General features: G+C 65.2%; 57 protein-coding genes and 1 pseudogene (1 of these 58 running past the window's edge). 40 read left to right on the top strand and 18 right to left on the bottom strand.

Features of this window, described 5'->3' with window-relative positions; genetic code table 11:
• On the top strand, positions 1–891 hold the 3' portion of the coding sequence (locus DL891_RS12650) for an HNH endonuclease signature motif containing protein (protein ID WP_111720801.1). Its footprint begins 1041 nt before the window's first position; the window shows 891 of its 1932 coding nt (coding positions 1042–1932); its start codon lies off the left edge, out of view; it ends in the stop codon at positions 889–891.
• A 215-nt stretch (positions 892–1106) separates the two neighbouring features.
• Positions 1107–1610: a hypothetical protein gene (locus DL891_RS12645; protein WP_111720800.1), complete on the top strand. Its 504-nt coding sequence runs from the start codon at positions 1107–1109 to the stop codon at positions 1608–1610.
• Between the two features lie 26 nt (positions 1611–1636).
• Here DL891_RS12645 and DL891_RS12640 read toward each other — a convergent pair.
• The 12 genes and pseudogenes from DL891_RS12640 to DL891_RS12585 all read right to left on the bottom strand — a co-directional run.
• Positions 1637–2176: pseudogene (locus DL891_RS12640) on the bottom strand (VWA domain-containing protein); the annotation flags it as partial.
• A 236-nt stretch (positions 2177–2412) separates the two neighbouring features.
• The gene (locus DL891_RS12635) at positions 2413–3162 is read right to left on the bottom strand and encodes an SRPBCC family protein (RefSeq protein WP_111720798.1); all 750 of its coding nucleotides are present in this window, start codon (positions 3160–3162) and stop codon (positions 2413–2415) included.
• Positions 3163–3254: 92 nt separating this feature from the next.
• Positions 3255–4103, bottom strand: coding sequence for a xanthine dehydrogenase family protein subunit M (locus DL891_RS12630; protein WP_111720797.1), 849 nt, complete (start codon positions 4101–4103; stop codon positions 3255–3257).
• A complete protein-coding gene (locus DL891_RS12625; RefSeq protein ID WP_111720796.1) occupies positions 4103–6526 on the bottom strand; it encodes a xanthine dehydrogenase family protein molybdopterin-binding subunit in 2424 nt (807 codons plus the stop codon). Before DL891_RS12625 ends, DL891_RS12630 begins: the two co-directional genes overlap by 1 nt.
• The gene (locus DL891_RS12620) at positions 6523–7038 is read right to left on the bottom strand and encodes a (2Fe-2S)-binding protein (protein ID WP_111720795.1); all 516 of its coding nucleotides are present in this window, start codon (positions 7036–7038) and stop codon (positions 6523–6525) included. The genes DL891_RS12625 and DL891_RS12620 overlap by 4 nt, the downstream gene beginning before the upstream one ends.
• A 108-nt stretch (positions 7039–7146) precedes the next feature.
• The gene (locus DL891_RS12615) at positions 7147–8283 is read right to left on the bottom strand and encodes an XdhC family protein (protein WP_111720794.1); all 1137 of its coding nucleotides are present in this window, start codon (positions 8281–8283) and stop codon (positions 7147–7149) included.
• The gene (locus DL891_RS12610; RefSeq protein WP_111720793.1) at positions 8276–9397 is read right to left on the bottom strand and encodes a VWA domain-containing protein; all 1122 of its coding nucleotides are present in this window, start codon (positions 9395–9397) and stop codon (positions 8276–8278) included. The genes DL891_RS12615 and DL891_RS12610 overlap by 8 nt, the downstream gene beginning before the upstream one ends.
• Positions 9394–10245 (bottom strand): MoxR family ATPase, encoded by an 852-nt coding sequence (locus DL891_RS12605; protein WP_111720917.1) that lies wholly within the window; start codon positions 10243–10245, stop codon positions 9394–9396. Before DL891_RS12605 ends, DL891_RS12610 begins: the two co-directional genes overlap by 4 nt.
• A 23-nt stretch (positions 10246–10268) precedes the next feature.
• Positions 10269–10853, bottom strand: a complete 585-nt coding sequence (locus DL891_RS12600) for an NTP transferase domain-containing protein (RefSeq protein ID WP_111720916.1) — start codon at positions 10851–10853, stop codon at positions 10269–10271.
• A 16-nt stretch (positions 10854–10869) separates the two neighbouring features.
• Positions 10870–11343, bottom strand: a complete 474-nt coding sequence (gene sufU / locus DL891_RS12595) for a Fe-S cluster assembly sulfur transfer protein SufU (protein ID WP_111720792.1) — start codon at positions 11341–11343, stop codon at positions 10870–10872.
• Positions 11344–11450: 107 nt separating this feature from the next.
• Positions 11451–12041 (bottom strand): molybdenum cofactor biosynthesis protein B, encoded by a 591-nt coding sequence (locus DL891_RS12590; protein ID WP_198668884.1) that lies wholly within the window; start codon positions 12039–12041, stop codon positions 11451–11453.
• A 56-nt stretch (positions 12042–12097) separates the two neighbouring features.
• Entirely contained in the window at positions 12098–12358 is a 261-nt protein-coding gene (locus DL891_RS12585) for a hypothetical protein (RefSeq protein ID WP_111720790.1), read from the bottom strand.
• 99 nt (positions 12359–12457) lie between these two features.
• Here DL891_RS12585 and DL891_RS12580 point away from each other — a divergent pair, with 99 nt between their 5' ends.
• The 6 genes from DL891_RS12580 (at position 12458) to DL891_RS12555 (ending at position 19576) form a co-directional block, all read left to right on the top strand.
• A complete protein-coding gene (locus tag DL891_RS12580; RefSeq protein WP_111720789.1) occupies positions 12458–14716 on the top strand; it encodes a polyribonucleotide nucleotidyltransferase in 2259 nt (752 codons plus the stop codon).
• Positions 14717–15039: 323 nt separating this feature from the next.
• Complete coding sequence (locus tag DL891_RS12575) at positions 15040–16077, top strand: aldo/keto reductase (RefSeq protein ID WP_111720788.1); 1038 nt, start codon at positions 15040–15042, stop codon at positions 16075–16077.
• Positions 16078–16144: 67 nt separating this feature from the next.
• Positions 16145–17542 (top strand): pitrilysin family protein, encoded by a 1398-nt coding sequence (locus tag DL891_RS12570; RefSeq protein WP_111720787.1) that lies wholly within the window; start codon positions 16145–16147, stop codon positions 17540–17542.
• 68 nt (positions 17543–17610) lie between these two features.
• Positions 17611–18213, top strand: a complete 603-nt coding sequence (locus DL891_RS12565; protein ID WP_111720786.1) for a histidine phosphatase family protein — start codon at positions 17611–17613, stop codon at positions 18211–18213.
• Between the two features lie 59 nt (positions 18214–18272).
• Positions 18273–19118 (top strand): 4-hydroxy-tetrahydrodipicolinate reductase, encoded by an 846-nt coding sequence (gene dapB / locus DL891_RS12560; RefSeq protein WP_111720785.1) that lies wholly within the window; start codon positions 18273–18275, stop codon positions 19116–19118.
• On the top strand, positions 19115–19576 hold the full coding sequence (locus DL891_RS12555) for a hypothetical protein (RefSeq protein WP_111720784.1): 462 nt from the start codon (positions 19115–19117) through the stop codon (positions 19574–19576). Before dapB ends, DL891_RS12555 begins: the two co-directional genes overlap by 4 nt.
• Positions 19577–19625: 49 nt before the next feature.
• On the opposite strand, the gene DL891_RS12550 is transcribed toward DL891_RS12555, so the two are convergent.
• Entirely contained in the window at positions 19626–20540 is a 915-nt protein-coding gene (locus DL891_RS12550; RefSeq protein WP_111720783.1) for a TIGR01777 family oxidoreductase, read from the bottom strand.
• 167 nt (positions 20541–20707) lie between these two features.
• On the opposite strand from DL891_RS12550, the gene DL891_RS12545 reads away from it, so the two are divergent.
• Positions 20708–21517: a thymidylate synthase gene (locus DL891_RS12545; protein ID WP_111720782.1), complete on the top strand. Its 810-nt coding sequence runs from the start codon at positions 20708–20710 to the stop codon at positions 21515–21517.
• A complete protein-coding gene (locus DL891_RS12540; protein ID WP_111720781.1) occupies positions 21514–22050 on the top strand; it encodes a dihydrofolate reductase in 537 nt (178 codons plus the stop codon). Before DL891_RS12545 ends, DL891_RS12540 begins: the two co-directional genes overlap by 4 nt.
• On the opposite strand, the gene DL891_RS12535 is transcribed toward DL891_RS12540, so the two are convergent.
• Together DL891_RS12535 and DL891_RS12530 are read right to left on the bottom strand one after the other, a co-directional pair.
• Positions 22035–23831, bottom strand: coding sequence for a SulP family inorganic anion transporter (locus DL891_RS12535; RefSeq protein ID WP_232819157.1), 1797 nt, complete (start codon positions 23829–23831; stop codon positions 22035–22037). The genes DL891_RS12540 and DL891_RS12535 overlap by 16 nt on opposite strands.
• Complete coding sequence (locus DL891_RS12530) at positions 23828–24316, bottom strand: metalloregulator ArsR/SmtB family transcription factor (protein WP_111720780.1); 489 nt, start codon at positions 24314–24316, stop codon at positions 23828–23830. The genes DL891_RS12535 and DL891_RS12530 overlap by 4 nt, the downstream gene beginning before the upstream one ends.
• A 116-nt stretch (positions 24317–24432) precedes the next feature.
• Between DL891_RS12530 and dapA the strand changes: the two genes are divergently transcribed.
• The 15 genes from dapA to dapF all read left to right on the top strand — a co-directional run bounded on the left by dapA (position 24433) and on the right by dapF (position 40944).
• Complete coding sequence (dapA, locus tag DL891_RS12525) at positions 24433–25422, top strand: 4-hydroxy-tetrahydrodipicolinate synthase (protein WP_232819156.1); 990 nt, start codon at positions 24433–24435, stop codon at positions 25420–25422.
• An 8-nt stretch (positions 25423–25430) separates the two neighbouring features.
• The gene (locus tag DL891_RS12520; RefSeq protein ID WP_111720779.1) at positions 25431–27107 is read left to right on the top strand and encodes a ribonuclease J; all 1677 of its coding nucleotides are present in this window, start codon (positions 25431–25433) and stop codon (positions 27105–27107) included.
• 143 nt (positions 27108–27250) lie between these two features.
• Positions 27251–28423: an efflux RND transporter periplasmic adaptor subunit gene (locus DL891_RS12515; protein ID WP_111720778.1), complete on the top strand. Its 1173-nt coding sequence runs from the start codon at positions 27251–27253 to the stop codon at positions 28421–28423.
• Positions 28420–29118 (top strand): ABC transporter ATP-binding protein, encoded by a 699-nt coding sequence (locus tag DL891_RS12510; RefSeq protein WP_111720777.1) that lies wholly within the window; start codon positions 28420–28422, stop codon positions 29116–29118. Before DL891_RS12515 ends, DL891_RS12510 begins: the two co-directional genes overlap by 4 nt.
• Complete coding sequence (locus DL891_RS12505; protein ID WP_111720776.1) at positions 29115–30341, top strand: ABC transporter permease; 1227 nt, start codon at positions 29115–29117, stop codon at positions 30339–30341. Before DL891_RS12510 ends, DL891_RS12505 begins: the two co-directional genes overlap by 4 nt.
• Positions 30342–30430: 89 nt before the next feature.
• Positions 30431–33229 carry a DNA translocase FtsK gene (locus DL891_RS12500; protein WP_111720913.1) on the top strand — a complete coding sequence of 933 codons (2799 nt, stop codon included), beginning with the start codon at positions 30431–30433 and terminating at the stop codon, positions 33227–33229.
• A complete protein-coding gene (pgsA, locus tag DL891_RS12495; protein ID WP_111720775.1) occupies positions 33226–33840 on the top strand; it encodes a CDP-diacylglycerol--glycerol-3-phosphate 3-phosphatidyltransferase in 615 nt (204 codons plus the stop codon). The genes DL891_RS12500 and pgsA overlap by 4 nt, the downstream gene beginning before the upstream one ends.
• Positions 33841–33866: 26 nt before the next feature.
• Positions 33867–34457 carry a CinA family protein gene (locus tag DL891_RS12490; protein ID WP_232819155.1) on the top strand — a complete coding sequence of 197 codons (591 nt, stop codon included), beginning with the start codon at positions 33867–33869 and terminating at the stop codon, positions 34455–34457.
• A gap of 176 nt (positions 34458–34633) precedes the next feature.
• A complete protein-coding gene (locus DL891_RS12485) occupies positions 34634–34942 on the top strand; it encodes a helix-turn-helix domain-containing protein (RefSeq protein WP_111720774.1) in 309 nt (102 codons plus the stop codon).
• A gap of 125 nt (positions 34943–35067) precedes the next feature.
• Complete coding sequence (locus DL891_RS12480; protein ID WP_111720773.1) at positions 35068–35307, top strand: DUF3046 domain-containing protein; 240 nt, start codon at positions 35068–35070, stop codon at positions 35305–35307.
• Between the two features lie 241 nt (positions 35308–35548).
• Positions 35549–36643, top strand: coding sequence for a recombinase RecA (gene recA / locus DL891_RS12475; protein WP_111720772.1), 1095 nt, complete (start codon positions 35549–35551; stop codon positions 36641–36643).
• Positions 36644–36659: 16 nt separating this feature from the next.
• Positions 36660–37403, top strand: coding sequence for a regulatory protein RecX (locus tag DL891_RS12470; RefSeq protein ID WP_111720771.1), 744 nt, complete (start codon positions 36660–36662; stop codon positions 37401–37403).
• Between the two features lie 75 nt (positions 37404–37478).
• Positions 37479–39065 carry a tRNA (N6-isopentenyl adenosine(37)-C2)-methylthiotransferase MiaB gene (miaB, locus tag DL891_RS12465; RefSeq protein ID WP_111720770.1) on the top strand — a complete coding sequence of 529 codons (1587 nt, stop codon included), beginning with the start codon at positions 37479–37481 and terminating at the stop codon, positions 39063–39065.
• A gap of 26 nt (positions 39066–39091) precedes the next feature.
• Positions 39092–40003: a tRNA (adenosine(37)-N6)-dimethylallyltransferase MiaA gene (gene miaA / locus DL891_RS12460; RefSeq protein ID WP_111720769.1), complete on the top strand. Its 912-nt coding sequence runs from the start codon at positions 39092–39094 to the stop codon at positions 40001–40003.
• Between the two features lie 65 nt (positions 40004–40068).
• Positions 40069–40944: a diaminopimelate epimerase gene (gene dapF / locus DL891_RS12455; protein ID WP_111720768.1), complete on the top strand. Its 876-nt coding sequence runs from the start codon at positions 40069–40071 to the stop codon at positions 40942–40944.
• Between the two features lie 19 nt (positions 40945–40963).
• On the opposite strand, the gene DL891_RS12450 is transcribed toward dapF, so the two are convergent.
• Positions 40964–41623, bottom strand: a complete 660-nt coding sequence (locus DL891_RS12450; protein ID WP_111720911.1) for a class I SAM-dependent methyltransferase — start codon at positions 41621–41623, stop codon at positions 40964–40966.
• Positions 41624–41804: 181 nt separating this feature from the next.
• Between DL891_RS12450 and hflX the strand changes: the two genes are divergently transcribed.
• The gene (hflX, locus tag DL891_RS12445) at positions 41805–43412 is read left to right on the top strand and encodes a GTPase HflX (protein WP_232819154.1); all 1608 of its coding nucleotides are present in this window, start codon (positions 41805–41807) and stop codon (positions 43410–43412) included.
• Positions 43413–43418: 6 nt separating this feature from the next.
• Here the strand turns inward: hflX and lexA are convergent, their stop codons facing one another.
• Positions 43419–44114 carry a transcriptional repressor LexA gene (gene lexA, locus DL891_RS12440; protein ID WP_111720909.1) on the bottom strand — a complete coding sequence of 232 codons (696 nt, stop codon included), beginning with the start codon at positions 44112–44114 and terminating at the stop codon, positions 43419–43421.
• Positions 44115–44465: 351 nt separating this feature from the next.
• Between lexA and DL891_RS12435 the strand changes: the two genes are divergently transcribed.
• The 4 genes from DL891_RS12435 to DL891_RS12425 all read left to right on the top strand — a co-directional run bounded on the left by DL891_RS12435 (position 44466) and on the right by DL891_RS12425 (position 46779).
• On the top strand, positions 44466–44936 hold the full coding sequence (locus DL891_RS12435) for a hypothetical protein (RefSeq protein WP_232819153.1): 471 nt from the start codon (positions 44466–44468) through the stop codon (positions 44934–44936).
• 13 nt (positions 44937–44949) lie between these two features.
• Positions 44950–45108 (top strand): hypothetical protein, encoded by a 159-nt coding sequence (locus tag DL891_RS17135; RefSeq protein WP_157962494.1) that lies wholly within the window; start codon positions 44950–44952, stop codon positions 45106–45108.
• 89 nt (positions 45109–45197) lie between these two features.
• The gene (locus DL891_RS12430) at positions 45198–45941 is read left to right on the top strand and encodes a HisA/HisF-related TIM barrel protein (RefSeq protein WP_111720767.1); all 744 of its coding nucleotides are present in this window, start codon (positions 45198–45200) and stop codon (positions 45939–45941) included.
• Between the two features lie 4 nt (positions 45942–45945).
• Complete coding sequence (locus tag DL891_RS12425; RefSeq protein WP_111720766.1) at positions 45946–46779, top strand: SseB family protein; 834 nt, start codon at positions 45946–45948, stop codon at positions 46777–46779.
• A gap of 24 nt (positions 46780–46803) precedes the next feature.
• Here the strand turns inward: DL891_RS12425 and DL891_RS12420 are convergent, their stop codons facing one another.
• The gene (locus tag DL891_RS12420; RefSeq protein WP_111720765.1) at positions 46804–47148 is read right to left on the bottom strand and encodes a DUF1844 domain-containing protein; all 345 of its coding nucleotides are present in this window, start codon (positions 47146–47148) and stop codon (positions 46804–46806) included.
• A gap of 294 nt (positions 47149–47442) precedes the next feature.
• On the opposite strand from DL891_RS12420, the gene infC reads away from it, so the two are divergent.
• From infC to pheT, 10 genes are all read left to right on the top strand, one after another.
• On the top strand, positions 47443–48096 hold the full coding sequence (gene infC, locus DL891_RS12415; RefSeq protein WP_232819169.1) for a translation initiation factor IF-3: 654 nt from the start codon (positions 47443–47445) through the stop codon (positions 48094–48096).
• Positions 48097–48153: 57 nt separating this feature from the next.
• Positions 48154–48348 (top strand): 50S ribosomal protein L35, encoded by a 195-nt coding sequence (gene rpmI, locus DL891_RS12410; protein ID WP_111720764.1) that lies wholly within the window; start codon positions 48154–48156, stop codon positions 48346–48348.
• A gap of 38 nt (positions 48349–48386) precedes the next feature.
• Positions 48387–48776, top strand: coding sequence for a 50S ribosomal protein L20 (gene rplT, locus DL891_RS12405; protein ID WP_111720763.1), 390 nt, complete (start codon positions 48387–48389; stop codon positions 48774–48776).
• Positions 48777–48950: 174 nt separating this feature from the next.
• Positions 48951–49751 carry an RNA methyltransferase gene (locus DL891_RS12400; protein WP_111720762.1) on the top strand — a complete coding sequence of 267 codons (801 nt, stop codon included), beginning with the start codon at positions 48951–48953 and terminating at the stop codon, positions 49749–49751.
• Between the two features lie 70 nt (positions 49752–49821).
• Positions 49822–50577: an amino acid ABC transporter ATP-binding protein gene (locus tag DL891_RS12395; protein WP_111720907.1), complete on the top strand. Its 756-nt coding sequence runs from the start codon at positions 49822–49824 to the stop codon at positions 50575–50577.
• A 132-nt stretch (positions 50578–50709) separates the two neighbouring features.
• On the top strand, positions 50710–51588 hold the full coding sequence (locus DL891_RS12390) for a glutamate ABC transporter substrate-binding protein (RefSeq protein ID WP_111720761.1): 879 nt from the start codon (positions 50710–50712) through the stop codon (positions 51586–51588).
• Positions 51589–51692: 104 nt separating this feature from the next.
• Complete coding sequence (locus DL891_RS12385; RefSeq protein WP_111720760.1) at positions 51693–52340, top strand: amino acid ABC transporter permease; 648 nt, start codon at positions 51693–51695, stop codon at positions 52338–52340.
• On the top strand, positions 52337–53251 hold the full coding sequence (locus DL891_RS12380) for an amino acid ABC transporter permease (protein WP_111720759.1): 915 nt from the start codon (positions 52337–52339) through the stop codon (positions 53249–53251). Before DL891_RS12385 ends, DL891_RS12380 begins: the two co-directional genes overlap by 4 nt.
• Positions 53252–53349: 98 nt before the next feature.
• Positions 53350–54372: a phenylalanine--tRNA ligase subunit alpha gene (pheS, locus tag DL891_RS12375; protein ID WP_111720906.1), complete on the top strand. Its 1023-nt coding sequence runs from the start codon at positions 53350–53352 to the stop codon at positions 54370–54372.
• Positions 54372–56909, top strand: a complete 2538-nt coding sequence (pheT, locus tag DL891_RS12370; protein ID WP_111720758.1) for a phenylalanine--tRNA ligase subunit beta — start codon at positions 54372–54374, stop codon at positions 56907–56909. The genes pheS and pheT overlap by 1 nt, the downstream gene beginning before the upstream one ends.
• Positions 56910–57107 lie beyond the last annotated feature (198 nt).

Genomic DNA, 57107 nt, shown 5'->3' with positions numbered 1-57107 from the left:
CGTCGGGTCTGGGTGACCGACATCGGTGACGGCATGTCCGAGCTCGGTCTCACCTTGCCGACCGTGTTGGCGGAGGGCATCTTTGACCGGCTCACCCAACAGGCCAAAGCGATCACCACCGCCGCCGGTCCACGCACCTTTGCCCCGCACACCATCGACCCGAACAGCTCCGCCCCGAACAGCTCCGACCCGAACAGCTCCGCCCCGAACAGCGGCACCGGCATCCAGCTGACCGGGGAGCGGCGCAGCTACGACCAGCTCCGGGTCGACCTGATCGCCGAGCTGCTGCTCACCGGGCAACCCACCGGCTGTGAAGACGCACCCCACCACGCCGGGATCGGCATCCGCGCCGAAGTCGCGATCGTGATCCCCATGCTCACCCTCCTCGACACCACCACCGACCCCGGCACCAGCACCGACGCCGGCACCTGCGCTGACGTCGACACCGCCGGGAAAGACTCCCTGGAGCCGGCGACGATCGCCGGGAAGGGCCCGATCGACCCGGCCACCGCCCGACGGCTGGCCGCCGACGCCCCCAAACTGATCCGGCTGCTCACCCACCCGGTCACCGGCATGGCGTTGACCGCCGACACCTACCGGCCGTCCGCGAAACTCCGCCGATTCTTGAGGCTTCGAGACGGCCGCTGTCGACACCCCGGCTGCAACCGGTCCGCCGCCCGGTGCGACCTCGACCACACCATCCCCGCCGAAGCAGGCGGCCCCACCACCCCCGAGAACCTGGAACACCTGTGCCGCAGCCACCACACCCTGAAACACCACGGCGAGTGGAAAGTACGCCAGGTCTCACCGGGAGTGCTGGAATGGACCAGCCCCACCGGACAGGTCGTCACCGACGCCCCCGACACCTGGCCCACCTTCACCGAGGCGTGAACGGCAGTCACCGGGGCCAGCCAGCGTCCCCCAGTCCGCGCCAGCGTCCCCCAGTCCGCGCCAGCGTCACCCACTTCGCGCCAACGTCACCCAGACCGAGCTTCCATCGCCCAGGCCGAACACGGCCACCGGGCAAGACGGTACGCGCCACGGCCACCTGCCCGCTCTCATGCAAGAGCCAGACTTCGGCGACAGATCGAGGCTAGGGTCGGAGCATGCACCGCACCAGCCTGGCCCTCCGTTTCGTCGTTCCCGCCGTTTGGCTGGGACTGATCATCGGCATTTCCTTCCTGGAGGCGCCGCTCAAGTTCCAGGCACCCGGGATCACCATCGAACTGGGTCTCGGCATCGGCCGCCTGGTCTTCTTCGCGATGAACATCACCGCCCTGGTGCTCGCCGTGCTGTTGACGGTCGCGATGATCCGACCGCGCGCCTCCAAACTGCAATGGCGGCTGCTGCTGGCGCTCTGGGTGGTGCTGTTGACTGAGGTGCTGCTCATCCGCCCGCCGCTGAATGCGAGAACGGATGCCCTGCTCGCCGGGCAAGACACCGCGGGCTCACTCTGGCACTACCTCTACATCGCGGCCGACGGAACCCTATTCGTGTTGCTGATCATCTTTGTCGTCGTGACGGCTCGGAAACTGTTCCCGGCGGCAGCGCACGGCGCTCAACCGGCCGACCCGGTCGCCGTAGAAGCCGTCGACGCACGAATCGTGTGATTGCACGGCATCAGGAGCCTGGCCGGTCACCGGTCGTGCGGCGAGAGTTCAGTCGGTGCTGGTGTGGCCCACCGGATTGAAGGACGGGACGTACCGCTGTCGGAACGGATCGCGGCCGCCACCTCTTCAAGCGCCTCGTAGCTGTGCCCGCTGACGAAGGCGTCGCAGTAGGGGAGTGCCGCGGCCATGCCGCCCACCAACGGCTGAAAGCCGAGGGTGGCCTTGCGCGGGTTGACCCAGATTATCCGGTGCGCCAGACGCTTCAACCGGGCCATCTGCGCAGCCACATCAGCCGGGTCGTCGTGCGCCCAACCGTCCGAGAGAATCACGATCACGGCACCTCGGGCAAGCCCGGGGCGGCCATGGTCGTCGATGAAACGACGGACGCTCTCGGCGATCCTCGTGCCGCCCGCCCAATCGGAGGTGCTCGAGGCGGCCCGGGCCAACGCCAGGTCCGGATCATGCGTCGCCAACTGCCGGGTCAGACGCGTCAGCCGGGTGGAGAAGACGAACGCTTCTGCGCGCGCCCCGGCGACCGCCCCTTGGAGCAGTGAGAGGAAGATCCTCGTGTACGGTTCTTGCTCGCCTGGGTCGGGTGTGCAGCCGTACTATCGGTGCCGAAGCAACGCCGGCAGGCACCCGGCGGATCGTTTCACATGGCATGTTCAAGGAGCATGATCGCCGCGATGGCCGTGATGGCGCTGTAGGGATCAGGGTGCAAGGGATCAGGGTGCAAGGGATCAGGGTGCAACACAGCAGGGTGCAAGAGATCGGGTGCGGTCAACGGGTCGTGGCGGTCACGTCATTTCGATCTGCGGGCCAACCACACCCACACCGCGACGATCGCCGCCAGCGCGATGGCCGCCTGGAGTGCATAGCGGCGGAGGAAGACCGGCATGACCGTTGACAACAGGTCGAGTTCGGCCGGCTCCGCCACATCCGAGGGGCCGGAATGGACCTCGCGGGAAGCCTGTGTCGGGGCGGGCCGAGGAGCAGCGGACGGTGCATCCGGGTCGCTGCTCGAGCCCGCCGGAACTTTTATTGCTGGAGCTGCGCCCTCAGACCCTGCCCCGCCTTCTGTCTCGGCGGCCGGTGGTTCTTCCTCGGCGGCCGGGTTCAACTTCTTCGAGATGCAGTCGACGAACTGGCCGAGCAGCTTGTCACTGACATCCTGGATGACGCCGCGCCCGAACTGGGCCGGCTTGCCGGTCACCGACAGGTCGGTGATCACCTCGATCGAGGTGCCGGTGCCGTCGGCAGTCAGCTGGGCGGTCACCGTGGCGCCCGCCGTCCCGTTCCCACGCTTGTCCTTGCCCTTTGCCTCGACCACCATCCGTCCGGCGGCCTGGTCGCGTTCGATGAAGACTCCGGTTCCGCCGTAGAGCATCGAGATCGGCCCCAGTTTCACCTTCACCTCGCCGGCGAAGCCGTCTCCCTCGGCGGAGATCAGCCTGGCGCCGGGCAGGCAGGGGACCAGGCCGTCCAGGTCGTTGAAGGCTGCCCACGTCACATCCAGTGCCGCTGGGACGACGAAAGTGTGATTGAGTTTCATGGGGCTCCTTGAATTCGTGTGGTGACGGTGGCCATGGCCTGCTCCTGACCGGTAATGGCTAGCTGGAATGCGCCAGGTGGTTGACGACCGACCTAGGCGGCATTGAGAACCGCCCGCCTGGTCAGGACCGTGGCCAGGTGTCTGCGGTAGTCGGGATCGCCGTTCAGGTCGCTCGGCGGATTCGTTCCGTCGGCGACCGAGGCTGTTGCGCGGGCGATGGCGTCCTCCTCGATCGCGCACCCGATGAGCGCCTGTTCGACTGCCTGTACGCGTATCGGGACCGAACCCATGTTGGTGAGGGCGATCCGTGCCTCCGCGATCCGACCATTCTCGATCCTGAGCGTGGCGGCGACTCCGACGATCGACCACTGCTGTGCCACGCGGGTGAACTTCTGATAGTCGCTGACCCAGGCGGTCTTCTTGGGCATACGCACCTCTGTCAAGATCTCATTGTCGCCGACCGCGGTGGTGAACAGGTCGACGAAGAAGTCTGCCGCCGCCACCGTTCGCTCTCCGCCGGGGCCGACGATGTGGAACACGGCGTCCATGGCGAGGGCGGCAGCTGGCAGGTCACCGGCCGGATCTGCATGAACCAGAGCACCGCCGAACGTACCCCGATGGCGAATCTGCGGGTCGGCCACGGTCTGGGTCGCACGCGCGATGAGGTTCGCGTGCTCGGCCACCAACGGGTGCGTGGCCACATCGTGGTGCTGCGTCATCGCTCCGATCACCACGTGGTCGCCGTCTTCGCGGATACCACGCAACGCATCGATCCTGCCCAGGTCGATAACCGCGTGGGGGGCGGCGAGCCGAAGCTTCAACACCGGGATCAGGCTCTGCCCGCCGGCCAGGATCTTGCCGTCCTCGCCGGCGTCGGCCAGCAGTGTGAGTGCCTCATCCAACGTGGTCGGGGCGGAGTAGTCGAACGCCACGGGAATCATCAGTTGCCTCCTGCCGGGTCGAGATCGGGTTTCGTCGAACTCGGGTCGGGGGAGCGGTGACGTCCACCACCCTGGGCGGCGTCTCGCAACGCATTCCACACCCGACTCGGGGTGCACGGCATCAGAATGTCGTCGACACCCAGATGCCTGACGGCGTCGAGCACGCCATTGACGATCGCCGGTGTCGACGCGATGGTGCCCGCCTCGCCGACACCTTTGACCCCGAGGGTGTTGGTGAGTGCCGGCGTGACTGTGCGGTCGGTGGTGAACATCGGAAGATCGGCTGCACTTGGCACGAGATAGTCCACGAACGAACCGGTCACGAGAGTTCCGGACTCGTCGTAGACGGCTTCCTCGAACAGTGCCTGCGAGATGCCCTGGACGAGGCCGCCGTGTATCTGGCCGTCGACCAGGAGTGGGTTGATGACATTGCCGATGTCGTCGACGCAGACGTATTTTCGAAGAGTCACCGCGCCGGTCTCCGTGTCGACCTCCATCGCGCACAGGTGGGTGCCGTGCGGAAAATTGAAGTTGACCGGGTCGAAGGTGGCGTCTGAATCCAGGCTGGGCTCGAAGCCGTCGGGCATGTTGTGCGCCGAGAACACGGCGAACGCGATCTCGCCCAGGGTCATCGACTGGTCGGTTCCCTTGACGCCGAACGCACCCGCGGTGAATTCGATGTCGTCGCGGCTGGCCTCCAGCAGATGCGCCGCCACGGTCTTCGCCTTTTCGATCACCTTGTCTGCCGCCGCGACGACGGCCATGCCGCCGACGACCAGCGAACGCGAGCCATAGGTGTCGAGGCCCCTCTGCGCCACCTGCGTGTCACCATGCAACACTTCGACGTTGTCGAACGGAACACCCAGCCGGTCTGCGACGATCTGACTGAACGACGTCTCGTGACCCTGCCCGTGCGGGCTGATCCCGGTCACCACTTCAATTGCGCCGGTGGGCAGAACCCGCACCTGCGCGTGCTCCCAGCCACCGGCCGCGTAGTCGAGTGAGCCGAGCACCCGTGAGGGTGCCAACCCGCACATCTCCGTGTAGGTGGAGACGCCGATTCCGAGTTGCACCCGGTCACCGGATTGCCGCCGCAACTTCTGCTCGGCGCGCAGCTCGTCATAGCCGAACTCTTTCAGCGCCTTGTCCGTCGCCGCCTCGTAGTTGCCCGAGTCGTACTCGAGGCCTGCGACCGTTGTGAACGGGAACTCCTCGTGCTTGATCCAGTTCTTGCGCCGCAACTCGACAGGGTCCATGTCGAGTTCTGCCGCGAGGTCGTCCATGGCACGTTCGATGGCGAAGGTTGCTTCGGGTCGCCCGGCACCGCGATAGGCGCCGGTGGGGGCCTTGTTGGTGAACAGGTTGTTGCATTCGAACCGGTAGGCCGGAAACTTGTAGATCCCGTTGTACATGAACGCGCCCAGAATCGGGATGCCTGAGGTGATCACGCCGAGGTAGGCGCCCATGTCGGCGAGCAGGTTGACATCCAACCCGGTGACGATGCCCTCTTTCGTGGCGGAGAGTCTGATCCGCTGCACCTGGGCGCGGCCGTGGTGCGCGCCCATCAACGACTCGGTCCTGGTCTCGGTGTACTTACACGGCTTGCCCGTGCGGCGCGCCGCGAGAAGGGTGATGAACTCCTCCGCGGTCACCGCGAGCTTGCCCCCGAAGCCGCCGCCGACATCCGGTGCCACGACGCGCACCTTCGACTCCGGGATCGACAGGGCCAGCGAGATCATCAGCTTCAGGATGTGCGGAACCTGGGTCGCCGACCACATGGTGAGTTGCTCACCGGTGGGATCGACCACCGTCGACCGCGGCTCCATGAACGCGGGGATCAGGCGCTGCTGGTAGTAGGTGCGCTCGATCACGACCTCGCTTGAGGCGAGGGCTTGGGCGACATCGGTGCCCGTTCCGGCTGCCGCGGAGTCGAAGATCCAGGTGGCCGACAGGTTCGTCCCCAGGTCGGGATGGGACAGCACCGTGTCGGTCATCGCCTCTTCGAGGTCGAGTACCGGGGGCAGGTCGTCGTAGTCCACATCGATCAATTCGAGTGCGTCCCGAGCCGCCGCGGCCGTGCGGCCGATGACGCAGGCAACGATCTCGCCGGCGTAGGCGACGTGCTCGACGGCGATGGGGAGGTACGGGGGCGCCTTCTGGTCAGGAGTGACAGGCCAGGCCGACGGAATTCCGCCCTGTTCGTCGGCGACATCCTTGCCGGTGAGCACCATGATCACGCCGGGGGCCCTCTTCGCCTCGTCGACGTTGATCGCCGTGATGCGCGCGTGCGCGAACGGGCTTCTGACCAGGGCGATGTGCAACATGCCCGGCAATACCATGTTGTCGGTATAGCGCGTGCGTCCGGTGATCAGGCGTTGGTCTTCTTTGCGGAGGCGGGAGGCCCCGATCTCGGTGATGGTCATGATGGCTGACCCACCGGAATCGTCGCGCCGAGTTCCACCTTCGCGGCCTCCGTCTCAGCAGCACTGCGCACTGCCTTGACGATGTTCTGGTAACCCGTGCACCGGCAGAGGTTGCCTTCCAATCCATCCCGGATCATCTGTTCATCCGGATTCGGATTCTCGCGCAACAGGTCGATCGACGCCATGATCATGCCGGGCGTGCAGAACCCGCACTGCAGGGCGTGATTCTCGTGGAACGCGGTCTGCATGGGGTGAAGCCCGTCAGCGCCCGCGATGCCCTCGATCGTGGTCACCTCGTGTCCGTCGGCCTGTACCGCGAACATGGTGCACGATTTCACGCTCACCCCGTCGAGATGCACGGTGCAGGCACCGCAATTGCTGGTGTCGCAACCGATCAGAGTACCCGTTTTGCCGAGAGTCTCGCGCAGATACTGAACGAGTAACATCCTCGGCTCGACCTGATCTGTGTAAGACGTACCGTCAACTGTGACAGTAATAGTCGTCTGGACCATGAAAATCCTTCCGCTCACCCCATCGTGCTCTCCCTGTATAACATCGCCTGGGCGTTGGGACAATGGCTCGGGTCGACTTCAGGTGACCGGTGGGTGAGCGAGGAGTGCTCAGTCGTCCAGGCCCTGGTGCACCCGACGATCGGATTCGCTGAGCGGCTCATTAGTGCCGCCCCACCGCAGCGAGATGATCTCTGCGGCCACAGAGATCGCGGTCTCCTCCGGGGTGCGCCCGCCCAGATCCAAGCCGATCGGGCTGGTCAGGCGCGGGAGCTCCTGATCGCCCAGGCCGACCTCTTTGAGGCGGATGAGGCGATCGTCGTGTGTCTTCCTCGAACCCATCGCCCCGATATAGGCGGGGCGGCGCGGGCCGTCGAGGCGCAGGGCGAGATCGAGCACCGGCACGTCGAACTTCGGATCGTGGGTGAGCACGCACAGCACCGTTCGGGAGTCGATCCTGCCCTCATCGATCTCTTTTTTCAGGTAGTGGTGTGGCCACGAGACGACCACTTCGTCGGCGGTCGGGAATCGGGCGCGGGTGGCGAAGATCGGCCGCGCATCGCAGACCGTCACGTGGTACCCGAGGAACGTGCCCTGGCGGGCCACCGCTGCGGCGTAGTCGATGGCACCGAACACGATCATTCGCGGCTTGGGTTGAAACGACGCGACGAATACCCGCATGCCGGTGTCCATCCGCTGCCCCTCAGCACCGTAGGTCACAGTGGTCGTGGTGCCGGACTCGAGCAGTCCGCGCGCATCGTCGATCACCGAGTGGTCGGCGCGGTCCAGGCCGAGCGTGCCGCTCGCCGAGTCGGGACGCACGATGATCCGCCGGCCGAGCCACTCGGAGTCGGGGTGTTCGATCACCGTGGCGATCGCAACGGGCTCATCAGCCCTGATGTCGGCAATCACCAGGTCGAGGTCGGGGAACAGCGTCTTGGAGACGGGTTCGACGAACACGTCGATGATTCCGCCGCACGTGAGACCGACCGCGAACGCCTCGTCGTCGCTGAAGCCGTACCGCTCCAGCACGGGCGTCGAGGATCCGGCGACCTCCACACACAGTTCGTACAGTGCACCCTCGACGCAACCGCCAGAAACCGATCCGGCCACAGTGCCGTCGGGGGCAACCAGCATCGAAGCGCCGGGCGGCCGTGGCGCGGACCGAATCGTGTGTACTACGGTACCCATGCCGAAGACTTCGCCGGATTGCCAAGACTCCAGCAGTTCACCCAACACTTCACGCATCGGCAATCAACCCCAATAATTTTGCAAAATCTGCCAATGAATGGCCAGCTACCAGTTTATCCAGATGGGGCAGTGCCACTGCGATACCACCTTGGATGGGACTGTACCCAGTCTTGCCACTGTGCGGATTCGACCACAGAACAGTGTGTGCGAGCAGGCCCAGCCGTTGCATCTGTTCGCCGAGCAGTCTCGGGTCGCCACGTTCCCAACCGTCGCTGGCGATGACGATCACCGCGTTGCGCACGATTCTGCGCTGACCGTAGCGAGCCACGAACTCCTGCAACATGTCACCCAACCTGGTTCCTCCCGACCAATCCGGCACGGCTTCGCCGGCGGCGACCAGCGCCTGTTCGGGGTTGCGCAGACCCAGCGGAACGGTCACCCTCGTCAACTTCGTCCCGAGGGTGAAGACCTCGGTGCTGTGTGGTGCCCCCGCGAGCACCCTGTGGGCAAGCCGGAGGAGGGAATCGGCGTAGGGTTCCATCGAGCCGGACACGTCGATCAGAAAAGTGACCTGGCGGGCACGCGTGAGCGGGCGCCGGAATCGGATTGGCCCGGGCTCGCCGGCATGGCGGAGTTGTTCACGCACAGTTCTGGCCGCGTCGACGTCACCCGACCGGTGGGGTCGTCGGCGCACACCGGGACGTGTGGGGGTGGCCACGTGCAACCCGGCGAACAGCCGGGACAGGCGCACTCGCTCTGCCGCCGACAATTTCGCGATGTCGCGGTGGCGGAGTGTCTCCTCATCGCTCGCCTGTGCCGCGATGAGTATTTGGGCACCGGAAGAGGCGTCGTCTGCCTCGTCGAGGGAGGCCTGGGCTACCGACCGGGGCGCCTGGACCGGTACGGGAGAGGGGATCGGCCTGTCCGAGAACCAGTGGTCGAAGGTTCGGTCGAAGATGTCGATGTCGTCGGGCGTGGAGCACAGGGTCGCACGGCCCGCCCAATAGACGTGGTCGGGCGCATCCACTCCGAGCCTCACGACGGCATCGATGAACGCCTGCGTGCGGTCGGGACCCACGCGCAGACCGGCAGCCCTGAGCGCGTGGGCGAATCCGACGAACACCGGAATCGGATCGGGGCCGGCGGGTGCTTGCTCATTGCTCGCGGTCATGGGGTCAACAGGGTGTCCAACGCCGCGCGCACTCGCTCGGTGTCCTCCCGGTACTTGCAGACGGCACCGATTGTCGCGGCGGCCGATTCGTGGTCGAGTTCCCGGCTGCCGAGATGGTGCAGCGCCTTTGCCCAGTCGAGGGTCTCGGCGACCCCGGGCGGCTTGCGCATCTCACCATTCAGGCGCAACTGCTGAACGACTGAGGCGACCTGCTCGGCAAGTGCAACGCTGACCTCGGGCAGTCGGGAGCGCAGGATCTGGATCTCCCTGGCCAAGCCGGGATGCTCGATCCAGTGGTACAGGCAACGTCGCTTGAGGGCGTCGTGCAATTCGCGAGTGCGATTCGAAGTCAGGATCACGATGGGCGGGGTGGTCGCTGTGATCGTGCCCAGTTCCGGGATCGTCACCTGGTTCGCAGACAGCACTTCGAGCAGGAATGCCTCGAACTCGTCGTCTGCCCGGTCGATCTCGTCCACCAGCAACACTGCGGGAGCCTCGCGCAATGCCCGCAGAATCGGGCGTGCCAGAAGAAAGCGTTCATCAAACAGCGACTCCTCCAGCTCGTCTGTTCCGGGCGCGACTCCGGTTGCCTCGACGGTGCGCAGGTGGAGGATCTGGCGGGTGAAGTCCCAGTCGTAGAGGGCCTGGGTCGAATCGATCCCCTCGTAGCACTGCAGTCGGATGAGGGGAATCTGAAGAATTTCGGAAACGGCCTCCGCCAATGCCGTCTTGCCCGTGCCCGGTTCCCCCTCCAGCAGGAGGGGTCGTTGCATGGCGATGGCGAGATAGGTGATGGTGGCCAATCCGTCGTCGGGAAGGTAGCCAACCGCCGTCAGGCGGGTGCTCATATCCTCTGCCGAGGTGACGGGAATCACCGCTCTGCCTTTGCCGTCGCCGGGGTGCGCCGGTCGACGTCGGCACCCGTGGCCAGGTCGGAGCAGTCGACCTCGTCGACCTCGTGGCGTGCCAGATAGGCGCGGGCGCCGGAGTCCCCGGTGCACTCGTCGGCGATCGCAGCCCAGTGCTCCCGCCCGAGAAGCACGGGATGTCCCGCCGGCGGTCCATACCGTGCCCGGGCAAGCACATCCGGGGACGCGCGGGCGACCAGCCGGCGAATGACCTCGGGACCGACATCCGGCAGGTCGACCAGGTGCACCAGTGCCGAGTCGGCACGCCGATCAGCTACCGCACGCAGCCCGGCACGCAGCGAAGCGCCCATCCCTGATTCCCAGTCGCCAGCCGAGACGATGGTGACCGGTTCCTCGGTGAGCAGCTGACGCACCGCGGACTCATCGGCACCGACGACGACCACCGTTTCGACACATCCGCCTGCGGCGAGGGTTCTCGCGCCACTGACCACCCAGGCAAGGCCGTCCTCACCGATCACCAGTGCCTTGGGCCCACCCATGCGCCTCCCGGCACCGGCTGCCAGAAGGATTCCGATGGTGGTGGTCATGGTGTCAGTGTGGCACTCATGGGTGCCCCAGATCGGCATCGGGTGGTGGCAGTTGCCGTACCGCGTCTTCCAGCGCGACCCAGCCGAGCATTGCACACTTCACCCGAGCGACGTAGCGGGAGACGCCGGCAAGCGCGACGGCGTCGCCGAGCAGGTCGGGGTCACCCTCGATCTGTCCCTTTGATCGCATCATCTCGCGAAAGGCGGCCAGCCGCGGTTCCACCTGCGCCACGGGAAGCCCACCGAGTAGATCGTGCAACATCGACATGGAGGCCTGGGAGATCACGCAGCCCTGGCCGTCCCAGCTCACCGAGTCGATCGTGTCACCGGTGGCGTTCACGTGCAGGTTGAGGGTGAGTTCGTCACCGCAGGTGGGGTTCAGTTGGTGGGAGGACGTCGCCGCATCTTCGCGGAGACCGGCACCATGGCGTTGCTTGGAGTGATCCATGATCACTTCTTGGTAAAGACTGTCCAGTCCGGCCCCGCTCACGCCGCACCTCCAAAGCCCAGGTTTAAGAAGCAATTCACTTCAGCATACGCTGGGCGGTCGGAGGGAAACCGGCGTGTCCTTGCCGGTGGCGTCGGTCGCCGAGGGGTCTAGAACTCAGTGTTCGCGGTCGGTGCAGTCACGGCCGATCCAGTCGTGGCCGGTCGGAACCCTCCGGCTCGGTGCCTGGTCGGCCCGTACGTGTGTCCCCGCAGTTGCTCGAGTGCGTGTTCGAGAACCTCATTCAAGAGTTCGAGCCCGTCTCGCACGCCGCCCGGTGACCCGGGCAGGTTGAACACGAGGCTGCGCCCGGCGACCCCGGCCAGCCCGCGGGTGAGCCATGCGGTCGGTGTGTGAACCGCACCCCGGCGGCGCAATTCCTCCATGAATCCGGGAAGCTCTCGGTCGAGAAGCGGCGCGGTCGACTCCGGTGTTGTGTCGAACGGTGAGACCCCGGTTCCACCGCTCGTGATGACCAGGGCGGGATCTTCGCTGATCGCCTCGATCAGCGCCCGCGTGACATTGGGCCCGTCGGGCACGACCCGCGGTCCGCTGACCGACCAGTTCCTCGTTTCGAGCCATTGGACTATCACCGGGCCGCACCGGTCGGGGTAGACCCCGGCCGCAGCGCGGTTTGACGCGATGATGATGATGGCGCTCTTCCGCCGCATTTCTGAGCGAGTCGCCGGGTGGTCAGTCATTGATTCGTTGGGTCACCAAGGTCTGCGTCACGTCCCTGCCTTCCTTCCGTTGGATTCTAGGGTGTGCCGATCCTGCGCTCACGCCACCGGCGACTTGCGGCGTTTCCCTCGCCAGGAACAGGCCGTTCTGCTAGCATTGCCAAGGCTGCAAGGATTGCGGCCACTCGGAGCAGGCTGGCAGGAAGCTGGTCCTCGGTGGTGAACTCCTGAAACACGCGCTCAAGAATTGCGTGAGTCAGTGGTTTTTTACTGAAGGCCAGGCGTGCGCCAGAACCCGCGGCGAATGCCGCGAATCCCCGCACGACAGTGTCAATCACGCCGCCACGGCTGTGATTGTTTCGCTCTGCCCGCTCCTGCTCCGTACCAGACGGCGTGACCACATACGGTGGTGCGCAAAAAAGTTAAGGAGGGATCCCTTGGAGGGTCCAGAAATCACGTTCGCCGAAACCATTATCGATAATGGCAAGTTCGGCCAGCGCACCATCCGCTTCGAGACCGGGCGTCTCGCCCAGCAGGCGCAGGGCTCGGCCGCTGCGTACATCGACGAGGAAACCATGCTCTTGTCGGCCACCTCGGTCGGCAAGCACCCGAAGGAGAACTTCGACTTCTTCCCGCTGACCATCGATGTGGAAGAGCGCATGTATGCGGCCGGCCGCATCCCGGGCAGCTTCTTCCGTCGCGAGGGCCGCCCGTCGACCGACGCGATCCTCACCTGCCGCCTGATCGACCGGCCGCTGCGCCCGTCGTTCGTCGACGGCCTGCGCAACGAGGTCCAGGTGGTCATCACCGTGCTCGCCATCGAGCCCGACGAGTACTACGACGTGCTGGCGATCAACGCCGCATCCTTGTCGACCCAGCTCTCCGGACTGCCGTTCTCCGGCCCGGTCGGTGGCGTTCGCGTCGCCCTGATCGGCGACCAGTGGGTTGCGTTCCCCAAGCACAGCCAGATGGAAGACGCCGTCTTCAACATGGTGGTCGCGGGTCGCGTGGTCACCAAGTCGAACGGTGAGAGCGACGTCGCCATCATGATGGTCGAGGCCGAGGCCACCGACAACGCCTGGAACCTGATCCAGGGCGGCGCTGTCAAGCCCACCGAAGAGGTAGTCGCACAGGGCCTCGAGGCGGCCAAGCCGTTCATCAAGCAACTGGTCGAGGCGCAGGCGAAGGTGGCCGCAACGGCCGCCAAGCCCACCGCCGACTACCCGGTCTTCCCGCCGTACGCCTCCGAGGTCTACGACGCCGTTGCCGGACTCGCCTACGACGAACTGGTGAACGTCTACCAGATCGCGGGCAAGGTCGAGCGGCAGGACGCCGACGACGCGCTCAAGGCCAAGGTTCAGGAGCAGATCAAGGCAAAGGTTGACGCCGGCGAGCTCGAGGCATCCGCCATGGGCCAGGTCTCGGCTGCCTACAAGGCGGTCACCAAGATCGTCGTTCGCGGTCGCATCCTCAACGAGGGTGTGCGCATGGACGGGCGAGGCCTCGCCGACATCCGGGCATTGGATGCCGAGGTTCAGGTCATCCCGCGCGTTCACGGTTCAGCCGTGTTCCAGCGCGGTGAGACCCAGATCCTGGGTGTGACGACGCTGAACATGCTGAAGCTGGAGCAATCGATCGACTCGTTGAGCCCGGTGACCAAGAAGCGGTACATGCACAACTACAACTTCCCGCCCTACTCGACCGGTGAGACTGGCCGAGTCGGCAGCCCGAAGCGCCGCGAAATCGGCCACGGCGCGCTCGCAGAGCGGGCCCTCATGCCGGTTCTGCCGACGCGTGAGGAGTTCCCGTACGCGATCCGCCAGGTCTCCGAGGCGCTGTCGTCGAACGGCTCCACCTCGATGGGGTCGGTCTGCGCCTCCACCCTCGCCCTGCTCAACGCCGGTGTGCCGCTGCGCGCCCCGGTCGCCGGCATCGCGATGGGCCTGGTCTCCGACACCGTGAACGGTGAGACCCGCTACGCGGCCCTCACCGACATCCTCGGTGCCGAAGACGCACTCGGCGACATGGACTTCAAGGTTGCCGGCACCAGCGAATTCATCACCGCCATCCAGCTCGACACCAAGCTCGACGGCCTGCCCACGTCGGTGCTCGACGGCGCGCTCAGCCAGGCGAAGGAGGCTCGCACCACGATCCTCGCCGTGATGAACGCCGCGATCGATGCCCCCGACGAAATGGCGCCGACCGCGCCGCGCGTTATCAGCGTTCAGATCGCCGTCGACAAGATCGGTGAGCTGATCGGCCCGAAGGGCAAGACGATCAACCAGATCCAGGACGACACGGGCGCCGACATCTCCATCGAGGACGACGGCACTGTGTACATCGGTGCGGTCGACGGCCCCTCCGCCGAAGCGGCACGGGCCGCGGTCAACGCGATCGCCAACCCGTCGAACCCTGAGGTGGGCGAGCGGTTCCTGGGCACGGTCGTGAAGATCGCCACCTTCGGTGCGTTCGTCTCCCTGATGCCCGGCCGCGATGGCCTGTTGCACATCTCCGAGGTGCGCAAGCTTGCCGGTGGCAAGCGGGTCGACAACGTCGAAGACGTGCTCAGCGTCGGGCTGAAGATCCAGGTGGAGATCACCAAGGTCGACGACCGGGGCAAGCTGTCGCTGGCACCGGTCATGCTCGAGGAAGAAACCGCGGCACTGGCCGAGGTCGAAGCCCCCGCCGAGGCCTGAACAACCTGAACTACTGAACAACCTGAACTACCTGAACTACTGAACAACCTGAACTACTGAACAACCTGAGTCCGAGTGACTCGACCGAACGGCTCGCAGGCGTGGATATTCCACTCCCGCGGGCCGTTTGGCGTTCGCAGGCGCCGGCCGGGCATGACCGCACTGAAGCCGGCACTGATTATGTTTCGGTAACGATTGCGCGTGTTGACTCCCGGCCTTGCTGCCGGTGCCTTATCCTCGGCCACACAGGGAGCAAGAACTTTCGACCGTTGTTTGAGCGTTTGGCGGTCGAGGACGGCTCGATGTTGAGCTGAAGGGACGACGTGTCATCGACTGCAGCTGAGTACGCGCGGCCCGTTTCTGCGCGTGACCACGTCAACGCCGCCCAAACCGGACTCAAGCCCCACGGCGCCTCCCCGGTTCCGCTCGCGTCTCGGGCATCCGCTGGGTTGTACCGGCAATTGGGTGAGACCGACCTCCGGGTGTATCCGTTGGCGCTGGGCGCCAGCGTGTTCGGCTGGACCGCCGACCACCACGCGAGTCGAGGGATTCTGGACCGCTATTTCGAGTGCGGAGGCAACTTCATCGACACGGCTGACAGCTATGCCGGCGGTCGCAGCGAAGTGATCATCGGCAGTTGGCTCAAAGACCGCGCCAATCGTGATGACCTGGTGCTGGCGACCAAGATCGGAAGGCACCCGGACAACCCGGGGCTCACCCCCGGCAATATCATCAGGGCGGTTGAAGACAGCCTCACCCGTTTGCGCACCGACCACATCGACGTGCTCTTCTTTCACGAGGACGACCAGAGCTCCCCACTGGAAGACAGCCTCGCCGCGGCCGACACGCTCGTCGAATCCGGCAAGGTGCGTTATCTTGCGGCCTCCAACTACACAGTGGACCGGCTCATCCAGGCGCGCATCCTCTCGGCGTATGGGTTGAGCAAGTTCGCCGCGGTGCAGACCGAATACAGTCTGGTGCAACGCGAATTCGAGGGGGAGATGGCGGTCATCGCCGATGGGCAGCGGCTCGCGATCGTGCCATATTTCGCGCTCGCGCACGGCTTTCTGAGCGGAAAGTACCTGTCCCGGCACCAGAAGCCCGCCACGGAGCGGCAATCCCGAGCGGTGAAACACGTCACCCGTAAGGGCTTACGAATTCTGGCCGTGCTCAACCAGGTTGCGGGAGAACTCGAGGTGAGCGCCGCGACCGCAGCACTGGCGTGGTTGCTGGCCAAACCGAACATCACCGCCCCGGTCACCAGCGCCTCGCGGCCCGACCAGATCGATGACCTGATGGCGGCCGCAACCGTGCAACTCACTCGGGGCCAGGTGCGCGAGTTGGATCGCGTCTCCGGTTAAGTGCTGCGCCTCCATCTCCGTCTTGCAGGGAGCGGCCGAGCACCGGCTGTGCCGTAAGCTGGGTTGAATGACCGGCTCCGTTGACCTTCCCCTTGACCTGGCCGAACTGTCCTTCACCGCAGCGGGCGAGTCCCTCATCAGGCGAACCGTCTTACCGTCGGGTGTACGCATTCTCAGCGAGTTCATGCCCGGCAGTCGTAGTGCGACGCTCGGCTACTGGGTGGCCGTCGGTTCCCGTGACGAATCGGCGGCGGCGCCCTCCTCGAATGGCACCGCGGGGCAGTCGTCAAACTTCGGCTCCACTCATTTTCTGGAACACCTGTTGTTCAAGGGCACCGGAACGCGAAGCGCATTCGACATCGCCAGCGCCTTCGACCGGGTGGGCGGTGAGCACAACGCCATGACGGCAAAGGAATACACGTGCTACTACGCGAAGGTGCGCGATGGCGACCTCGCGATGGCCGTCGAGGTGATTGCCGACATGCTCTGCTCCTCCGTTCTCGACCGGGACGAGTTCGAGATCGAACGTGGCGTCATCCTCGAGGAACTGGCCATGGCCGATGATGACCCGGCCGATGTCGCCAGCGAACGATTCTTCCAGACCGTTCTCGGCGAGCACCCGTTGGGGCGGCCGATCGGCGGCAATGCGGACACGATCCGGGCGGTGCAGCGTGACGCGGTCTGGGAGCACTACCGGGCGAACTACCGCCCGCAGGACCTGGTGATCACGGCCGCCGGAGCCGTCGACCACGACGAGTTGGTCGCGGGAGTCGAAGCCTCCCTGCGCCGGGCGGGGTGGGACCTCGGGCTTCAGGCACGGCCGGTCGAACGCCGCGCGACGACCGCAGCGTCGATCGCCGGCGGTGGGCGCCTCAGCGTCGTGCACCGGCCCATCGAACAGTCCAACATTCTGATCGGTGTGCCCGGGCTCCTGGCCACCGATGACCGCAGGGTCACCCTGAGCGTGCTCAACTCGATCTTCGGCGGCGGAATGTCCAGTCGGCTCTTCCAGGAGATCCGGGAGAAGCGTGGACTGGCCTATTCGGTGTACTCGTTCGGAGCCGGCTACTCCGACGCCGGGGTGTTCGGGATCTACGCCGGTTGTTCGCCGGCGAAGGCCGCACAGGTGACCGAGTTGATGCTCGCGGAACTGCACAAACTGGCTCGGTTCGGAGTGACTGACGACGAGATGGAGCGCGCGACCGGGCAACTTTCCGGTGCGTCCGCCCTCGCCCTGGAGAACTCCGACACGCGCATGTCACGCCTGGGGCGCAGCGAGATCACGATGGGCGAGTTCAGCGACTTGGACGAGAGTCTGCGCCTGCTGGCCCAGGTGACGGCCGACGACGTGCAGCAGTTGGCCGCTGACCTGGCCGGCCGCACCGTGTCGGTGGCCGCAGTCGGAACGGTCGACGAAGACTCTTTCGCTCCCATCCTGGACATCGCGAGCCACGCCCCGCAATAGCCGGTGCGGTTGGTTTTTTCCCACATGTCATGACGGCGCGCGTCAGCGCCACTAACGAAAGGACGACGATGTCCCGCTACCTGTACCTTGTTCGCCACGGCGAGCAGCAGGACGCCGAACACGGGCTGCCCGACGGCCCGCTCTCCGCACGTGGGGAACAACAGGCTCGCCTCATCGCCCACCGACTGGCTGGGGTTCCGTTCACCGAGGCGTGGCATTCACCGCTGAAACGAGCCAGTGAGACCGCCCAGATCATCACTCAGAACCTGCCGGGCATCACCTCGCGCCCGTCCGCGCTGCTGTTCGACTGCATCCCATCGGGGCCCACTCCCGATATGCCGAAGAACTTCGAGTCGTTCTTCGGCTCCTTCACCCAGGCGGAGTTGGAAGCCGGCGAGGCCCAGATGGATGACGCGGTGGCCGAGTTCATGGCGCCGACCGCCGACGAACGCCACGACCTGCTCATCACGCACAACTTTGTGATCGCCTGGTTCGTGCGGCATGCGATGGATGCGCCCGCGTGGCGTTGGCTCGGCCTCAACCAGGCCAATTGCGGCCTGACGATCATTCGGTTGCGCACCGCGAGGCCACCCATGCTGATCATGCACAACGGAACCAACCACCTTCCATTCGAGTTGCGCACGGGAACCCCAGAGCCTCAACGGGTGTGAAGCCGGGCTCCCGGGCTCCCGGAAAACTGGGTGCCCCGGGTGCTTGGTAGATTGGTCGAATGAGAACTTCGGTCGCCGTGGTCGGCGCAACGGGCACCATGGGGCGGCTCATCTGCAGCGTCATCGACGACTCCGCTGAATTCGATCTGGTTGCTCGCCTGTCCTCCGCCGACCACTTGGATGAGATGCTGAAAGCAGAGGTCGTCGTCGACGTCACCTCGCCGACAGCTTCGCAGGCCATCGTCGATCATGCAATCACGCACGGCAAGAAGGTGCTGGTCGGAACCTCGGGATGGTCGGGCGCTCGCATCGCCGGGCTGCGTGAACGGCTGCACGACGTACCGGCCGGTGAGACCGCCGGCGGCGTGATAATCGTGCCCAATTTCTCGATCGGGTCGGTCGTCGGCCAAGCGCTGGCACAGGTGGCCGCGCAGTTCTTCGACTCGATCGAGATCGTCGAGACCCACGGCCAGGCCAAGGTCGATTCGCCATCGGGAACCGCCGTGCGCACAGCAGAGTTGATGGCGGCGGTGCGCGGGCAGCTGACGATCGATTCCCCCAACGTCGACCAGCCGGCAAGGGGTATTCAGGTTGCGGGAACCCCGGTTCACAGTCGGCGGATGGCGGGCATCATCGCCCAGCAGGACGTGGCATTTGGCGGCACGGGGGAGACGCTCTCGGTGCGACATGACACGTACTCCACCGCATCGTACGAGACCGGGATACTGCTGGGACTGCGCGCGGTGCGCACAGCGACCGGGGTGAGCGTCGGGTTGGACAGTGTGCTTTCGGTGCCCCAGGCCCTCAGGCGTGTGGCCGATGCTTCGGAGACTGGGCCAGCGGGTCGCGGTGGCGACGGAGCCGTGAGTGCTGGAGCTCGTGCCCCGGGGCTCGGCGACCGATGAAGGGGAAGATTGCCGCCTGGGTGATGGGGATACTGCTGGCCCTGTACCTGGTGCTAGTGGCGAACCGGGCCCTGAGCCTGATGGTTTCCGGCGATGCGGTCGGTGTGGTGATGGGTGTGGCACTGTTCGTTCTGCCGATCATCGGTGCGTGGGCGCTCGGCCGTGAGTTCCTGTTCGGTGCCAGCGCCGAACGACTGGTCAGGCAACTGGCTGACGAGGGTGCGCTCCCCGGAGAGGACCTGCCGAGGCGCGCGAGCGGGCGCCCCATCCGCGGAGCTGCCGATCAGGTGTTCCCGGCCTACCGGGATGAAGCTGAGGCGTCGCCCACCAGCTGGCGAGCCTGGTTCCGTCTGGGTCTTGCCTATGACGCCAGCGGTGACCGGCGGCGTGCCCGGCACGCGATCCGGCACGCGATCGAGTTGGAGAAGAGTGAACGGCGCGGTTCGGTCACCGGCTGAGGCGGTCATCGACGACCACGCACGACACGATCACGCAGGGCGTCGTCGATCAGCGTCGGGGCACGACCGCGTCGATCGCTTTCTCCACCGTGCTGTGGCGAAAGCGAAATCCATCGGAGCGTAACCGTGCGGCACTGACGCGCTGGTCGGCCAACAATAATTCACGGCCGGCTTCGCCGAGTGTCACAGAGATGGCCGGGCGCGGCACCGTCAGAAGATGTGGCCGGTGCAGGCGTTCCGCCACGTGCCGCGTCACCTGGGAGGCGACGGCCGGTTCCGGGCCGACCAGGTTCACGGGGCCGGACAGCTCGGAGGCGAGCAGGTGCACGATCGCCGCCGCCTCGTCGTGCAGGCTGATCCACGGCCAGTGCTGTTTGCCTGACCCCATTCGCCCGCCGAGGCCCGCGCGGGTCAGCATCGTGATCGGCCGGAGTGCACCGCCCGCGGCGATCACCAGACCAGTGCGGAAGGTGACCACGCGAACACCGGCAGGTGCGGTGTGGGCGGCGGCCTCCCAGTCCGCGGACAGCTGCGACAGGAAACCACTGCCCCTCGCCGAGTTCTCGGTCAGCTCCTCATTGGGGCGGTTGCCGTAGTAGCCCACGGCGGAGGCGTTCAGAAGGGCGCCGGGAGGCGTCGCCGCCCGGGTCATCGCCCGTGTCAGCGTGTGCGTCGCATTGAGGCGGGACAGTACGAGGGTGCGCCGGTAGCCGGGAGTCCACGGCAATCGGGAGAGGGAGGCGCCGGAGAGGTTCACCACCGCGTCGGCCGACCCCACGAATCCGGTGTCGATCTCTCCCGCCTGTGGGTCCCAGCGGCTCTCATCATCGCCGTTTGGCTCGCGGCGCACCAGGGCGAGTGGAGTGTGCCCCGCGATGCGCAGTTGCTCGGTCAATTCGGTGCCGATCATCCCGGAGGCTCCGGAGACCAGCACGCGCAGACGCTTCGGCTCTCGATCAGACATGGCAGACCTCCTTGTTGATGATTCCCCCATTCTGCCGTGTCGGGTGGATCTTCTGACACCGACCGATGCCCCGTCGAGCCGACTGTGTTCTCAACTGCTCAGCACTCACGGGAGTGGCCGGGTGGGAACGTGGAGCAGAAGGCGGGCGGGCCGCTAGCATCGAGGATATGACTCAGGCCATCCCCACCCCGTATGAAGACCTTCTTCGCGACACTCTGGCGAACGGCGTGCAGAAGACTGACCGCACCGGCACTGGAACCCGCAGCGTCTTCGGTCGGCAGATCCGGTTCGACCTCGCCGCCGGCTTTCCGATGGTCACGACGAAGCGGCTGCACTTCAAGTCGATTGCGTACGAACTGCTCTGGTTCCTGCGGGGTGACAGCAACGTCACCTGGCTCAGGGACAAGGGTGTCACGATCTGGGACGAATGGGCGGATGCCGACGGGGAACTCGGCCCCGTTTACGGCGTGCAGTGGCGCTCATGGCCGACGCCGACCGGTGAACCCATCGACCAGATCGCTGATGTCATCGAGCAGATCAGGACGAACCCGGATTCCCGGCGCCTGATCGTTTCTGCGTGGAACCCGGCGGATATCCCGCAGATGGCATTGCCGCCCTGTCACGCGCTGTTCCAGTTCTATGTGGCCGATGGCAAACTCTCCTGCCAGCTCTACCAGCGAAGCGCCGACCTCTTCCTCGGCGTTCCGTTCAACATCGCCAGCTACGCGCTGCTCACCCAGTTGATTGCTGCCCAGACCGGCCTCGCGCTGGGTGAATTCGTCTGGACCGGAGGGGACTGCCACATCTACGACAACCACGTCGACCAGGTCACCGAGCAGCTCTCCCGGGAACCGTTCCCCTCGCCAACGCTGCGCATCACCCACGAACGCGCCAGCATCTTCGACTACGAGTACGGCGACCTGGCGTTGGAGGACTACCGGCATCACCCTGCAATCCGCGGGGCGGTGGCCGTATGAGCGGGGACGCTCCGGACGGTGCCGTGGGCATCGGGTTGATCTGGGCGCAGTCTGACGGCGGCGTGATCGGTCAGGGTGGGGTCATGCCGTGGCACCTGCCCGAAGACCTGGCCCACTTCAAAGAGGTGACCCTGGGCTCGCCAGTGGTGATGGGTCGCAAGACCTGGGACTCCCTGCCCGAGCGATTCCGGCCACTGCCGGGGCGGGCCAACATTGTGGTGACCCGAGACCAGACCTGGCATGCGGATGGGGCGACGCGGGTGCACTCGGTGGACGAGGCACTGACGCTGGCCGAGGCAGAACTGCCAGGCGGCGGCGAGATCTGGGTGATCGGCGGCGCTCAGATCTTTGACGCGGTGATCGACCGGGCCGACCAGGTGCTGGTGACCGAGATTCAAGCGGTGTTCGACGGTGACACCGTGGCTCCGTCGATCGGCGACCGCTTGCGTCTCGCCTCGAGCGAACCGGCCGCCGGCTGGCACACGTCACGTACTGGCCTCGAATACCGTTTCCTTCGCTACGAACCGCGCTGATCGGACGAGTCTGGTGGCTCCGCGACCGTGGGCTCCGCGGCCGTGGCGGCGGTCACCGTCGGGATGCTGCCGGTGCGAGGCTTCGCAGCGGCCTTCTCGGCGAGCAGCGCGCGCGCGTAGGCGATAGCGGCTGGCGTGTCGGGAAACACACGACCCATTGTCCGCAGGTGCGAAGCCACCCCGAGGCCGCGCAGCAGGCGCGTATGCTCCGGCTGTACCCCGGAGGCGAGCACGATGATGCCGCGCTTCTCGAGCCGTTTGATGGCGTCATCCAGAATTCGTGCGCCAGTGGCGTCCAGCGTGGTGAGCCGCGACATGCGCAGGATCACCACATCGACGGTGGCGACTTCGGTCAGCTCCAGCAGGAAGCGGTGTGCGACGCCGAAGAACAGGGGACCGTCGAGACGGTAGGCGACGATCCGCTCGGCCAGCAGCGACCGCTCCTTCGCGCTGTCTCCCGGATCGGTCTCGAGCGGAACCTGTTCGAGCTTGGCCGACTTCGCGATCGAGCGAAGGATGAGAAGAACCGCGACCGCGAGCCCCACGACCACGGCGGTCACCAGGTCGATGGCGACGGTCACCGCGAAGGTCAGCAGGAGTACAACGGCGTCGGTGCGTGTCGACGTGAGCAGCGCCCTGATGGAGCCGAATTCGATCATCTGCACCGAGACGGCGAGCAGCACTCCTGCCAGCGCCGCCAGCGGAATCTTCGATACCAGGTCTGTACCGAAGAGGACGATCAGGGCCAACACGGCCGCGTGGCTGACACTGGCCAGTCGGGAGCGCGCGCCAGCACGCACATTCACTGCCGTGCGTGCGATCGCAGCCGTCGCCGGAACTCCGCCGAACATCGGAGCCACGAGGTTGGCCAGGCCCTGCCCGAACAGTTCCCGGTCGGGATCGTGTTGCTCGCCCACACTCATCGAATCGGCAACCGTGGCGCACAGCAGGCTCTCCAGGGCGGCCAGCGCGGCGATTGCGAGCGCTGACGGCAGGAGGTCGCCCATCCGGTTCAGGTCGAAGAACGCCAGAGACACCGAGTTGAAGCCAGACGGCAACTCGCCGATGCGGGGAAGAGCCCACGGCATCAGCTCCGCGGCCGCTGTGGCCACCACCACCATGATCAGGGTGAAAGGAATTATCGGCATCCAGCGGGCGCCGATGAGGATCACGGCCGCGACAACGAGAGCGAAGATCACGGGGACCGGGTTCGGGGCGGCGATGAACTCCAGGAACGATTGCCAGGCGAGGGACCACACCTTCTCCTCGTTGCCCGGCGCGAGGCCGAAGATGTTGGGGAACTGCTGAAGCACGATCACGACGGCGATTCCGGCGGTGAAACCCTCGATCAGCGAGGTGGGGAGCAATCGCACGTACTTGCCCATGCGACTCACCGCCATGATCAGCAGCATCACCCCGGCCATCAACCCGGTGAGCAGCACCCCCTCAACACCGAACCGGTACACCACCGGCACCAGCACCACGGTCATCGCCCCCGTCGGGCCGGAGACCTGAAGGTTGCTTCCTCCGAAGATGGCGGCCAGGGCACCGGCGATTATGGCGGTCATCAGCCCGGCCTGGGCCCCGAGGCCGGAGGCGACGCCGAACGCGAGGGCGAGCGGCAGAGCCACCACAGCGACCGTGACCCCGGCGATGATGTCTCTGCCCGGGCTTCGTTTCACTGCCTCCCAGTCGGCACGCTGCGGCAGCAGGCTGCGCAGGTGGCGGGCTGTCTGAGCCGCTGCAGCCCGTGTGGCGCCCACGGTGGCTTTTGTCGTCACAGTGAACCCGGCAGGGACATTGCGCCGGTTTCGGACACCGCGTCTGTTTCGGACACTGCGTCTGTTTCGGACACTGCGTCTGTTTCGGACACTGCGTCTGTTTCGTTCACGGAGTCTGACGCGGATACCGCGTCGGGCTCGGACAGGTCGCCGGCGTCCTGCAAGCCGGTGAGCAGTTCTTGGGAGTTCTCCAGACTGGTCACGAGCATCCGGCGCGCCAGTGTCAGAAGCGCCGCGATCCGTGAATCACGCAGAGAGTAGTAAACCGTGTTGCCCTCACGCCGGGTGTCGACCACGCCGGCTCGCCTGAGCACAGCCAGCTGCTGCGACAGGTGCGAGATCTCCAGACCGACGTCGTCTGCGAGCTCGCCGACCGAGCGCTGGTTGGAAACCAGGATTTCGAGCACGCGGATGCGTGCCGGGTGGGCGAGGGCTTTGAACAGTTCAGCTTTGAGCGCAGCGACGGGATATTCTGTGGGAGGCATTCCTCAATAATATGAGCATTTGATAAATATCTCAAATAGTTAATCGGGACTCGCCTGATGGCGCAGATTCTGGCGGATGCGGTCGCGACGCGCCCCCACCCGCTAACCTGTATCACGTGACGAAAAGCGACACCCCCATTCAGAACCCGTTCGGGCAGGTACTCGTTGCCCTGGTTACCCCGTTCACGGCCGACGGCGAAGTCGATTGGCCCGGAGTCGAGAAGCACATCGATGACGTGATCAACCGCGGTGCCGATGGCATTGTCGTCTCGGGCACCACCGGCGAGACGAGCACCCTCACCGACCCGGAGAAGATCAAACTCGTCGAGGTGGGCAAGTCGGTGGCCGACGGGCGGGCGAAGATCATCACCGGCGGCGGCTCCAATGAGACCGCGCACGCCATGCAATTGGCCAGGCAGTCAGAGAAGGCCGGCGCCGACGGGAACCTGGTCGTCACCCCCTACTACAACAAACCCACCCAGGCCGGCGTGCTCACGCATTTTCGGATGATCGCCGATGCGACTGATCTGCCGATCATCCTGTACGACATTCCCGGGCGGACCGGCATTCCAATCACCTACGAGACGATCCTGAGGGCAGCCAAGCACCCCAATATCCTCGCCATCAAAGACGCCAAGGGCGATCTCGCCGAAGTCAGCCGGGTGCTCAACCAGACCGACATGCTCTATTTCTGTGGTGACGACGCGCACGTTCTGCCCAGTCTCGCGATCGGGGCGACCGGCATGATCGGCGTCACCAACAACATCGCTCCCGGCCCCTATCGGGACATGATGGACGCCGTGAACGCCGGCGACCTCGCCACGGCGATGGCCGCCCACAAGAAACTCGAACCGCTCGTGCGTGCCACCATGACCCACGTGCCCGGCACCGTCGCGACCAAATACATCCTGCACGGCCTCGGGCGGATCGCCAGCCCCCGGGTGCGCCTGCCGCTGGTGGGCCCCGAAGAGTTCGAGGCCGCCCAGATCGAAGAGGATCTCGACCTCGTGCGCGATCTCGCCGGTGCAGACTTCAGTAACTTCCGCCCCGACCGCAACGCCGCCGCCGGCGGTGCCCTGCCCAAGGTCGCCGGCACCACACGCTAGGAGGCCTCGTGCCCAGTACCGTTTACGACCCAGCCCCGCTCCAACCCGGAACCCTCAGGGTGACCCCGATCGGTGGGCTGGGTGAGATCGGTCGCAACATGACCACGTTCGAGATCGACGGCAAGATCCTGATCGTCGACTGCGGGGTGTTGTTCCCCGAGGAGCACCAGCCCGGCGTCGATCTGATCCTGCCCGACTTCTCGCCCATCCGCGACCGGCTCGACGACGTGGTGGGCATCGTGCTCACCCACGGCCATGAAGACCACATCGGTGCGGTGCCGTACCTGCTGAAGCTCAAGCAGGACATCCCGTTGATCGGCTCGGGGCTGACGCTCGCCCTGATCGAGGCCAAGCTCAAGGAGCACCGGATCAAGCCGTTCACGATGACGGTGGCCGAAGGGCAGATCGAGGAGATCGCCGGCTTCGAACTCGAGTTCGTTGCGGTGAACCACTCGATCCCGGATGCTTTGGCCGTGGCCATCCACACTGATGCCGGCTCGGTGCTGCACACCGGTGACTTCAAGATGGACCAACTGCCGCTCGACGGACGACTCACCGACCTGCGCGACTTCGCCCGCCTCGGGGAGGAGGGCATCGACCTGTTTCTGGTTGACTCCACCAACGCCGACGTTCCCGGGTTCACGCCGACCGAACGTTCGATCGGCCCCGTTCTCGACGACGTGATCGCCCGCGCCCCGCGCCGCGTGATCGTGGCCAGTTTCTCCTCCCATGTGCACCGGGTGCAACAGGTGCTCGACGCCGCCCACGCCAACGGCCGCCGTGTTGCCCTGCTCGGGCGCTCCATGGTGCGCAACATGACCATCGCCGCTGAACTCGGGTACCTCAAGGTTCCAGAAGGCGTGTTGATCGACTTCAAGAAGGCCGACAACCTGCCCGACGACAAGATCGTCTACATGTCGACCGGTTCACAGGGGGAGCCGATGGCCGTGCTCTCCCGCATGGTCAACCAGGAGCACCGCATCGAGGTGGGCACCGGAGACACCGTCATCCTGGCATCCAGCCTCATCCCCGGTAACGAGAACGCCGTGTACCGCATCATCGACGGACTCACCAAACTGGGTGCCAACGTCGTGCACAAGGGCAACGCGAAGGTGCACGTGTCAGGCCACGCGGCCGCCGGCGAACTGCTCTATGTCTACAACATCGTGCAGCCCAAGAACGTGCTGCCGGTGCACGGTGAATATCGGCACCTGGTGGCGAATCAGCAATTGGCCATGCAGACGGGTGTTCCCGAGGAGAACACCATCCTCGCCGAGGACGGCACCGTCATCGACCTCAAAGATGGGGTGGCAACCGTCGTCGGGCAGTTGGACCTCGGTTTTGTCTACGTCGACGGTTCGACCGTTGGTGAGATCACCGACGCCGACCTCAAGGACCGCCGGATCCTCGGCGAAGAGGGTTTCATCTCCATCATCCTGATGGTGGAGCGAGGCACCGGCAAGGTGATCGTCGGCCCGGAGATCCACGCGCGTGGTTTCGCCGAGGATGACAAGGTGTTCGACAGCATCAAGCCGAAGATCGTTGCGGCGGTCGCCGAAGCGGTGCAGAACGGCGTGCACGACCAATACGCGCTTTCGCAGGTGGTGCGCCGCGTGGTCGGGCGTTGGGTGAACACCAGCTTCCGCCGCCGTCCGATGATCGTCCCTCTCGTGATCGAGGCGTAGGGCGGCGCAAACACACCCATAACGATTGGGCAGATGTGACGACCGGCGGGCGAAACACCGGTTAGTCTGGCATTTCTCCCAGCATGCCCGGGGGATGCAAGTTCTTCAATAATCAGCTGTGTCCTTTCGACGTGAGGTGTGCCTTGGGCGTTGCCAAGAAGTGGGTCTTCCCGATCATCCGGCTTGTGCTGCTTGCAGTTCTGGTCGTCGCGTTGGTCAAACTGGCGTTCTTCGCCGACAGTGCGGAGGCCCAGGACCCCACTTTTCCGACCGGTGAGATCACCCAACCGCAGGTTCAGGTGACCGTCGGCACCATCGTGAACAGCGTGAAGGTGACCGGGCAGGTGGTCGCCGATGCGGCCGTTCCGGTTCGCGCGACCGGCGCGGGTACCGTCGACGAGGTGTTCATCACCGAGGGCAAGCCCGTGAAGAAGGGCGACAAGATCTTCGACATCCGGGTCGAGACCATGCCCGGTTCGGTCGCGAGCGCGTCTGTGCCTCGCAACATCTCCGGTGGCTCCGACGGTACCGGCGGACACGGCGAAACGGGCGGCTCCGCGGTGAATGGCGGGTCGGGGGGCACCGTGGTCACCCCGCCACCCCCGCCCGTGTACGTCGAGCCGCAGCCGATCGTCACCTTCGCCAAGGTCTATGCACCGGCCGACGGCATCCTCAGCTCCCTCACTGTGATTCATGGCCAGATGCTCGCCGTCGGCGATGTGGCCGGCCAGGTGGCCCCACCGACGTTCTCGGTGACCGGCTCCATGACTCCGGAACAGTTGTTCGGCCTGGTCGACGAGCCCGACCAGGCCGAGATCACGATCGCCCACGGCCCTGCTCCATTCACGTGCACCGGCCTCGAGATCACCACCCCTCTCGCCGGGGCACCCACGGGCGAGAGCACCGCCGAGAGCGGAACCGTGGTGCGTTGCGCAGTGCCGGCCGACATCAGGGTCTTCGCGGGGTTGTCGGCGGAGATCACCATTCCGGGCGGCACCGCGGAGGGCGTTTTGACGGTGCCGACCACGGCGGTCAAGGGTTCCAGCCAGAGTGGGATCGCCTGGCTCATACTGCCCGATGGGACGACCCAGGAGACGGAGGTCTCGCTGGGATTGAACGACGGCTTCACCGTGGAGATCGCCGGTGGCCTGGCCGAGGGCGACACCGTGCTCGAATTCGTGCCCGGCGCGGTGCCTGTCGACCCGTGGGCGGGCTGGGAGCCGGGCATGCCTGAGCCGATGCCCAACCAGTTCGGTGGGGAGGACTGCTTCCAGGAACAAGACGGCAGCACGACGTGCGTGAGCGTGGAAGGATGAGCCTGATCCGGCTCGAGCAGGTCACGCGAACCGTCGAACTGCCCGACTCCGACCCGCTCACCATCCTGAGCGGCATCGACCTGGAGGTGTCGGTCGGCGACCGCATCTCGGTGGTCGGCCGATCGGGTTCCGGCAAATCGACGCTGCTGAATGTGCTCGGGATGCTGGACAGCCCGTCAACCGGGCAGATGCTGTTCGAGGGGCGCCCGGTGTCGACGTTCTCGTCCGGCCAGCGTGATCGCATCCGCGGACGAGACCTCGGTTTCATCTTTCAGCAGTTCAACCTGCTGCAGGGGCGCACCGCATTGGAGAATGTGGCGACTCCGCTTTTGTACGCGACCGGTCGGCAGTTCTGGCAGCGTGACCGCATCGCACTGGAGATCCTCGACAAGGTGGGTCTGGCCGATCGGGCTTCCTCGATGCCGGAACAACTCTCCGGTGGTGAGCAGCAGCGCGTCGCGATCGCCCGAGCGCTGGTGCGGGGGCCTCGACTCATTCTCGCCGACGAGCCCACCGGGGCACTCGACATCGAGACCGGCGAGCAGGTGATGGCGTTGTTGGATGAGGTGGCGAAGGAGTCGGGGGCGGCGCTGGTCACGATCACTCATGATCCGAAGATCGCCCAGTTGGCCGACACCCACTATCATCTGGTCGGCGGGGTACTGAGCGCGGTCGATCAGTCGGTGATGACATGAATGCGTTCTTCACGGGTATCGTCGGGGCCTTCGTCGAGGCGGCCCAAGAACTGCGTATCCATCGCACCCGGGTGCTGCTCTCCCTCGTCGGCGTGGCCGTGGCCGTCTGCGCCTTGACCGTCGTGGTCGGTGCCGGGGCGATTGCCCAGCAGGCGACCGTGGAGATCAGCGAACGATTCGGCGGCCGACCGGCATCCCTGGCGCTTCAGGTGAACATGGCCGACGGCACCCAGCCGCCGAAGGAAATGATGGACAAGGCCTGGGCGGATGCACTCGACCGATATGCCATCAGCTATGCCAGCCGCAACACGCAGGCCTCGCAGAATGTGCAGTTCGTCGACGGCGTGAGCATGGTCCAGGTGCAGGCTGTCGACCCGGAGTTCGGCCCGATGCGGCGCATCCTGTTGGATGACGGCGTCTGGTTCGCCGACGATGATGCCCAAAGACTCGCCCCGGCCCTGGTCGTCAACGAGGTCTTCTGGCAGCGGTTGGGCGCGCCGGCATTGAACACGAACCCGACGGTGACGCTGCTCGGTGCAGACCAGAACGCCCTCGGTGTGGTCATCGGCGTGTATCCCACCAACATGTGGGACACCGAGCCGGCGATGTACATGCTGTACGACGGCTATGTCGCCCTGGCCGACACGGAGGCGCAGGCCAACCTGTGGACGGAATATTCCCTCTGGGTGCCGCCCGAGATCGCCGAAGAGCTGCGGGTGAGCCTCGAAAGTGACTTCTCCGGTGCGCTGGGTGAGGGTGCCACAGCGACTGTCTATCGCAGCGATATCGGGGCCCAGGGCCAGGAAGACCCGTTCCTCGCGGTGAAGCTGGTGATCGGCGGCATCGCCGGTCTGGTGCTCGTGCTCGGTGCCCTCGGTCTCGTCAACATCTCACTGGTCACCCTCAAGCAGCGCATCCGTGAAATCGGTGTGCGGCGCAGCTTCGGAGCCACCAGCGGCCGAATCTTCTTCGCGGTGATGATGGAGAGTGTCGTCGGCACGATCGTTGCCGGCGCGGTTGGTGTGGTCGCGGCGATCCTGATCGTGCGGAGCCCCTGGTTGATCGAAGTGCTCGGACAGGGCATGCTGACCGACCTGCCCCCATTCCCGATCGAGGCCGCGATCATCGGCATGGTGGCGGCGACCGCCGTCGGCGCGTTGGCCGGCCTCCTTCCCGCTCTTGTCGCGGTGCGTGTGAAGGTGATCGACGCCATTCGCTTCTAGACGTCGGCGCCGAACGCAATGGCCGCGTATAGGTGACACTCGCGCGCTCTAAGCCGGTGTTCGGGCCGCGGGCGAGTACCGTTGTCGGCATGGCTACCAGCACCAAGGGCACCCGCGCGCGCAAATCATCACCGCGCAACAGCTCGGCTGCGCCCACCAAGACGAAACCCCTGCCCCGCGCCACCGCGACCCAGAAGACGGTGAAATTCGACGAGCCGGATTCTGGTGCTCCGTTTCTCGTGCGCGCCTGGCTCGGCCTGGCCCACGTGTTCGGTGGCGCGGCCCGCGCCCTCGGTCCAGAGAAACTTGCCAAAGAGGAACGCCGCGACGGGCTGCCGTTCCTGATCACCCTGCTTTCGATCGCCGGCGTGGTGATCGTCTGGTTCTACGCCGGGGCGCCCTGGGCGGTCACGCTCGACGCCTACACATTCGGCGGGATCTTCGGTCGGGTCTCATTCGCGCTGCCGGTGATCATGCTCCTGTTCGCCGTCTGGCTGTTCAGACATCCGAGTTCGGTGCACGACAACGGCAGGATCGGTATCGGCCTGGCAATTCTTCTCACCGGGATCTGCGGCCTCAGCCACCTCGCCGGCGGGCAGCCGCAACCGTCAGCGGGGATGGATTCCCTGGCGCGGGCGGGCGGGCTGCTCGGTTGGCTGCTGGCCGAACCGATCGCGTTCCTGATCACCGTTTACGGAGCCGGAGCCGTCGCCATTCTGCTGATCGTGCTGTCGGTGTTCATCATCACCAAGACCCCGCCGAACCGCGTCGGCCACCGACTGCGCGAACTCTACGCCTACCTGTTCGACCAGACGCTGCCCAGCGAGGAGGAGCGTGCCGCAGCCAAGGCCGCCCGGGCCGACCAGTCCGCCCAGGAAGAGCTGGACGGGATTGACGGCGACGCCGGCGGCCTGCCGTGGTGGCGCCGGAACAGCAGCCGGCGCGAAGAGGATCCCGCATTCTCCTCCCCGGTGATCGAGGCGGATCCGGCCGACCGGACGCCACAAGCCCCGGGCGAGTTCGAGACCCCGCTGGAAACCGCACCCGAGGCGGATTCAGATCATTTCGGCACCGAGTTGCTGGAGGAGATGCTGAGAGCCGAGGAAGCGGTGAAGAAGCTCGGAGCCACCGGTGCCGCCGGTGCCACCTCTCTGCGGGATGACTCGTCATCCGACGACTCACCCACCGACGTGCTGCCCGGGTTCACCGCGCAGGCGGGCGCTGACTTCGACGACGCCGCCGTGCCCGCCCAGACGGCGCCGGAACAACAGGCGCCCTACCGACTGCCGAGCGCCTCCACGCTCAGCGCGGGAACTCCCGCGAAGAAGGCGTCGGTCGCCAACGAAGAGATGGTGCGGGCCATCACCGAAGTGCTGACCCAGTTCCAGGTGGATGCGAAGGTCACCGGGTTCTCCCGGGGGCCGACCGTGACCCGGTACGAGATCGAACTCGGGCCCGGCGTCAAGGTGGAGCGGGTGACCGCACTCAGCAAGAACCTGTCCTACGCGGTCGCCAGCAACGAGGTGCGCATCCTGTCGCCCATCCCCGGCCGCAGCGCGATCGGGGTCGAGATACCGAATACCGACCGCGAGATCGTCTCCCTCGGTGACGTGTTGCGTTCGGCGGCCGCGACCGGCAGCACCCACCCGATGACGATCGGGGTCGGCAAGGACGTCGAGGGTGGCTACGTGGTTGCCAACCTGGCCAAGATGCCGCATCTTCTGGTCGCCGGGGCGACCGGCTCCGGAAAATCCAGCTTCGTCAACTCGATGATCACCAGCCTGCTGATGCGCGCGAAACCACAAGACGTGCGAATGGTGCTGATCGACCCGAAGCGAGTCGAGTTGACCATCTACGCGGGCGTTCCTCACCTGATCACGCCGATCATCACCAACCCCAAGAAGGCCGCCGAAGCACTGCAGTGGGTCGTCAAAGAGATGGACATGCGCTACGACGACCTCGCGTCGTTCGGCTTCCGCCACATCGACGACTTCAACCGTGCCGTGCGCAAGAACGAGATCGTCCTGCCCGCGGGCAGTGAGCGCACGCTCAAGCCCTATCCGTACCTGTTGGTGGTCGTCGACGAGCTCGCCGACCTGATGATGGTGGCACCGCGCGACGTCGAGGATTCGATCGTGCGCATCACCCAGCTGGCTCGCGCCTCGGGCATCCATTTGGTGCTCGCCACGCAGCGGCCGAGCGTCGATGTGGTCACCGGGCTGATCAAGGCGAACATTCCGAGCCGGCTCGCGTTCGCGGTCTCGAGCTCCACCGACTCGCGAGTGATCCTCGATCAGACCGGTGCCGACAAATTGATCGGGCAGGGCGATGGGCTATTCCTGCCGATGGGCGCGAACAAATCGATCCGGGTGCAGGGTGCCTGGGTCAACGAAGACGAGATCACGAAGGTGGTGCAACACGTCACCCGGCAGGCTCGCCCCGAGTACCGGCAGGATGTCGCCGTATCAGTCGAGAAGAAGCAGATTGACGCCGATATCGGAGACGACCTCGAGGTGCTGCTGGCGGCGGCCGAACTCGTGGTCAGCACCCAGTTCGGCTCGACCTCGATGCTGCAGCGCAAACTGCGCGTCGGCTTCGCGAAGGCCGGCCGGCTGATGGACCTGCTCGAGGCACGCGAGATCGTAGGTCCCAGTGAGGGATCGAAGGCCCGTGATGTGCTGGCGACCGCCGAGCAGCTGCCTGAGGTCCTTGCCATGCTGCGCGGCGAGGGCGATGGCCCGGTGCAGGCTGCGGCGGCCCCCGACGCGCCGGCCGAATCGGCTGATGAGGACCGTTATGGCCGTGACCCGGTCGGCGCCATGACCGAGGGACTGCCCGAAGCCGATGAACCCGACGAAGACGCCTGGCACCTGACGGGACGAGAGTGAGCGAGCCCGTCGCCGGTGGCGCAGCGGCCGGACGCACGAGCAACTTCAACCTGCCGAACATCATCACGGTCGTGCGCATCCTGCTCGCGCCGGTGTTCATCTGGATGCTCCTCACGGACGACGGGCAGGACGGCCCGCTCCGGTTCTGGGCCGCCGGATTGTTCATCGTCGCGATCGCGACCGACGGTATCGACGGGTACATCGCGAGGCGCTGGAATCTGGTCACCGACCTGGGCAAGCTGCTCGACCCGATCGCGGACAAGGTGCTGACCGGCTCGGCCCTGGTCTGCCTGTCGATCCTTGCAGAGCTGCCCTGGTGGGTCACGATCGTCATCCTGGTGCGAGAGATAGGCATCACCGTCTACCGGTTCGTGGTGCTGGACAAACACGTGATTCCGGCATCCAGGGGCGGCAAGCTCAAGACCCTGGTGCAGGCTGTGGCGATCTCATTCGCGCTCGTGCCGTTCTGGATCTTCTTCGGTGATTGGGTGTACTGGCTGAACACGGGTCTGATGACCGCGGCCGTGATCCTCACCGTGCTCACCGGCATCGATTACCTGGTGAGTGCCTACCGCGAGAACAGAAAGCCTTCAGGAGCGGCCACGTCGTGATCGATGGCCCCAGGAATGAGGACCGCGTGAACGATGGCGTCCTGAACGACGACCGCGACCGCGACACCACCGCGCGGGTGGTGACGGAACTGATCAAACGCGAGCTGACGATTGCCTGCGCCGAGTCGCTGACCGGCGGTCTGCTGGTCGCTGAGCTCATCCGGGTGCCCGGAGCGTCTGCGGCCGTGCGCGGTGGTGTGGTCGCCTACGACACGCAGCTGAAACATTCCCTCCTCCACGTCGATGCGAAGCTCCTGGCGGACCATGGGCCGGTGCATCCGGAGGTCGCCTGCCAGATGGCCGTCGGGGTCGCGCGTGCCGCCGCAGTGAACGGCACGAACGCCGATATCGGCATCGCCACCACCGGTGTCGCCGGACCAGACTGGCAGGGTGGTTTAAGACCTGGCACCGTCTACATCGGCCTGGCCTTCCGGGGCGCCGTGCACGCGACGAAGTTGGCGCTGCCCGGCGACCGTGCACGGGTCAGGGTGGAAACGGTGCGCCGTGCGATCCGGGAGATCGAAATTGCGCTTGGGCTCCCACCGTCTTCTGCTCAGGCCGACGACTCTGTTCAGTCCGACGACTCTGTTCAGGCCGACGACTGCGGGAATGTTTGAGCGGGATCGGTCGTTGTGATTGATAACGGGCGAGCCCGTCCGTTATACAGAAAGTTCACAAGAAAGCCACAGTCATGCTGAGTAGTGTCTTGAACATCGGTGGGGACTGCTACCATCCCACTGGGACACAATCTCATGACCGGCACAAATTTGACAGGCAGTGAAGGAGGCTCCAAATGATTTTAGTTCGTCAAGAAATCGGTGACGTGCTCCGGGACTTCCGCCTACAGAAAGGCCGCACCCTGCGTCAGGTCGCCAGCAAGGCGAGCGTGGCGTTGGGGTACCTCAGTGAGGTTGAGCGCGGGCAGAAGGAAGCTTCATCCGAGATTCTCGCGTCGGTGGCCGACGCGTTGGAAACCCCGATCTCGGTGATCATGCGCGAAGTCGGAGACCGACTCGCGATCGTCGAGGGCATCGATCCGATCCCTGACACCGTACCCGACGACTTTGTCGCACACTTCGATGTTGACCTTGTGGCTCATTGAGCCTCAGTCCATGAGGACACCCCGCCGGACTCGGCGGGGTGTTCTTGTCTGCAGGCGTCGGTGTTCCGGCGCGATTCGGTGCACCGGTGTTCGTGACAGGCTGTGCGACCGGTTAGTTTTGACAGATGCGATTGAGTGACTTCTGGCAACTGGTGTCCGACGAGTTCGGCGAGGCCTACGGCCGGGTGCTGGTGCGTGACCTTGCGCTGACGGGCCTGGCCGGCAGCACCGGTGCACAGGCACTCGGGGCAGGGGTGGGTGCGCGCGACGTGTGGCTGGCGCTCTGCGTGGCCATGGATGTGCCGAAGAACCGCTGGCACGGTCTCACGCTCGCGGAGAAGAAGCGCGCGGGACACGCCGACTGAATCTCCTCGAATACGTGTTCGATCTTTGCTAGGCTCCTCTACAGCATCGAATCGAATCGACTTATGCACACCATGCCTGTTGTCCCTGACAATGTCGGTGCATCGGCGTACAGTCGCACATGTCGAAGAATCGGCGCAACCGCCTTGTTGCAGACGTTTCACATCACCGCTAGAAAGCGCAGAAACGTACTCGACAGCCTGTGGGCACACCGAAGCGTCACCAACGAAATGAGAAACCGAAATGGCATCAGCAGCTGACCGCGAAAAGTCCCTGGAATCCGCCCTCGCCCAGATCGACCGCCAGTTCGGCAAGGGCTCGGTCATGCGCCTCGGCAGCGACGAGCGCGCCCCCGTCGCGGTGATCCCGACCGGATCGATCGCACTGGATGTGGCGCTCGGCATAGGCGGGCTGCCGCGCGGCCGAATCGTTGAGATCTATGGGCCGGAGTCCTCCGGTAAGACCACGTTGACGCTGCACGCCATAGCAAACGCTCAGGCTGGAGGCGGGATCGCCGCGTTCATCGACGCCGAGCACGCGCTCGACCCCGAATACGCCAAGACATTGGGCGTCGACATCGATGCGCTTCTCGTCTCTCAGCCCGACACCGGCGAGCAGGCGTTGGAGATCGCCGACATGCTGGTGCGCAGCGGATCGATCGACCTGATCGTGATCGACTCGGTGGCCGCCCTGGTGCCGCGCGCCGAGATCGAGGGTGAGATGGGTGACTCACACGTCGGCCTGCAGGCCCGGCTCATGTCGCAGGCGCTGCGCAAGCTGACCGGTGGGCTCAGCCAGACCGGTACAACCATGATCTTCATCAACCAGTTGCGCGAGAAGATCGGGGTCTTCTTCGGCAGTCCCGAGACCACCTCGGGTGGTAAGGCGCTCAAGTTCTATGCGTCGGTGCGACTCGACATCCGCCGGATCGAGACTCTGAAGGAGGGCACCGACGCGGTCGGAAACCGCACCCGGGTCAAGGTGGTCAAGAACAAGATGGCGCCACCGTTCAAACAGGCCGAGTTCGATATCCTGTACGGCATCGGCATCTCCCGCCAGGGCAGCCTGATCGACTTCGGTGTGGATCAGGAGATCGTGCGTAAATCGGGCGCCTGGTACACGTACGAGGGCGAACAGCTGGGCCAGGGCAAGGAGAACGCCCGCCGCTACCTCACTGAGAACCCCGCGGTGGCCGACGAGATCGAGCAGCGCATCAAGGCGAAGCTCGGCATCGGTCAGCCGAAGATCCAGGCGGTCGAGCCGGTAGAAGCCGAGAGCCCTGACGCATCCGCAGTTGCAGCGCCCGCCGTGGCAAAGCTCGCCCGCAAGGGCGCCTGACGCGGAGCGCGTCGCAATGAACCAGACACCAGATAACGACGAGCCCCTGGCTCCGGTCTCCTTCCTCCCGTGGGTGCGGCAGGACGAGGCCGGGCCGGGCGCGGCCCCACCGGCGGCAGATGAACCCGCGGCAGATGAACTCCCGGCCGTTCAACTCGCGGCAGTCCCACTCGCGGCAGTCCCACCCGCGGCAGTCCCAGCGGTGATGGACGGGCCGAGCGCCGAGGAAGCCGTGTCGGAAGCCGACCACATTGAACATGACCGGGTCGAGCGCATTGTGCTGAACAGTTTGCGCCGTCGGGGCCTGTCCGAATGGGAGGTCACCGAGATCCTGCGCGCCAACGAGGTATCCTCCGAGGTGTGGCATGAGTGGATCGAACGTCTTCGCCTGCTCGGCTACCTGAATGATGCGCAACTGGCCGAACAATTGGTGCAGACCCATCACGGCCGAAAGGGGCTCGGGCGACAGGCTGTCGCGCGTGAACTGAAGTCCAGACACATCCCGCAAGACGTGATCGAAGCCGCCCTCGAGGTGATCGACGCCGATGAGGAGCAGGAGCGAGCCACCGAGCTCGCCCTCAAGCGTGCCGGGCAGCTGTCCAGTTATGACAACGCGACTGCGACCAGGCGCCTCACCGGTTTTCTCCTGCGCAAGGGATACTCCTCTGACGTGATGAGGCATGCCATAGACACGGCTATGGCCGATCGCATCGGTAAACGCGGCACCGGCGGCGCGAGCCGCACGGTGCAGTTTCGCTGAACCGGGCCTGTGACCGGAGCGATCCTCTGTCACCCAGCCCGTGCACATTCTCCCGATCGGTAAACTAGCCAGATCATGAGCATGACCACCCAGGAACCCACCGTCATCCCCGTTTCACCGGCGGCCACCGACGACAGCGGTCGACCGCGCACCTATGAGGTGCGCACCTACGGCTGTCAGATGAACGTGCACGACTCCGAACGGCTCGGCGGGTCATTAGAAGCTGCGGGCTATGTCAGTGCCCAAGGTTCCGAGGCCGACGTCGTGGTGATCAATACCTGCGCGGTGCGTGAGAACGCCGACAACAAGCTGTACGGCAACCTCGGGTACCTCGCCTCGGTCAAGCGTCGGCACCCCGGAATGCAGATCGCGGTCGGGGGCTGCCTGGCCCAGAAGGACAAGAATGTAATCCTCTCGAAGGCCCCGTGGGTCGACGTGGTGTTCGGCACCCACAACATGGGGTCCCTCCCGCGGCTGCTCGAACGGGCCAGGCACAACAACGAGGCGCAGATCGAGATTCTTGAATCGTTGGAGACATTCCCTTCCACCTTGCCGACCAAACGTGATTCCAGCTACAGCGGGTGGGTGTCCATCTCAGTCGGCTGCAACAACACCTGCACGTTTTGCATCGTGCCCGCACTCAGGGGAAAGGAGAAGGACCGCCGTCCCGGCGACATTCTGGCCGAGATCCAGGCGCTGGTTGATGATGGCGTGATCGAGGTCACCCTCCTCGGCCAGAATGTGAACTCCTACGGAGTCGAGTTCGGCGACCGGCTGGCATTCGGCAAACTGCTTCGTGCGGCGGGGCAGATCCCCGGGCTGCAGCGCATCCGCTTCACCAGCCCACACCCGGCGGCGTTCACCGACGACGTCATCCACGCCATGGCCGAGACACCGACGGTGATGCCCCAATTGCACATGCCCCTGCAGTCGGGGTCGGATCAGGTTCTCAAGGCGATGCGCCGCTCGTACCGGTCGAAGAAGTTCCTGGGGATCCTGGAACGGGTGCGTGAACAGATCCCAGACGCCGCGATCTCCACCGACATCATCGTCGGGTTCCCCGGGGAGACGGACGAAGACTTCGAGGACACCCTGCGGGTCGTGCGCGAGGCACGTTTCGCATCGGCCTTCACGTTCCAGTACTCGATCCGACCCGGCACCCCCGCCGGCGAGATGAAGAACCAGATCCCCAAGGCCGTCGTACAGGAACGGTATGAGCGCCTCGTCGAATTGCAGGACCACATCTCGCTCGAGGAGAACCAGAAACAGGTTGGCCGCACGGTCGAGGTTCTGGTCGCCAACGGAGAAGGCCGTAAAGACGCCGACACCCACCGCCTGTCCGGCCGCGCCAGGGATTCCCGACTGGTGCACTTCTCGGTTCCGTCCACCTCGGCAGTTCCGCGTCCGGGCGACCTGGTGACCGTCACCGTCACCCAGGCAGCGCCCTTCTACGTGCTGGCCGACACCGATGCCGCCGAACTTCAGATCACTCGCACCACCGCCGGTGATGCCTGGGACCGGCAGGCGGCCGAGAGCTGCGGCGCTGCGGCCCCGACATCCGGCGACGCTCCAGTTCGCGTTTCGCTCGGCCTTCCGATGGTGCGTACCGAGGCGCGCCAGGTGACCATGCCGATCTATGACCAGACCGACGGGGAACGCTGAGTGTTGAGCCCGGCCTCGGCCGACAGATGCTGATCGTCATCGCCGGGCCGACCGGCACAGGCAAGAGCGCCTTGTCGCTGGAACTCGCCGCCCGGTACGAGGCAGCGGGCAGGGCGGCTGAGATCGTGAACGCCGATTCCATGCAGCAGTACCGGGGCATGGACATCGGCACGGCAAAACTCGATCCGGGCTCGCGCGCACGTTTTCCCCACCACCAGTTCGATGTGCTCGACGTGACCGAGACGGCCAGTGTGGCCGACTACCAACAGCGGGCACGGCAGACGATCACCCAGATCCAGGAGCGCGGTGCCGTGCCGATCCTGGTGGGTGGCACCGGGCTGTACATCGCCGCGGTCATCCATGACCTCCAGTTCCCGGTGCGCGATGACACGGTGCGCCAGGCGCTCGAGGCAGAACTCGCGCAGTCTGGTCCCGGGATGCTCTGGCGACGACTGCAGCAACTCGACCCCGAGGCCGCTGCCTCGATCGACGCCCGGAACGGCCGCAGGGTCGCTCGGGCGCTCGAAGTGGTCACGCTCACGGGCCGACCATTCAGCGCCTCCCTGCCATCCGACCCGGTGCCCTGGCAGGAAACCGTCCAGTTCTTCCTGGACGGCGACCGCGCGATACTGCGCGAGCGGGTCGCACGGCGCAGCGCGCAGATGTTTCGTGACGGGCTCCTCGACGAGGTGGCAGGACTGATTCCGCTCGGCCTTGATCGCGGCGTGACCGCACGACAGGCGATCGGCTATGCGCAGGCGCTGGCGGTGCTCGGCGGCGAACTGGACGTTGCGCAGGCCGTTGACGAGACGATCCGCCTCACCCAGCGGTACGTGCGCCGACAGCGCTCCTGGTTCGCGCGGTACGACCAGATGCACCGGCTCGACTTCGCCGACGAACGGGTGGCGCACACCGCTTTCGAGCTCAGCGGCGAGTGACGCCCGCTGACGAGCGGGGCCAGCCGTGAGCGGGGCCGAGCTGTGAAGGCTGGCAGACTGGTCGGATGACCACACTGCAGTTCACCAAGGGACAGGCCACCGGCAACGACTTTCTGGTCTATGCCGACCCCGAGGGGCAGAACCCACTCACCGGGGCCCAGATCGCGTGGCTGTGCCACCGCCACTTCGGGGTGGGTGCCGACGGGTTGATCCGCGCCGTTCGCTCGACCCATATCGTCGACGGATCCCAGGCCCTGGCCGCGGATGAGGCGGCCGAGTGGTTCATGGACTACTACAACGCGGACGGAACCCCTGCCGCCATCTGTGGCAACGGCATCAGGGTGCTCGCCCAGTACCTGGTCGAGCGCGGCCACGTTCAGCTGCCGCGGACCGACACCCTCACGATCGGCACCAGGTCAGGTATCCGCGACCTCCAGCAGAACAGGAGCGGGTTCCAGGTCGACCTCGGCCGGTGGCGCCTTGACGAGTCCGAGACGTTGGTGCGTGCCAAAGATCTGCACGTCGCGCGGCCCGGGCTCACCATCGAGCTCGGAAACACGCACGTCGTGGTGGCGCTGTCTGGTGACGATGAACTCGACGGGGTGGACCTCGGAGTCATTCCCGTTCTCGAGCCGGCGGGTGCGGGTGCTCGGAACATCGAATTCGTGGTGCCGGGTGAGCCCCTCGTGAAGGACGGCGTGGGAATGATCCGCATGCGGGTGCACGAGGCAGGCAGTGGCGAAACACTCAGCTGCGGAACCGGGGCCGCTGCCGCAGCTCTCGCGATCCGGCATTGGGCCGGACCAACCGCCCCGCACCACTGGCGGGTAGAGGTGCCCGGCGGCACCTTGGCTGTGCGAATGTTTCCCACCGAAGACGGGGAACACGTGGCGCTGTCAGGGCCGTCGGAGCTGATCTTCGACGGGAGTATCACCCTCTAGTCGAGTCGGCCGCCGTCGCTCACCCGGGGTCGTGGCCCTCTGCCAAGCGGCGCACCTCCAGCACCCGATAGCCCTTGGAGATCTCCGCGCGAAGAACGGTGAATTCGGCGGGAAGGGCCTCGCCCAGCCACCGCTGCAGCGAATCGGAGCCGAGATTCTTCTGCACGACCAGCCACGCCGACGAATCCGGCTGAAGACGGGGCAGCCAGGACAGCATCAGCTCGTGCAACACCTGTTTGCCGACCCGGATCGGGGGGTTCGACCAGATGGTTGCGAACCGAACCTCGGCCGGAACCTCCTCGGGGCGCACAGCACGCACATTGTCCAGGCCGAGGGTGGCCGCGTTTCGCCGCACCAGGTCCAGGGCTCGATCGTTCACATCCACGGCCCACACCCTCGCATCAGGGCTGGACAGGGCGAGGCTCAACGCAATCGGACCCCAGCCGCAGCCCAGATCAAGCAGGTCACCAGTGGTGGGAGCAGCCGGGGTGTGCTTCAGCAGCACCCGTGTACCGTCGTCCAACTTTCCGGAGCTGAACACGCCGGAGGCCGTGGTCAGGCGATACTCCCGGCCCGCCAACAGAACATCGAACGGGCGCAACGAGGATTCGCTGGCCGGATTCGCCGTGAAGTAGTGGTCGCCGCCTTGCTCCACACTGCCCACTTTATCGCTGCCCATACTCCCGCCGCCCAAACTGCCGCCGTCCAATTTCCTGGTGCCCCCCTGCACGCAGCATCTGTCTGCGCGGCCCATCTGCACGCTGTCTGTCTGCGTGCGGTCGATCTCAACGCCATACAGCTGAACGCTGTACATCTGAAATGAATGTACTCGACCGGGCGCGGGTAGGGTTAACCGGAAGATGATGAAAACTTCAGGGCCAACGCCCGATTTCGAGACCGACCCCCAGAACGAGCCGTCCGCGTCCGCCCACGATTCCCACGGGCCGAGCGACCCGGGGGACTTGAATGACCCGGTGGCGCGCATTCTCGCCCGATCCCACGCGAAGTCGGCAGGGTTCTCCCTCTTCGGCAGTGGGGCAGGCGCCACGAGCCTGCAGGCGGAGGAGGGCGAAGCCGAACCCAACCTCTATGACGGCGACCAGCTCGACCGGGATGACCGTCAGGCCATGCGGCGCGTGGCGGGTCTGTCCACCGAACTCGAAGACGTCACCGAGGTGGAATACCGAGAGGTGCGACTGGAGAACGTCATTCTGATCGGGATCTACCCGCAGGGAGGGCTGGAGGAGGCCGAGAACTCGTTGCTCGAGCTGGGAGCCCTCGCTGAGACCGCCGGCGCGGTCGTGCTCGACGGCCTGCTCCAGAAGCGATTGCACCCCGACCCGAGCACATACCTGGGCCGAGGCAAGGCGCAGGAGTTGAAAGCAACCGTGCAGGCGCTCGGGGCGGATACCGTGATCGCCGATGACGAACTGGCCCCGAGCCAGCGTCGTGCGTTGGAAGACGTGGTCAAGGTCAAGGTGATTGACCGAACCGCGGTGATCCTCGATATCTTCAGCCAGCACGCGACCAGCCGTGAGGGCAAGGCCCAGGTGGAACTCGCCCAACTGGAATACCTCCTCCCGAGGCTGCGCGGCTGGGGTGAGTCGATGTCGCGTCAGGCTGGCGGGCAGGTGGGTTCGGGCGCCGGGATGGGTTCGCGCGGACCCGGTGAGACGAAGATCGAGTTGGACCGTCGTCGCATCCATACCCGAATGGCCAGACTGCGCAAGCAGATGGTGGCGATGAAGCCCAACCGGGAGGCAAAGCGGGCGACCCGCAAGCGCAATGCGGTGCCCTCCGTCGCAATTGCCGGCTACACCAACGCTGGCAAGTCCTCCCTGCTGAACCGGATCACCCACGCGGGGGTACTGGTCGAGAATGCCCTGTTCGCCACGCTGGATGCCACCGTGCGCAAGGCGGAGACCGCCGATGGCCGGCACTACACCCTGACCGACACCGTCGGTTTTGTGCGCAACCTGCCACACCAGTTGGTCGAGGCGTTTCGGTCCACCCTGGAAGAAGTGGCCGACGCCGACGTGATCGTGCACGTGGTCGACGCCGCCCACCCCGATCCAGCCGGTCAGATCAATACGGTCCACGAGGTGATCGGCGAAGTGGGCGGCCGGGATATCCCCGAGATCATCGCTTTCAACAAGAGCGACTTGGTCGGTGACGACGACCGACTGCTTTTGCGGGGGCTCGCACCAGACGGGGTCTTCGTCTCCGCCCGCACGGGCGAGGGCATTGACGAGCTGCTTGCCGCAATTGCCGACGCACTGCCGACTCCGTCAATCGAAGTGCGACTACTGGTGCCCTACGACCGCGGTGACATCGTCACCATGTTGCACGACCACAATCGCGTGCTCAGCACCGAATATGTGGCCAGCGGTACCGAAGTGCACGCGCTGGTCAACGCGGAATACAGCGGGCTCGTGGAGCCGTTCAGCATCGATCCGATCGAAGACTGACCGCGACTACACGGCCCGCAGCACTGCAACAACCTTGCCGAGGATCTGGGCGAAGTCACCGAGGATGGGCTCGAAGTTGGTGTTGCGCGGCAGTAGCCACGTGTGTCCGTCTCGCTGACGGAACACCTTGACCGTGGCCTCATCGTCGAGCATCGCCGCGACGATCTCCCCATTCTCGGCCGTCGCCTGCTGGCGCACGACCACCCAGTCGCCATCGCAGATGGCCGCGTCGATCATCGAGTCGCCGACGACCTTCAGCATGAACAGCTCACCCTTGCCGACCAGGCGGCGGGGGAGCGGAAAGACCTCGTCAATCTGCTGGTCTGCGGTGATCGGGATCCCGGCGGCGATTCGCCCCACCAGCGGAACCATAGCCGCGTCACCGACAGGGATGGCATTCTCGGCGAAACTCTGCTCCGGCTCGCCGTCGCCCTGATCGGATGCCGGCAGGTGGATCAGCACCTCGAGGGCGCGAGGTTTGTTGGCATCCCTGCGAAGATAGCCGCTCAACTGCAATTGATTGAGCTGGTGGGTGACACTCGACAATGAGGCCAGACCGACGGCATCCCCGATCTCGCGCATGCTCGGCGGGTAACCGCGCTGGGCCACGGAGCGTTGGATGGTCTCGAGAATGGCCCGCTGCTTGGCGCTCAGACTCTTGCGGCGGCGAGTGTTCTTCGCCGGTGCTGATCCCTGGTCCAATGAAGCCGGTTCGGTAGGTGCCGGGTCGTTGGCCACGCGGCTCACGCTCCTTCTGTTAGCAACCGCCGCGACGCAATGTCGGTGGTGTCTGGTTGTGTGTGTTGCATCTCATCGAAACTGTATCTGAATAGCAGGCGTGACTCAAACATCTGTTCGAGCGTGTCGCATGCAATTGGGCGGATTGGTGAGGTTTCAATCGAATACCTGCTTGACCATGAGAACAATAGAAGATATGTTCAGTACATAGATTCGCATCCGGCCCTCCCGGCCGAGGGTTGGATGCGAATACTACTGAAGGTTTCTTGGCCCTCACATCGTGCGTAAGGGCCACGCACCAGGAGGAGAACGCATATGTCCGCACCATCAGCCACCGTCACCGCCCACGGCACGGTCCGCCCAGTTGCGATTGTCGCGTCCGCTGCGCGGTCATATGATGCAGCGTCCTCAGGTGCACCGTCCTCAGGTGCACCGTCCTCGGGTGCACCGTCTTCCGGTGCCTTGACCCACACCCGGCTGCGGATCACCCGGCGTGGGCGTGCAGTGCTCACCGGACTGGTCGCCGTGCCTGTTGTGGCGGCAGCCCTCATCTTCGCTGTGAACGGTGGCGGTGCGATAGCCGACAGCGCAACGGCGTCTCCGGCGGTGGTCTTCGACCACGTCACAGTTCACGCCGGGCAATCGCTGTGGGAGCTGGCAGAGTCGGTTGCTCCCTCTGCCGACCCCCGTGACGTCATCGCCGAGATCATGACGTTGAACCAATTGGAGACCGCTTCGGTCCTGCCCGGGCAGTTGCTGGCGATTCCCGCCGCCTACTCGCGGTGAGGCACCGGCCGTCGTGTGGTTGCCCGACATCGATCACCCACGTCGTAGCCTCGCAGTGCAGGCCTCGCCGTCGGAGCTGATCAAATCGTGGCTGATCGAATCGTGGCTGTTCGAATCGGGGCTGTTCGAATCGGGGCTGTTCGAATTCGGCGTGAACCGCGATCTGAAGTAGGCTTTATCGTTGTTCGACATACTGCCGAACCGGAACTCGGCCATGCGAGATCCCGCTGAGCGATTGGTCCTGTGTGGCCAGGGGCATTGATGAGTGACTTCAACCGAGCGCCGGGACTCACCCTGTTTCCGGCCGTACCCGTCATCGGCGGCAAGACCGAACGAGTGTGCCCGGCAGGGGACGGAACGAAGACATTCGTGGATCCGGCCGAAGCCACGGCGCAGTGGGCCAGAAATGGCGCCCGCTGGGTGCACGTCGTCGATCAAGACGCCGCCTTCCGACGCGGCAACAACCGAGCAGCGATCAAGCGCATCCACAAACTGGCCCGCTCGATCAGTGTTCAGGTTTCCGGCAGAATCGTCGACGAGGACTCCCTGGAAGCGGCACTGGACAGCGGGGCAACCCGCATTGTGCTGAGCACCGCGGCGTGGGAGAACCCGGAGTGGGTCGCGAACGTCATCGCCCGCCTGGGCGAGCAGGTCGCAGTTGCCCTGGACGTTCGTGATAACGTCTTGGCGTCACGGGGCTGGACCGACGGCGGTCAGAACCTGGGCTCGGCCATTGAGCGACTCGACGCGATCGGATGCTGCCGTTACGTCATCACCGACGTCACCCGTGATGGAACCCTGGCCGGACCGAATCTGGAACTGATCAGGGAAATCCTGGACCACACGCATCGCCCCGTGATCACCGCAGGCGGTATCGCAAGCCTCGACGACCTCGCCGAACTGCGAGAACTGGTGCCGCGCGGGTTGGAGGGCGCCATCGTCGGCCGGGCCCTTCAACGCCAGGTGTTCAGCCTTGCCGAAGCCCTCGACGTCGCGGGAGGCTGAGAAGATGCAGGACAACAGTGCTGACGCACGTGCAGATGGGCGCACCGCACCGGAGGGCCACGCTGAACACGTGCTCGCCGATCCCGCGATCGCTGATTCCGCAGGTCAACCGTGGGCCGGGCGCAGATTCGAGGAGAATCCGTTCGATGGCGACGACGGAGCGGCGGCGCCCGAGTTGGTCGGCGCACTGGGCGGGTTTCGAAACGGCGAGTTCAATGAATCCTACGTGATCGATGTGCTTCGGGGGGTGAGGCTGCTCATCCCGCTCGTCGCGCACGCGGGCGACGTCGGCGTGAACGCACGCGGGCAGAAGGTGGACAAGACCCAAGAACTCGCCATCGTCACCGTTGCCGGACCGGACGGCCGCACAGTATTGCCCGTGTTCAGCTCGGTGGCCGCAATGAGCAGGTGGAGTACCGAAGCGCGCCCGGTTCCTGCCAGTGCTGTGCGGGTGGCCCAGGCGGCTGCGGGGGAGCAGACCGATGTGGTCATTCTCGACCCGACCAGCCAGACCGAATTCGCCATCAAACGGCCCGCCCTATGGGCGATGGCCAAAGGCGAACCGTGGTCCCCGTGTTATGACGACCCGGCCGTACACGACTACTTCCACCAGTCGGTGGCGCGCGAACCCTCAGTGATCGCCATGTCGCTGTCAGCCGGCGATCCCGGCGCCCGGCTGGCCGGGCCGGAACTGATCATCCGGCTCGAACTGATTCCCGGCCTGGCGCGAGAAGAACTCGATCAGATTTTGGGTCGCCTTCAGGCCTCCTGGGCACGCAGCACCATCATTGCCGACAGGGTCGACTCGTTGAGCCTGCAACTGGCCGCCTCCACCTGACCGCGGCGCGTGGGCGTGGCCGCTTCAGTTGACCGGGCCCGTGTATTTCTCGCCGGGGCCCTGCCCGATCGGATCCGGGTGGGACGAAGCCTCACGGAACGCCAGTTGCACCGAGCGCAGGCCGTCGCGAAGGCTGCGCGCGTGCTGGTCGCCGATATCAGCCGCACTGGCGGTGACGAGGCCGGCGAGGGCATTGATCAGCTTGCGCGCCTCGTCGAGGTCGGTCTGGGTCTCCGGGTCGTCGGCCAGGCCGCACTTCACCGCGGCGGCACTCAACAGGTGGACGGCCGTGGTGGAAATCACCTCCACCGCTGAAACGTCGGCGATGTCGCGCACGGCTTGCTTCTCGGGGCTGTCGTTCACCAGGATCCTCTGCTAGAGTTATGCGGGCTTCGGGCACTAGACTCGAAGCGAAAGTGGAGAATCTCCCACCCGCGTTTACCGCATCACTAGGTTACCGGGTTGTTAGCACTCCGTCACGGCGATGCGATCCTGTAAAAGGGGCCGCCCGCGGCGACAGCCAGGGTGCAGTACCGATCCGGTCGGTGAACGAATAAGACCGGGTCTGAAGCAGCGCGAGCTGCCGGTGCGAGAATTTCCTCCGAAGAACGTGAGCGGCATCCGTCGTGCACAGCACAAAACACATCACAAGAGGAGAAACGCATCAGCGACCCCCGTACCAATGACCGTATCCGCGTCCCCGAAGTACGCCTGGTGGGCCCAGCAGGCGAGCAGGTGGGTGTCGTGGCGATCGATGTCGCCCTGCGCCTGGCGCAGGAAGCCGACCTGGATCTGGTTGAGGTAGCCCCCAACTCGAAGCCGCCGGTCGCCAAGATCATGGACTACGGCAAGTACAAATACGAAGCCGCGCAGAAGGCTAAGGAAGCCCGCCGCAACCAGGCGAACACCATCTTGAAAGAGGTGCGTTTTCGACTGAAGATCGACAAGCACGACTACGAGACCAAGCGCAAGCGCGCCGAGGGCTTTCTCAAGGGCGGCGACAAGGTCAAGGCCATGATCCTGTTCCGCGGCCGTGAACAGTCACGCCCAGACCAGGGTGTGCGCCTGTTGCAGAAGTTCGCCGAAGACGTGCAGGAGTTCGGTTCGATCGAATCGACCCCGACCATTGACGGACGCAACATGGTGATGGTCATCGGCCCGCACCGCAACAAGTCCGACGCGAAGGCCGAGGCCGTCGCGCACCGTGCGGCGAACAAGGCGCAGTCGAACCCGCGTGGCGGACAGTCATCAGCTGACGACTCAGCAGATGACTCGGCAGATGACTCGGCCGACGAAGCGTCAGCCACAACCGAGTAACCAATCTTCGGCCACCGCACCCGGCGGCCGGTTCAACCACAAACCCAAGGAGAAACCATGCCCAAGCAAAAGACCCACTCCGGGTCTAAGAAGCGATTCAAGATCACCGGAACCGGCAAGATCATGAAGCAGCAGGCGGGGATGCGACACAACCTCGAGGTGAAGAGCGCGCAGCGCAAGAGCCGCCTCAACCAGGACCAGGTGCTGTCACCGGCCGACGCCAAGGTCGTCCGCACCATGCTCGGCAAATAGCCCCAGGCTTCAGCAAAGATCGTTAGGAAAATAAGAAAATGGCAAGAGTAAAAAGGGCAGTCAACGCCCACAAGAAGCGTCGCGTCATCCTGGAGCGCGCCGAGGGCTACCGCGGTCAGCGTTCACGCCTGTACCGCAAGGCGCACGAGCAGGTTCTGCACTCGCTCACCTACAGCTACCGCGACCGTCGTGCCCGCAAGGGCGACTTCCGTCGCCTGTGGATCCAGCGCATCAACGCGGCGAGCCGCGCCAACGGCCTCACCTACAACCGTCTGATCCAGGGCTTGGGTCTGGCTGGCATCGAGGTCGACCGCCGCATGCTGGCAGAGTTGGCTGTCAACGAGCCGGCCACGTTCGCCGCGCTGGTTGAGAGCGCCCGCCAGGCGCTGCCCGCAGACACGTCGGCGCCAAAGGTAGCCAACGCGTAGGTAGTTCTGAGAGTTGAAGAGGAGGGGGCGTCGAGACGCACCCTCCTTCTTCATTTTCTATAGATCTGTCGCTTCGCGGCACAAAGGTCACCCGGGTTCACCCACGACGCGCAGGTTGCATTTCACCCGCGCGCCCCACCCGAGCACGGGGTGCGGCGCACGTACGATTGCCCCATGCTCGACAATCCTCGTTCGCCCCGCGTCAGGGCAGTGACCAAACTCGCTCGCAAGGCTGCTCGCAGCGAAACCGGTCTGTTCCTGTTGGAGGGGCCACAGTCGGTGGCGGAGGCGCTCCAGTTCCGTCCAGAACTGGTGATGGAGCTGTATGTCACACCGACCGCGCTGGAACGCCACCCGGCGATTGCGCATGCCGCCGAGGAGGCGGAGGTCGACATCGACTTCGTCACCGAACAGGTGCTCGACGCCATGGCCGACACGGTGACTCCGCAGGGGTTCATTGCCGTGTGCCGTCAATTCCCGACATCGATCAAAGACATCCTTTCCGCCGATCCGCGACTCGTGGTGATTCTCGAGGAGGTGCGTGACCCGGGCAATGCCGGCACCATCATCCGCACCGCGGATGCCGCCGGCGCGGATGCCGTCATCCTCACCGGGCGCAGCGTCGACCTCTACAACCCCAAGGTGGTGCGCTCCACCACGGGCTCGATCTTCCACATTCCCGTGGCGGTAGACCTCGAACTGGAGGCTGTCCGGGCTCGGCTGATGGAAGCCGGACTGCAGATTCTGGCCGCGGATGTGAGCGGCGACGATCTGCTGGCCGCGCGCACACAAGGCGTTCTAGCCGCTCCGACGGCGTGGCTGTTCGGCAACGAGGCCCGCGGGCTCACCGACGAGCAATTAGCCGTGGCCGACCGCGTCATCCAGGTGCCGCTCTACGGGCACGCCGAGTCAATCAACCTCGCCATGGCCGCCTCCGTGTGCCTGTACGAGAGCGCGTTCGCCCATCGGGGGTGAACGGTCACGTCTTCGTCACGAAACCGATTCTGATTTGGTGACCGATGCGGTCGTGTGGTTACCTGAAGAAATGGTGCCCTCACACAGCGGTGACGCGTTAGTCGTTATCGACCAGATCAACAAGCACTACGGCACGCTCCATGTTCTGAAGAACATCACGACCCAGATCAGGGCCGGGGAAGTCGTTGTCGTCGTCGGCCCGAGCGGGTCTGGCAAGTCCACACTGTGTCGTGCGATCAACCGTCTTGAGACCATCGACAGTGGCACAATCACGATCGACGGCAAGCTGCTCCCCGAAGAGGGCAGTGGCCTGGCAAAACTCAGGGCTGACGTCGGAATGGTCTTCCAATCGTTCAACCTGTTTGCCCACAAGACGATACTCGAAAACGTCACCCTCGGCCCACGCAAGGTGCGCGGTTTGTCGAAGGAGGCCGCCAACAAGCGAGCGATGGATCTGCTTGATCGCGTCGGCGTCGCGAACCAGGCGAACAAGATGCCGTCACAACTCTCCGGAGGGCAACAGCAGCGGGTGGCGATCGCACGGGCGCTGGCGATGGAGCCCAAGGTCATGCTTCTGGACGAGCCCACGTCGGCGCTCGACCCCGAAATGATCAGTGAAGTGCTCGACGTCATGGTGCAACTTGCGCACGACGGGATGACCATGCTGGTCGTCACCCACGAGATGGGTTTCGCCCACAAGGCTGCCGACCGCGTTTTGTTCATGGCCGACGGCGAAATTGTCGAAGAGGCCACCCCAGACGAGTTCTTCAAAAACCCGAAGTCGGTGAGGGCCAAGGACTTCTTGTCCAAGATCCTCACGCACTGACCGAAATTCGCACCCGCTGCCGTGCCTTCAGGCAAGTAGCGGACGCGCCCAGTGCAACTGGAAGCGCACAGTACCAAGCAGTACCAACCAGTACCAACCAGTACCAACCAGTACCAACCAAGGAGAACACAGATGAGATTCCGAAAAGCACTGGCCGCTTCGGCCATGGCCGCGGCAGCATTGCTGGCGCTCGGCGCGTGCGCCGGCGGCGGCGACGCCGCACCCGCCCCTGACGCCAGCAGTGGCTCCGAAGCGCCCACCTTCGCGGCCGGCACCACCATGGCGAAGCTCGCCGATGCTGGCAAGATCAAGGTCGGCACCAAGTTCGACCAGCCACTGTTCGGTCTCAAGGGACCCGACGGCACACCGGTCGGCTTCGACGTCGAGGTTGCGAAGATCGTCGCCAAGGCGCTCAATATCGACGCAGGCAACATCGAATGGGTTGAGACGGTCTCCGCGAACCGTGAGCCGTTCATCGAGAATGGCACCGTCGACATCGTGGTCGCCACGTACACGATCAACGACAAGCGCAAGGAAGTCATTTCCTTCGCCGGGCCGTACTACATCGCGGGCCAGGACCTCCTGGTGCTTGAAGGCAACCCCAAGGGCATCACCGGTCCCGAAGACCTCAAGGGCAAGCCCGTCTGCAGTGTGTCCGGATCCACCTCGGAGAAGAACATCATGGAGTACGGCGTCGACCTGATCACGACCGACACCTACTCCAACTGCCTGGAGCCGCTGCGCAGCGGCAAGGTGATCGCGGTCACCACCGACAACGTGATTCTGGCCGGCCTCGCCGACCAGAACCCCGGTGAATTCATGGTTCTCGACAAGCCGTTCACCAAAGAGCCTTACGGTATCGGCCTCGCGCACGATGACGCAGACTTCCGTGGCTTCATCAACGACGTGCTTGAGGAATCCTTCAAGGACGGCGCCTGGGCCGCAGCCTGGGAGTCCACCGCGGGTAAGGTGCTGAGCACCCCGCAGCCCCCGGCACTCGACCGCTACTAGTCGCTGCCAGTCGCTGAAGGTGCGGCCCATCCTCGCGGATGGGCCGCACCCCAGCTTTATTCTTTGACTTCTGAATCACGTTGAACTCGCCCGGGAGGTGACGCATGGACGCCATCATTGCCGTCACACCGCTTTACCTTGCGGGCATGGTGAAGACCCTCCAATTGTTGGTCATCGCGGGCATCGGCGCTTTCATTGTGGGCGTATTCGTCGCAGCGCTGAGAATCTCACCGGTACCAGCACTCCGGGCATTCGCCACCGCCTACACAGAACTCATTCGAAACGTTCCACTGTTGCTGGTGCTGTTCTTCTTCGCCTACGTGATGCCCATCCTGGGGTCGAATCTGGACTATTTCACCCTCGCGGCCATCGGCCTGACCGTGTACACGTCACCATTTGTCGCGGAGGCCGTGCGCTCCGGTATCAACGGGGTGCCTGTCGGCCAGGCGGAGGCTGCGCGGAGCATCGGGCTCGGGTTCACGCAGACGGTCACGCTGATCGTGCTCCCACAGGCCGGGCGCATGGTCGTGCCACCACTGATCAACGTTTTCATCGCGTTGACCAAGAACACATCGGTGGCCGGCCTGTTCTTCGTTGATGAGTTGTTCAAGGCCACCGGCCCCGCCACCCGGGACTACAGCGACGCCATCATCCCGGTGTTGCTGTATGCCGGGGCGCTCTACCTGAGCATCACCGTTCCGCTGGGGATCCTTGCGGGCTACATCGAGAAGAAGGTGACGGTGCTGCGATGAGTGTTCTCTACGACGCCCCCGGCCCGAAGACTCGGCGCCGGTCTCGGATCGCATCGGTCATCAGCATCCTCGCGATAATCGGTCTGCTGGTCTGGCTCTACTTCACGCTCGCGGCACCCCGGATCTCCGCGAACGGCGTGGAGACCCCGGGCATGTTCGACCCATCGCGCGCCGACATTCTCTCTGACCCCATCCTGTGGCAGGCATTCGGCCGCGGAGTCGTGAACACTCTCCGGATGGCCGCCGTAGCCGCGATTCTCGCCGTTGCTGTCGGGATCCTGTTCTCGTTCGGCCGTTCTGCACGCAGTCGATGGGTGCGCATCCCGACGACGGTGATCCTGGAATTCCTCCGGGGACTGCCCGTCTTGTTGATGATCTTCTTCGTTTTTCTGGTGTTCTCAACCGGCTCATACTGGGCAGGGGTCATCGGTCTCGGGCTGTACAACGGCGCAATCATCGGCGAGGCGTTGCGAGCCGGAATCCAGGCGCTTCCCCGAGGCCAGCGCGAGGCGGGGATGTCGATCGGCCTCACGGTGTTGCAGACACGATTCTTCATCGAGTTCCCGCAGGCATTCCGCCAGATGCTGCCGATCATCATCGCCCAACTCGTTGTGCTCCTGAAGGACACGTCACTGGCCTATGTGGTCAGTTACCAGGAGCTGGCGCGCACGATCAAGGGATTGCAGGATTTCTACGGCAACCGGTACCTCTTCACCCTGTACGCGGTCGGCCTGGTTCTCTATCTGATCCTGAACCTGTCGCTCTCGTGGCTCGCACGCTACATCGCCCGTCGCAGCGGACCCAAGCAGGGAGCGACAATCGACCCCGAAGTCCCGAAGATCCCCGGCGGAGACGGAACTCAGGCGCTCATGCTCCCCCTGCGCGGTGGCAACCTCAAACGCGGAGGCTGACCGGCCACGCCACCGGCGGCGGCCGGAGCCGACTAAACTTGGGCGCTGTGTCTGACAATGTAATTTCTGGAGCCCACTCGGCCGCAGGTTCCCCGGCCATCACCGAAACCGTCGTCGGCGCTGCATGCGACGCGGCACTGGTTGCAGCCGAAGCTGCCGAGACGACCGCGGCACTGAAAGCCGCCAGGATCGAGCACACCGGGGAGAGCTCGGCCCTCGCCCGGCTGAACGCCGCAATCCGCGACCTGGACAAGAACGACAAGGCCGCGGCCGGTAAGCTCGTCGGCCAGGCACGCGCCCAGGTGAACCAGGCGTTCGCCGCCCGTGAGGCCGAAATCGCCGAGGTCGAACAGGCCGCCCAACTGGCGGCCGAACGGGTCGATGTCACGGCGGCCGACAGTCGCTGGCGGCCGGGAGCCAGGCATCCGCTCGCCCTGCTGCAGGAGAAGATGGCGGATGTGTTCATCGGTATGGGCTGGGAGGTCGCCGAAGGCCCCGAGCTCGAGAGCGAATGGTTCAACTTCGACGCGCTCAACTTTGATGAGGACCACCCCGCCCGCGCACTTCAGGACACGTTTTTCACCGAACCCACCGATGCCCACCTGGTGCTGCGCACCCACACGTCGCCGGTACAGCTGCGCGCACTGCTCAGCCGTGAACTGCCGGTCTATGTGATCGCGCCCGGCCGCACGTTCCGTACGGACGAACTCGACGCCACTCACACCCCGGTCTTTCACCAGATCGAGGGCATTGCGATCGACAAGGGACTGTCGATGGCCCACCTGCGCGGCACCCTCGACCACTTCGTCAAGTCGATGTTCGGCGACGAGGCGAAGGTGCGACTTCGGCCCAACTATTTTCCGTTCACCGAGCCGAGCGCTGAACTGGATGTGTGGCATCCGACGTTCTCAGGCGGGGCCCAATGGATCGAATGGGGTGGCTGCGGCATGGTCAACCCGAACGTTCTGCGCTCGGCGGGGATCGATCCCGAGGTGTACTCCGGGTTCGCGTTCGGAATGGGAGTGGAGCGGGCATTGATGTTCCGCAACGATGTGAAGGACATGCGCGACATGGTCGAAGGCGATATCAGGTTCAGCCAGCAGTACGGAATGAGCCTCTGATGCGGGTACCACTGAGCTGGTTGGCCGAGTTCGTCGATCTGGAACCCGGATCCACGGCCGCAGATGTGCAGGCGGCGCTGGTCAAGGTCGGTTTCGAAGAAGAAGACGTGCACAACTTTGAGATCTCCGGGCCGGTTGTGGTCGGCGAGGTGCTGGAGTACATCGACGAACCACAGACAAACGGCAAGACGATCCGGTGGTGCCAGGTCAACGTCGGTCCCGACGCCGACACCGGTAAGGATGACGTGCGCGGAATCGTCTGCGGCGCCCACAATTTCGAGGTCGGTGACCGGGTGGTGGTGACCCTCCCGGGCTCCGTGCTGCCCGGGCCGTTCCCGATCGCAGCGCGCACGACCTACGGCCACACTTCCGACGGCATGATCGCGTCGACCAGGGAGCTCGGCATCGGTGACGAGCACGACGGCATTCTCGTGCTCTCCACCCTCGGGCTCAACCCAGAGCCAGGAACCGACGCCATCACTCTGCTCGGTCTGGACGACACGGCCGTCGAAGTGAACGTCACACCCGATCGCGGCTACGCCCTGTCGATTCGTGGGATCGCGCGCGAATACTCGCACGCGACCGGGGCCGAATTCCGCGACCCGGCAACTGTGGTCGCCGACCCGGCTGAAGGCGCCGGTGCCGGCACGGCCTACCCGGTGATCGTCGACGACGACGCGCCGATCCGCGGCCGAATCGGTTGTACGGTGTTCGTCGCCCGCGTCGTGCGCGGCGTCGATCCGACCAGACCGTCACCGGCCTGGCTCGTTGCCAGACTCGCCCTGGCGGGAATCCGCTCGATCTCCCTGATCGTCGACGTCACCAACTACGTGATGCTGGAACTCGGCCAACCGATCCACGGCTACGACTTGGACCGCTTGACCGGACCGATCACTGTGCGCCGCGCGAAGGCGGGGGAGACCCTCACCACACTCGATGACAAGGTTCGCACACTCGACGTGCAGGACCTGCTGATCACCGACGAATCCGGCCCGATCGGGCTGGCCGGTGTGATGGGCGGTGCGTCGACAGAGATCACGGACGCCACCGTCGATGTGCTGGTGGAGGCCGCGAATTTTGACCCGGTTTCTGTGGCACGCACCGCCCGCCGACACAAGCTTCCGAGCGAGGCGTCCAAACGCTTCGAGCGAGGCGTCGACCCGGCTGTGGCCGTCGCGGCGGCAACCCGTGTCGTGCAGCTGCTCGTCGACCTGGCCGGTGGTGAGGCCGATGGGTCCGGTTCCGCACTCGCGCACGCCACGGAGGCGGCAACGATCGAGTTGCCGACAGGATTCGTGGCCGGGTTGATCGGCGTGGACTATACCGCCGACCAGGTGCGCGAGGCGCTGGCTGAGATCGGCACGCGCATCGACGAGACCGAGTCCGGGCTGCGGGTCACCGCGCCCAGCTGGCGTCCTGACCTCACGACTAAGTGGGACCTGGCCGAGGAGGTAGCCCGTATCAACGGCTACGACCGCATTCCGTCGGTGCTGCCGATCGCCCCGCCCGGGCACGGGCTCACCCACGCGCAGTCGGTGCGCCGCCAGGTCGCGCAGACACTCGCGGCGACCGGTCACACCGAGGTGCTCGCCTACCCGTTCGTCTCCGAATCGTCGAACGCACTGTTCGGCCAGGCCACCGGTGGCGCGATCGGGCAGGTCAAGATCGCCAACCCGCTGGATTCCGAAGCCGCCTGGCTGCGCACGTCGCTTCTGCCCGGCCTGATCCAGATCGCCGTGCGCAACCGCTCACGCGGCCTGACCGACCTGTCGCTGTTCGAGATCGGTGTCGTCTTCCTGCCCGAAGCTGACCGTGAATACGGGCACCCGATGGTGCCCGCGGGCGCCGGGCGGCCGACTCGGGAGGTGGAGGCCGCGCTGAATGCGGGAATCCCTCCGCAGCCGCGCCACGTCGGCGTGCTGCTCACCGGTCACACCGTGCCGAAGCAGCCGGGAAACCAGGCGGCGGATGCCGGATGGCGCGACGCGCTCGAAGCGGTGCAGCAGGTGGCCCTGGCCACCGGGGTCGCGATCGGGGTGCGACAGGGCAACCACGCCGGAATGCACCCGGGCCGCTGCGCAGAACTTTTCGTCGAAACGGATGCCGGCACCTCGTGTGTCGGTTTCGCCGGAGAACTGCTGCCCCAGGTGGCGAAGTCGTTTGACTTCGTGCACCCCGTCGCGGTGGCCGAACTCGACCTCGACCGGGTGATCGCACATTCTGGAGCCGCCGTGGTCTCGACACCGATCGGCACTCAGACAGCAGCCACCCAAGACCTCTCTCTTGTGGTGGCCGAGGAGATCCCGGCCGGCGATGTGCTCGCCACCGTGATCGAGGGGGCTGGCGCCCTGCTGGAAGAGGCGGTGCTCGTAGACGACTATCGCGGCGCCGGGGTGCCCGACGGAGCGAAGTCGCTGACGTTCGCGTTGCGGTTCCGTGCCGCTGATCGCACCCTGACAGCAGCCGAGGCCTCCGAGGCGAAACTCGCCGGAGTGGCGCTGGCGGCCAAGCGTCACGACGCCCAGATCCGCGATTGACGGTCCCCAGCCCCATGCTGATCCAGCCGCGAAGGCACGCGTGACTGTGCAGTAGTTGGGGTTATCCGAAGGGCAGAGTCATATGGTCGTAGCAACGCTCTGAGTGATGGAGTGTCTATTGGTCAAGTTGTTTCCGGCGAATACGCGGACCGAGTTCGTTGATCTGGTGTGCGCCGGCGCGTCCGTGTCTGGTGCGGC

It is taken from the genome of Homoserinimonas sp. OAct 916 (assembly GCF_003260275.1).
Taxonomy (GTDB): Bacteria; Actinomycetota; Actinomycetes; order Actinomycetales; family Microbacteriaceae; genus OACT-916.
This window is presented reverse-complemented; position numbering and strand designations above follow the sequence as displayed.

What these genes read in the sequence shown, in the direction of transcription:
- DL891_RS12645 (WP_111720800.1), top strand. Translation starts at nt 1,107, where the DNA reads ATGCACCGCACCAGCCTGGCCCTCCGTTTCGTCGTTCCCGCCGTTTGG.
- DL891_RS12635 (WP_111720798.1), bottom strand. Translation starts at nt 3,162, where the DNA reads ATGAAACTCAATCACACTTTCGTCGTCCCAGCGGCACTGGATGTGACG.
- DL891_RS12630 (WP_111720797.1), bottom strand. Translation starts at nt 4,103, where the DNA reads ATGATTCCCGTGGCGTTCGACTACTCCGCCCCGACCACGTTGGATGAG.
- DL891_RS12625 (WP_111720796.1), bottom strand. Translation starts at nt 6,526, where the DNA reads ATGACCATCACCGAGATCGGGGCCTCCCGCCTCCGCAAAGAAGACCAA.
- DL891_RS12620 (WP_111720795.1), bottom strand. Translation starts at nt 7,038, where the DNA reads ATGGTCCAGACGACTATTACTGTCACAGTTGACGGTACGTCTTACACA.
- DL891_RS12615 (WP_111720794.1), bottom strand. Translation starts at nt 8,283, where the DNA reads ATGCGTGAAGTGTTGGGTGAACTGCTGGAGTCTTGGCAATCCGGCGAA.
- DL891_RS12610 (WP_111720793.1), bottom strand. Translation starts at nt 9,397, where the DNA reads ATGACCGCGAGCAATGAGCAAGCACCCGCCGGCCCCGATCCGATTCCG.
- DL891_RS12605 (WP_111720917.1), bottom strand. Translation starts at nt 10,245, where the DNA reads ATGAGCACCCGCCTGACGGCGGTTGGCTACCTTCCCGACGACGGATTG.
- DL891_RS12600 (WP_111720916.1), bottom strand. Translation starts at nt 10,853, where the DNA reads ATGACCACCACCATCGGAATCCTTCTGGCAGCCGGTGCCGGGAGGCGC.
- DL891_RS12590 (WP_198668884.1), bottom strand. Translation starts at nt 12,041, where the DNA reads ATGACTGACCACCCGGCGACTCGCTCAGAAATGCGGCGGAAGAGCGCC.
- DL891_RS12570 (WP_111720787.1), top strand. Translation starts at nt 16,145, where the DNA reads ATGACCGGCTCCGTTGACCTTCCCCTTGACCTGGCCGAACTGTCCTTC.
- DL891_RS12565 (WP_111720786.1), top strand. Translation starts at nt 17,611, where the DNA reads ATGTCCCGCTACCTGTACCTTGTTCGCCACGGCGAGCAGCAGGACGCC.
- dapB (WP_111720785.1), top strand. Translation starts at nt 18,273, where the DNA reads ATGAGAACTTCGGTCGCCGTGGTCGGCGCAACGGGCACCATGGGGCGG.
- DL891_RS12555 (WP_111720784.1), top strand. Translation starts at nt 19,115, where the DNA reads ATGAAGGGGAAGATTGCCGCCTGGGTGATGGGGATACTGCTGGCCCTG.
- DL891_RS12550 (WP_111720783.1), bottom strand. Translation starts at nt 20,540, where the DNA reads ATGTCTGATCGAGAGCCGAAGCGTCTGCGCGTGCTGGTCTCCGGAGCC.
- DL891_RS12545 (WP_111720782.1), top strand. Translation starts at nt 20,708, where the DNA reads ATGACTCAGGCCATCCCCACCCCGTATGAAGACCTTCTTCGCGACACT.
- DL891_RS12540 (WP_111720781.1), top strand. Translation starts at nt 21,514, where the DNA reads ATGAGCGGGGACGCTCCGGACGGTGCCGTGGGCATCGGGTTGATCTGG.
- DL891_RS12530 (WP_111720780.1), bottom strand. Translation starts at nt 24,316, where the DNA reads ATGCCTCCCACAGAATATCCCGTCGCTGCGCTCAAAGCTGAACTGTTC.
- DL891_RS12510 (WP_111720777.1), top strand. Translation starts at nt 28,420, where the DNA reads ATGAGCCTGATCCGGCTCGAGCAGGTCACGCGAACCGTCGAACTGCCC.
- DL891_RS12505 (WP_111720776.1), top strand. Translation starts at nt 29,115, where the DNA reads ATGAATGCGTTCTTCACGGGTATCGTCGGGGCCTTCGTCGAGGCGGCC.
- DL891_RS12500 (WP_111720913.1), top strand. Translation starts at nt 30,431, where the DNA reads ATGGCTACCAGCACCAAGGGCACCCGCGCGCGCAAATCATCACCGCGC.
- DL891_RS12485 (WP_111720774.1), top strand. Translation starts at nt 34,634, where the DNA reads ATGATTTTAGTTCGTCAAGAAATCGGTGACGTGCTCCGGGACTTCCGC.
- DL891_RS12480 (WP_111720773.1), top strand. Translation starts at nt 35,068, where the DNA reads ATGCGATTGAGTGACTTCTGGCAACTGGTGTCCGACGAGTTCGGCGAG.
- recA (WP_111720772.1), top strand. Translation starts at nt 35,549, where the DNA reads ATGGCATCAGCAGCTGACCGCGAAAAGTCCCTGGAATCCGCCCTCGCC.
- DL891_RS12470 (WP_111720771.1), top strand. Translation starts at nt 36,660, where the DNA reads ATGAACCAGACACCAGATAACGACGAGCCCCTGGCTCCGGTCTCCTTC.
- miaB (WP_111720770.1), top strand. Translation starts at nt 37,479, where the DNA reads ATGAGCATGACCACCCAGGAACCCACCGTCATCCCCGTTTCACCGGCG.
- miaA (WP_111720769.1), top strand. Translation starts at nt 39,092, where the DNA reads ATGCTGATCGTCATCGCCGGGCCGACCGGCACAGGCAAGAGCGCCTTG.
- dapF (WP_111720768.1), top strand. Translation starts at nt 40,069, where the DNA reads ATGACCACACTGCAGTTCACCAAGGGACAGGCCACCGGCAACGACTTT.
- DL891_RS12450 (WP_111720911.1), bottom strand. Translation starts at nt 41,623, where the DNA reads ATGGGCAGCGATAAAGTGGGCAGTGTGGAGCAAGGCGGCGACCACTAC.
- hflX (WP_232819154.1), top strand. Translation starts at nt 41,805, where the DNA reads ATGATGAAAACTTCAGGGCCAACGCCCGATTTCGAGACCGACCCCCAG.
- DL891_RS12435 (WP_232819153.1), top strand. Translation starts at nt 44,466, where the DNA reads ATGTCCGCACCATCAGCCACCGTCACCGCCCACGGCACGGTCCGCCCA.
- DL891_RS12430 (WP_111720767.1), top strand. Translation starts at nt 45,198, where the DNA reads ATGAGTGACTTCAACCGAGCGCCGGGACTCACCCTGTTTCCGGCCGTA.
- DL891_RS12425 (WP_111720766.1), top strand. Translation starts at nt 45,946, where the DNA reads ATGCAGGACAACAGTGCTGACGCACGTGCAGATGGGCGCACCGCACCG.
- rpmI (WP_111720764.1), top strand. Translation starts at nt 48,154, where the DNA reads ATGCCCAAGCAAAAGACCCACTCCGGGTCTAAGAAGCGATTCAAGATC.
- rplT (WP_111720763.1), top strand. Translation starts at nt 48,387, where the DNA reads ATGGCAAGAGTAAAAAGGGCAGTCAACGCCCACAAGAAGCGTCGCGTC.
- DL891_RS12400 (WP_111720762.1), top strand. Translation starts at nt 48,951, where the DNA reads ATGCTCGACAATCCTCGTTCGCCCCGCGTCAGGGCAGTGACCAAACTC.
- DL891_RS12395 (WP_111720907.1), top strand. Translation starts at nt 49,822, where the DNA reads ATGGTGCCCTCACACAGCGGTGACGCGTTAGTCGTTATCGACCAGATC.
- DL891_RS12390 (WP_111720761.1), top strand. Translation starts at nt 50,710, where the DNA reads ATGAGATTCCGAAAAGCACTGGCCGCTTCGGCCATGGCCGCGGCAGCA.
- DL891_RS12385 (WP_111720760.1), top strand. Translation starts at nt 51,693, where the DNA reads ATGGACGCCATCATTGCCGTCACACCGCTTTACCTTGCGGGCATGGTG.
- DL891_RS12380 (WP_111720759.1), top strand. Translation starts at nt 52,337, where the DNA reads ATGAGTGTTCTCTACGACGCCCCCGGCCCGAAGACTCGGCGCCGGTCT.
- pheT (WP_111720758.1), top strand. Translation starts at nt 54,372, where the DNA reads ATGCGGGTACCACTGAGCTGGTTGGCCGAGTTCGTCGATCTGGAACCC.